The organism is Sporosarcina koreensis, from assembly GCF_042655825.1.
Classification (GTDB): domain Bacteria; phylum Bacillota; class Bacilli; order Bacillales_A; family Planococcaceae; genus Sporosarcina; species Sporosarcina koreensis.
Window position 1 is genome coordinate 57,672 of sequence record NZ_JBHSNP010000010.1, and the last position, 57,671, is coordinate 115,342.

Sequence of the window (57,671 nt, forward strand, 5' to 3'; positions counted from 1 at the left end):
TCGTTGTAAACATATAATTATCCCCCTTTTTTTGAGCGTCCTATCTATAATTCGTGAATGGGACAGGGAACTCCTTTATTTCCGCCTACCGTTCCCTTAAATTGTTTAGGTGCCAGGGAGGAGTTACTAGAATAGATGCAGAAGATATCCTTTTAAAAGGAGTCGATTGAAGATGATTACTGACGCAGATAGAGCTTTCTTGCAAATGGCCTTGGACGAAGCGGAGCATGCTCTCAGGGAGAATACGTATCCTGTAGGAGCGATCCTCGTGGATGACAAATTCAACGTAATTGCACAGGGCCGAAATCGTGTGCATACGAATAAGGACGCTACGGCGCATGCGGAAATCAAGGTGATTCGCGAAGCGGGAGAAGCCATCTTTGACGCCAAGATACATAACAAAACATTCACCCTCTACAGTTCATTGGAGCCGTGTCCAATGTGTACGGGTGGTATTCTGCTTGCGAAAATACAAAGGGTTGTCTGGCTGCTGAATGATGATTTGGGGTTTGGCGCCTTCCAGAAGATGAATGACGCAGCTATTTTCGAAGCGAAATTTAATAAAATCGAAATGATTGCAGAACCGGATGCGGATTTGAAAAATAGGCAACTTGAGCTTATGCGTCAATGGGAGAGGAACACGAATCACGTTAGCAATTTGCGGAGCGCGATTCATGAGGGAGGAGAAATCTAACAGACCGATTTCGCCATCATTTAGCCGATTCCCTATTCGTATAATGAATGACAATATACTTAATTCAGCAAGGAGATGAGGTGTGCAAGTTGGCAAAAGGATTATTGCACGGCAGCAGGCTGTTTTTAGGGATCGTTTTCTTAGTCGCGGGAATTAACGGCTATTTTGTCATCTTCGGACTGGAGCCATTCATCGCAACGAGCGCCGAAGCGATGGCATTATTCGAATTCAAACACCTATTGATCGCAGAAAAATCATTGGAAATCATATGCGGAATCTTGCTGTTAACCAATCAATTCATCCCACTGGCAATTGCAGTTTTATCACCAATTGTTGTAAACATCTTCTTACTCCACCTGTTCCTCGACCATTCATTGCTTCTTCTAGCTATCCTACTTGTCCTTGCCCTTGGCTATTTGTTGTTCGCTCACAGGAAAAACTTTATTGGGATATTGGAGAGAAAGCCGAATCCATCTTAAAGAGAATACAAATTCATCGAGAACATTAAATAAGTTGAATTGTGTGGGTGCCCGTGCGACACACTATTCAGCAAATACACTGCAATTGCATAAATAAAATGACGAAGCCAACCAAGTCAACAACAGGTTGGCTTCTTCTTGTATTAATATAACTTACAATGAATAGTCATAATTGGTTGTTGCACAGGCACCAAAACAATTCAGACTACTTCATTGCAAATCACGTTTTCGAAAGCCGGTAACGCCGGTGACCAATAACCCGACCGCAAGACTGCTTAATAAGAATAACGGCATAAATGCCGCGTCCTCAATCGGCACTTGTGGAACGTGCCCATATGGTGAGAGCTGCCCGACCCAATCCGGAAATTGAATCAAGTTCCCTACATATAACACGAAGAATGAATAAAGGATGTACATCCAAATCAATTGGGTCAGCCTTGGCAGAAATCCGATCAGGAATGCAGTAATCCCAATCATCACAAGCATGGCCGGATAAAAGACGATGGCCGCCTTGTAAACCATTCCGAATTCAAGCCCATCCTCCATAACCGCTGTGGCAGCGGACCATAGCCCGAGGGCACTTGCCGAAATCATGACAAAACCGTTCACCACCGCGAGGACTGCATAGGATCCGATGAGCCGCATCCTTGATACAGCTCTACCCAATAAATGGTCCAGGCGGTTCTTTTTCTCCTCGCCGCGAAGTTTATTCATTGCCAGAACGGGTGGAACTGTGGCAATGAGTGAAAGGACGATCATTAACATTGGAATGAATTGCTCCACGAGGGAAGCGCCTTCAGCTTGTTGCAACATTTGTTGAAACGTTTCATTTCCCACAAAAAATGCTTCCAAATCACCGAAAATAGACCCATAGGACGCCCCTAGTATAAACAAGCCGATTGCCCATGCGAAAAACCCTGTCCGCTGCAGTCGGAATGCCAGGCCGATGGGACTTTGCAAAAAGCGCGAAGCGTATCTTTTACCTGGCTTGGATGGGATGAATCCCTGTTCCAGATCACGAATGCTATTCAGGAAATTCGCAGCGATAAAGAGTAGGAACGAAACAACAAGCATGACGACGACCGGTCCCCAATGATTGGATGAATAAACTTCTGCTTTCGTCACCCATCCCAATGGTGAAAGCCACGACATGGCTTCATTGCTTACATCGGTGACTGCCCGGAATAGGTAGGCGAAAATGAGTACGGCAACCGACCAGCCGACCGTTCCGCGTGAACTTTCGGAAAGCTGGGCAAATATCGCTGTCACGCCTGAAAAAACGAATCCCGTCCCACCTAAAATGGCACCATACAGCAAGGAACCTTCCAAATCCATACTTTCAATTCCAAGTGCATATAACCCAAATCCTATACATAAGGCTAACGCAATAAAAGCTCCGCACGAAACGAATAAAGCAGCATTTAAGTAGGCGAGGCGCCCTGCCGGCAAAGAACGGATCAGTTCCAGACGACCATCTTCTTCGTCCGCTCTCGTGTGGCGGGTGACAAGCAAAATGGCCATTAAACCGACAATGATTGCCGTAATGAGTAACATTTGATGGGCCGTCATGACGCCTGTTGTATAATTCTCCAGGTCAGCTGGGCCTACCATGGCAATCATGGCTGGATTCGCCATCGTTTCCGTAATCGCTGCTTTGTCCTGCTCTGTTTCATAGAAGTTGTCAAAAGCGGGCGGGACGATGAGCGTGAATATCGCTAATCCGATGATCCATAGTGGAATCCTTATTCGATCAAGGCGAAGGATAAACCGGGACAGCCGCCCTGTATTGGCAAAGATGTTCTGCCCCATCAGAGGACACCTCCCAGCTTCCTGGCCGACGTGTCCTTCCGCTCATAATGACGCATGAATAAATCCTCAAGTGTCGGGGGCGCACTTTCCAATTTCACAATGCCGAACTGACTAATATGCCGAATTGCAGCATCCAGCTCTTCCGTATCAATTTGGAAGGACAACCCTCGTTCCGTTTCCTCTATTTCATGGACCCCTCGTAATTCACGCAACGCTGAAATGGGCTGCTTTGTCTCAACGAGTATATGTGTCCGGGTCAAGTGGCGGAGTTCGTTCAACGTTCCAGTTTCAATGATTTGCCCCTGACGGATGATACCGACCCGGTCACATAATTTCTCCACTTCGGAAAGGATATGACTGGAAAGCAGTACACTTTTCCCGCTGTTCTTCATCTCCATCACACATTCCTGAAAAACTTTTTCCATCAACGGATCCAGCCCTGAAGTGGGTTCATCCAAAATATACAAATCAGCATCCGATGAAAATGCCGCGATAAGCGCAACCTTTTGCCGGTTCCCCTTGGAATACGTGCGGCATTTCTTCGTAGGATCCAAATCGAATCTTTTAATCAATTCTTCTCTTCTGCTTTTACTAGTCGTTCCCCGCAATGAAACAAACAAGTCAATGACTTCTCCGCCCGTTAAATTCGGCCATAGATTGACGTCACCTGGTACATAGGCCAATCTCTTATGAATTTCAACCGCATCAGTCCAAGCATCCTTGCCAAATACTTTCACTTCCCCTTCAGTCGCTTTTAAAATACCAAGCGCTATCCGAATGGCAGTAGATTTTCCCGCCCCGTTAGGTCCAATAAACCCGAAAACCTCGCCGCTGCCAATCGTAAAATTCACATCATCCAATGCTGTGAACTTCCCAAACGTCTTCGTTACATGTCTTACTTCCAATACGTTCATGTTTCTCCCCCTATTGCAAAGTTTTTGATGAACCCTTGTACGAATGACAGAAACTTGGAATAATTGATATTATAATATGACGAGTAGTGGAAACAAAATGAAAATACGTACAGAGGGAATGAATCATATGTATATTCCAAAATACTTCAAAGTCACAGATACGAATGAAATCCGCGATTTTATCCAGAAGAACTCTTTTGGCACGCTTGTCACGACAAAAAAAGGCAAACCGATTGCAACGCATTTGCCTTTCGGGTTCACGAAACAAGGAGAGGATTTCTACATTACGGGGCATATGGCGTATGGCAATCCGCAGTGGCGGACATTTGAAACGAGTGACGATGTTCTTGCTATGTTCCAGGGACCGCATGCTTATATTTCTTCTTCCTGGTACTCTCACGAGAATGTGCCGACGTGGAATTACGAGGCAATCCATGTTTACGGAAAGGCAAGTATTCTATCAAGGGAAGAATTAATTGAAGACTTGAAGATCATGCTCGAAAAATACGAGGGACATCGTGAAAATCCGGTATTATGGGATACGCTTTCTTCCAATCTTATAGAAAATGAACTGAAAGGCATCGTCGGATTTAAGATAAAAGTCGAGGAGATCCAGGCAGCTTATAAATTAAGCCAAAATCGCAATGAAACGGATTACCGCAACATCATCGAGAAGCTCCGAAATGAAGGAAATCCACAGTCGCGGCAAGTGGCGGAACGAATGGATAAAGGGAAAATTTGAAGCCTGTCACCGACGCAAATTTGGATTGGGTCGGTGGCGGGCATTTATTTGTAACCGGTTCAAGCCGAGCGTCGTCTAACGTGTAGGGGAAGGGGGGAGGACATGGAGCAGTTGGATTTGGATGCAATAGGCAGGGATGAGAAAATCGAACTTCTAATGGATAAATACGGGGAAGAGGTTAAGCGGCTTGTGTATACATACGCGAAAGATCATTCGGCGGCGGAAGACATAACGCAGGAAATATTCATAACCGTCTACGTCAAGCTTGATTCGTTCGCGGGCAAATCGTCGGTGAAAACGTGGATCTATTCGATCGCGATTAATAAATGTAAAGATCACTTAAAGAGCTGGCATATGCGGAAGATGACCGTACAGGAAAATATAAAGGAATTATTGAAATCAAACCGGCGGGGACCTGACGATGAAGTCATCGATAAGCAGGACAGTGAGCAGATCGTCGATCATGTCCTCAAGTTGGCGATTCCATATAGGGAAGTGATTCTGCTTTATTATTATCGGCATTTATCAATCAAAGAAGTGAGTGAGATCCTCGGGATAAGCGAAAGTACGGTGAAGGTGCGGCTGCATCGGGCGAGGGAGAAGCTGAGGAAGCCATTGGAGTATTTGGAGAGAGGTGAGGATATTGGATGAAAAGCTGAAAGGGCTGGATGAGAAAATTGACAAAGTCATTTCGCCGGACAATTATTTCACGGAGCAGGATAAGCGCAGGATCCGAAGCGGGATTAAGAAAATGAATAGCGGTACGCCCGCCGTTCGACGGTTCAATCCATTGCCGACATTCCTCACGGCCATTTCCATTTGCGCGTTTCTCGTCATCTTGGGCGGCATAGCCGGGAAGGAGCTTGGCTTTTTCGCAAATGATCCGTCGCAAGAAACCGAACAGCCGCAAGACATCGAACCACCAGTGACGATGCCGCCGGATGAGACGGTGGGAAGGGAGAATTTCATCTGGAAGAGCTACACGATAGAGACGGGACAGAAGGACGTTCATTATCAAGATATCCATGGCCATACGGTCATCTGGTCGGGAAGCGACAACGTTCCGGATTCCGGCTCATACGGCTTTGACTTGTTCACGTACAATTTGAAAGCGGAACGGTTCGATGAAACATTCCAATCAGAGGTAGCTGGGGAAGTGATCGACGGGCAAGTGAACGATGACTGGATAACGTGGGTCGACTCCGGGACTGTGGATGGCGAATATGAATGGCGAATCCATGCCTTTAACCGGAATACAAATGAGAGGAATCTAATCCGGTCTTCCAACCAGGTCGAAGGCTATGGCAATCCGCATATCGTGAATCCGCGGCTTTCCCTCGGCACGCGCAGGAATCTGCTCACATGGGTGGAGCCTGTGGCGGGGGAGGATAAAGTGGAAATCCAATTGTATGATTTGGATACTCGTGAACTTGTGACTGTGGATGAAACCATCTATATGGAGACCTACCCACAAATTTCAAATGAGTATCTTGTCTGGTCCGACTTCAACAACTATGAATTCGTCAAGTATTCGCTGGAACAACGACAAGTGGATTCAAGGGCGGGGTCTAAGTTTGAGATGATGTTCCCGAAAGTGAACGATGAATATGTCGTTTGGCAGGAAAAGACCGGGACGAGTAAAACGAGGCTTGCCGTGATGCCAGTCGAGTACGGCAGGAAAGAAGTCGAGCTGTTCAAAGGGGAACTTAACAGTTTCGATATCGGTGAGGATTTCGTGATTTGGGAAAGTGGTCAACAAATCTATGTGTATTCACTCGTGCGGAAAGAAACGAAGATCATCGGCGAAGGTGAATTCCCTACGATCCGCGGGAATATGGCCATCTGGCAGCTGCCGAAAGAAGGCGGGGAGGATTCAGTCTTCCAAGTTGTTGAGCTGAAGGCGCCGGCGCTGACGGATGTCGAATATGGCAGCACAATAGATGTAGATGAATTCGGCGAGCGGGATATACGGATTGAAAGTGAAGTTGAAACCGTTCTAGCAAGCGAGGATTTATTCCAAGGCAAGCTGAAGGGCATGTTGAATGGTGCGTATCTTAATGATGAGGGAGTTGCCGTCGTGGACTTTCAACATTTCGGGGAGAAGATCGGTGCCTTATCATGGGAGGATAAAGCTGAGCTGATGGATGCGTTGAATGAAGCGGTTTTCAAGAGCCCGAAGGTGAATAAAATCTATTATATGTTTGACGGTGATTACCATGCGTTCGGTGACTGGACGGAAATTGAAAATGTGTATGTAAGAAAATAATGATCGCGTATAATTAAAATCAAACAGATCATAAAGGCGGGCGTTTTCGATTCAACAGATACAATTATTGCAAAAGGTCATCGACACGATCGAAGACCGGATTAAGGAAGAGATCAAACCTGAGGAATTAGCGAAAATGACCGGGTACTCCCCCTTCCATTTTTATCGGATTTTTCATCAGCATATCGGTTATACCGTTATGGATTATGTCGTGAAAAGGAAGCTGCAGCACGCGTTATTCGAGTTGGTGAACGGGAAAAAAGTGATTGAGATTGCTCTCGACTATGGATTTGAAACGCATTCGGGCTTTTCGAAAGCGTTCAAACGGGTCTTCGGAAGTCCGCCGAGTCTTTACCGGCAACATTGTCCGACTTCATTGCCACCTAAGCTGGATTTACTGGACCTGCGTCAAAAGGAAGTCGGCGGCATCGTCATGCAGCCGAAGATTGTGCGAAAGGAAGGCTTTACGATTGCCGGGAAAATTTATGAAAGTAGCATGGATAACGTCTTTTACACAAGGGATGCCCCGGCTTTCTGGCATCAGCGCATCGCGCCGGAAGAGGCGATCGAGACGATGTTGTATGAAAAGCTGTCCCCGAAAAAGCATGGCGAGTATTGCGTGAATCTGAATGACCGGGAACTGAATCGGACGTTCACGTATTTATTTGCCGTCGATTGCGATGATGAGGATGCCCAGCTTCCGGAAGGGCTGACGAAGCTGCAACTAAAACCCGCAACGTATGCAGTTTTCACGATTCCTCCGGTAGATGTGGAGAAGTTTGTCCCTGCCATCAAAGGGACGTGGAGATTCATCGTCGAGGATTGGCTGCCGCAGTCGTCATACGAAGTCGATGAGCAGGGGTATGATTTTGAGTATTACGATGAACGTTGCCATGACTGGATTTATGAGAAAATCACGATGGAAATTTACGTGCCAATTAAAGAAAAAGACAAAGTGTGAACGAATCACGCTTTGTCTTTTTTTAGAACGACCGTATAGAGATACAAAACGGGCATGATGAAGCAGGCACTTGCGATGATTGCCGTTTTCACAGCGAACCGTGAAGCGATCACTCCAATAATCGGGCCGCCGCCAATTTGACCGATGGCATCGACTTGGCCTTTGACCGAAAAGAATGTCGCCCTTGTTGAGGAGTCCGGAATGATTTTATTCAACCAAATGTCCTCCAGCGGATACATGACTTGCCTTGTCACTTGGATCACGACGTAACAGACGAGCAAACTGACGACAAGGGCGGAGAGTGCGAACCCGATGAGTGACGCGGCAATAAGCGAACTGCCGATGAAAAGGGCGATGTAAATATGCCTCAAATTCGAATGGATCGTGCTCCGGTTCATAAAGTGGAGCACCGTGAATGAAAGGACGACGACGATGAATTGCAGTCCGCCCATGAACAGGACTAGCTTTTCATTCGATAGGGAAGCCAACGCGGATACGTCAATGAAGTGCGTCATCCATAAACGGTCGAACCCTTCGCTGTACAACCCGATGAATAACGCGATCAGAAGCAGCATTCTCATGACAAAGCTCGCTTTTGAATAAACAACGATTTTTTGCATATTCTCCTTCATGCTGTTCCACACGGAAACCCTTTCGCCCGATCGCAAAGGTTTGAAATTCTTTTCCTCCATGAAAAACAGTATGTAAATGGCGAGTCCCAGCATGCAAAGGCCGCCGATGATGATCGGTAAATTGATCATGAAATAACCCGTCAGGATGCTGAGCGGAATCGCGATGATTTGGCCAAGCTTGCCGAACTTCGCACCGCGAATAAATGCGAGCGATGCCCGTTCTTCCCCGATCTCATCTGCAATCCAAGCCTGCTGGGCGCCGCTTGTGAACGTATACCCGATCCCCCATGCGATTTGCGAGAAGATGACTGCGGCGAATAAAGGGAAGATCCCTTCGACCATAAAGCCGAAACCAATCAGGAAATAGCCGATGATGAGTGAAAGTTTACGGCTTTTCATGTCCGCTACGACGCCGGTCGGGATTTCAAACAGGAAAACCGTCAGCTCCAAGACGGTCCCGACCAAAACGAGCTGGAGCGGATCGAGCTTCACGACTTGCACGTGGTATAGCAAATTCACCGTAAAGATGAACGTGAAAAACAGTTGCGATAAAAAGCATGTGAACAAGTAAACTGCATATGGATCTTTTCTATTGTTTGTACGCATGAATTTCCCCCTCCACTTGATTATAGGGAAAGGGTTACCTCGCATCTGTTCCAAATTTGCGGTTTTTATGTGGAATAAACATTCATTTTTCATTCCGCACAAATTCCGTTATAATAGGACAGTTGAAGAAACAGGCGAGCCGTTTACGGCAGCCGTGTAATAGATGATGGATATTGTGAAAGGAGAATCATAACTTGACCGTAATTACAGGGGAAAAAATGGTTGTGGATATTGACCATATAGATAGAAAAGGAAATGGGCAAGCGGTCGTTTGGCGTGAGAATGAATTGGGCAACAAGAGAAAGTTGAAGCTCATCATTCCACAATCCTTGCCGGGAGAGACTGTGCAAGTGACTGTGGATGATCCAACGATGAGATGGCAAAAGGTATTGCCTGATGCGATCCTGGCCACGAACCCGGATCGCATGGAAGCGCCTTGCCCGCATTTCGAGCTATGCGGCGGCTGTGTCTGGCAGCATTGGAGTTACGAAGGCCAGCTGAAGCATAAGACGGAGCATGTGAAGAAAGCGTTGGAAAGCGTCGGAATGAATCCGGATCTTGTCGAGGACACGATTGGCATGGACGAGCCTTGGCATTACCGCAATAAAATGGAATTCACCTTCAGTCCGGAAGGGGATCTCGGGCTGCATGAGCAAGGGAATTTCCGCAAGATCATCCCGCTTGAAACTTGCTTGATTGCAGGCCGGAACATGGTTGACGCGACGATGGAAGTAAGCGAATGGGCGAAGGAGTTCGGCCTTCCAGGCTACAATAAAGATACGAAGGAAGGACTGCTCCGCCATTTGATGGTCCGGGAGTCGTTTGAAACCGGGGAAGTGATGCTTGCCTTGTTTGCGACGGAAGCGCCTGCCGGTGAATTGGCGGCTGCAGCCGAGGATTTGATTGAACGGATCACGAAGAATTATCCGAATGTGAAAAGCTTGATGTGGCTCGTGAACACGGATATAGCGGACCGCACACAATCCGAGGAGACCTTCGTGCTCGCAGGACGCGACTTCATCTATGATGAATTGGGCGGCTACCGCTACCGACTCTGGTTCGATACGTTCTTCCAGACGAACCCTGTCCAAGCGCAGAAGCTAGTTGAGCTTGCACTGGAGATGGGTAATCCGCAGGAAGACGAAAAAATGATCGACTTGTTCTGCGGCGTCGGGACATTCTCACTGCCGTTTGCCGCGCGCGTGAAAGAATTGGCCGGCATCGAAATCGTCGAGACGTCGATCGAATCCGCAAAACGGAATGCGATTGACAACGATTTGCATAACACGACATTCCTCGCCCGCGATGCGCGCCGAGGAATCGATGAAGTGCATGAAAGCTGGGGCTTGGCGGATATGTTATTGATCGACCCGCCGCGCTGCGGTGCTGGCGGCAAAGTGATGCGCCGGATCGGCCGCGCCCAACCGAAGCGGATTGTCTACGTGTCATGCAACCCGGACACCTTCGCAACGGATACAGCGGAATTGCTTCAGTTCGGCTACACTCTCCAAAAAGTGCAGCCGGTCGACCTCTTCCCGCACACCGTGCATGTCGAATGCGTCGCGTTGTTGACGTTGGATAATTGATTGAATTGTTTGGGTGCCTGTGCAACGAACAATTCAGACTATGCACTACAATTGCATAAAATAAAAACAGAAGCCAACCATATCAATATCCGGTTGGCTTCTTTCTGTATTACTATAACTATTATTGAATTGTCATAAATGTGTGGTGCACAGGCACATTAATTTATTTCCTATTTATTGCTCCGCAACTTCGAAAGCAGCCTAAGAATCTCAAAATACAGCCACACAAGCGTGACCATCAGGCCGAATGCGCTGTACCACTCCATATACTTCGGCGCCTGCTGCTCCGCGCCCTTTTCAATAAAATCAAAATCGAGCACGAGATTCAATGCCGCAACAACGACAATACCGACTGAAATCAAAATGCCGACAAGCCCCGTCTCATGGATGAACGGAACCTCCATGCCGAAGAAACGGAGGACGAAATCGGCCAAGTACACAAAGAAAATGGCCCCAGTTGCTGCGAAAACCCCCAGCCTGAAATTCTCCGTCACTTTGATGAACCCCGACTTGTACGCGAGCAGCAGTGAAAACAGCGTCCCAAGCGTCAACAGGATCGCCTGCGTCGTAATCCCTTCAAACTGGGATTCGAACATCGCCGAAATCCCGCCGATCGCCAAGCCCTCCAACAACGCATAAAGCGGAGCTGTGTAAGGTGCCGCCTTTTTCACGAAAATCGTAATGAGTGCGACGACAAACCCGCCGCCAAGACCAATCCAAAGCAACGCTTGAATGTCGTTTCCTGCAAAGTACTGATGCCATGTGAAGACGGCCGTCACACATAGCAATAAAAACAGGATGAACGTCTTGTTCACCGTCCCTTGAATGGTCATCGATATTCCGCCGTCCGCCCGCAACCCTTTGAACGTATCTTCTCCTAAACTCGGATTCGCTGATCTCATCATGCATCCCCTTTCTTGAAAATAGATTGTTAGTTGAGTATACGGGGGAGGGTGGAGTTGGTTTCAGGTCGGGCTAATAATGATCTCATTTGACCAAGTCAATAGTCATGTATTTCAAAGGGGCTTTATTTCTAACCCCTTCACACAAACGTAATTTCAACATCACCAATATGGGAATACGTCACTTTATACGTTCCTTCCTTTGCAACGAGCGGCGAAATGAAAGTACCCGAAGAGATGACCATGCCTTGCTGCAGCACTTTATTTTTCTTCGCTAGTTTTTCACTTAGCCACGCGACAGATGACACGGGATTTCCGAGCACGGCCGAGGAAACGCCCTCGCTGATCTTTTCACCGTTATGAAACAACTCCATTTCAATAGTTTCAAATTGGTCGAAAGTCAAAGGCTCGATCGGGTCGGCTAAGACGACAAGTCCAGTCGCGGTATTATCGCAAAGCAAGTCCGCCAAAGAGAAGTTCGGGAACCAATCAATATACCGGGCATCCGGAATTTCAATGCCTGCACAAACTTTGCTTTTCTGGATGATTTCTTCTTCATCGGCATTCGGTGACAAGTCCTCTTGCAAAATAAACATGATTTCCGGTTCGATTAATGGGTCAAATAATGAAGACAGCACGATACTATTGCCGCTATGTTGAATATGTGTGGAAAGCAACGTGCCGTATGCCGGCTCATTCGTGTCGGCGATCGCTTGCGTCTCAGCACTCGTCATACTTATCTTATAGCCCGCAATTTCAGCGTTATGTATAGTCGTTTGTTTCTGGATGAATTGTTCCTGCACGAAGTAAGCGGACTCTTCATCCAACTGATAGTCGTGGCGGATAAATTCAATCGGCTGCTTCGTTTCGTGTGCGGTATATAGTTTGCTCACAATTTCATTCATTTTAGTTGTCAAAAAAACACCCCATTTCGAATTGTTTGATAATGAATATACTATATTTTTAGATTTTGGTAAAGGTAATGTCCGCAATACTGTAAAGGTGCCTGTGCAGCAAACTATTCAGTAAATACACTACAATTGCATAAAGTTTTTCAAGAAGCCATCTATCTCAACAATTGTTTGGCTTCTTTTTGTATAAAAATAACTTTCATCGAATAGTCATAAATGTTTGCTGCACACTAATCAAAACAATTCTGACAATACACTACAATTGCATAAAATAAATGAAGAAGGCGACCGTATCAACGACAGTGAGTCTTCTTTATGTATTTATATAAAGGTTAATGAATTGTCATAAATGTGTGGTTCACAGGCACCAAATTTGGCACCTTTCATCGACAGTCTTTTTGGTTGCTTTTCTCCTAATTGAGTATTATTATTTAGATAGGAAATAGTTAGATGTCTAACTATTGAAGTAACGGTGCGCTAGCCGGCTATACGGAAAATATGAATGTTTCCCTGATAACCAATAAGGAGGAGTTTAGCATGAGATTACAAGGAAAAGTGGCAATCATTACAGGAAGTGCATCTGGGATCGGAAGAGGAATCGCGCTTGCGATGGCGAAAGAAGGCGCACATATCGCGGTTGTGGATATTAATGAAGAAAAAGGGCAAGAGACGTTAAAAGAATTGAACGAGCTAACCGAAAGCATGCTGTTCATTAAAGACATTTCGAAACCTGAAAGCGTCACTGAAATTGTACAAGCGGTCGTCGCGAAGTTCGGCAAGTTGGATATACTCGTAAATAATGCGCACGCATCCCGACAAGCACTATTTGCTGATACGACGATGGACATGATTGACTTATCCTTTGGCACAGGCTTTTACCCGACATTCCATTTCATGCAAGCTGCGTATCCTGAACTGAAGAAGACAAAAGGTAAAGTGATTAACTTCGCATCAGGCGCTGGCTTGGATGGCCAACCGACACAAGCATCTTACGCAGCAGCGAAAGAAGCGATCCGCGCGATTTCACGTGTGGCGGCGAATGAGTGGGGCCCTGAAGGCATCAATGTAAATCTTATTTCACCGATTGCGTTAACGCCTGGTGTGGAAGCATGGAAACAAAGTGCACCAGATATGTATGAAGCGATGATCAATCGCATTCCGTTGCGCCGTTTAGGTGATCCGGAAGGCGATATCGGCCGCACAGCTGTATTTCTTGCGAGCGATGATGCGAATTATATAACAGGACAAACAATCATGGTTGACGGCGGTTCTATCAAATTACGTTAAGGAGATGTTCAACATGGGTAAATTGGAAGGAAAAGTAGCGATCGTGACAGGTGGCGCTTCTGGTATCGGTGAAGGAATGGTTGATCTGTTCCAAGCGGAAGGCGCAATTGTCATTGCAGCGGATATTAACGAAGTAGCCATACAACGAGCGAGTGAAAAGAAAAATGTGTATGGTTTGAAGTTGAACGTAGCATCCGACGAAGAGTGGGCTGCGTTCGCCAAAGAAGTGAAAGAAAAATTCGGCCGTATCGATATTCTCGTGAACAACGCGGGGATTTCCTCTGAAAAACCGTATTCGGAAATCGGCATGGATGACTGGCAAAAAATGATGGCAATCAACAGCTTCGGCCCATTTGCAGGCATGAAGCATGTGGCTCCCATCATGGCTGAACAAAGGAGCGGATCCATCGTTAATATTTCATCGTATACAGCACAAATCGGGCAAGGATTTAACCATTACTCCGCATCCAAAGGGGCTGTCCGTGCAATTTCCAAGGCAGCAGCGACAACATTCGGCCGTCAAGGTGTGCGCGTAAATGCACTATTCCCTGGAATTATTGAAACACCAATGACACAGAATTTGAGCGCATCCAAAGAGCTGCTTGACCAACTCGTTCGTGCAACGCCTTTGCAGCGGCTAGGAAAGCCAGCCGATATCGCCAATGCGGCCCTATTCTTGGCAAGTGATGATTCTTCGTATATTACAGGTGCGGAAATTGTCATCGACGGCGGCTTCTCGGCACAATAACATATTTGTTAGGAATGAACCCAAATGCATCGAATTTTGGGTTCATTTTCATATTGCCGACTGTGTATGATAAAATGGAATTGTTTATGTAGAAAGCAGGGGTAAAAATGAAGGAAGAAACAATTTTTGACATCATCCACAATATGGACAAGTTCACAAATAACTTGATCATCCAGTGGAATAAAACCTTTAATGAAGATTTGGGCGTATCCCATATACTCCTTCTTGGCCATTTAGCCTCCAAAGGGAAAAGCCGGCCTTCCGAATTAGCGAAAGCACTTGGGTTAACCCCTCCCACAGTCACTCATTTAGTTGAGAAGCTTGTAAAAAAGAAACTTGCCGTTCGCTCTACTGATGAAGAAGACAGACGCATTATTTATTTAACGATTACAGAAGCAGGGATAGAAATCTTACAACGTGCAAACCTGGAAGGACAAGCTCTGAGAAGAAATCTATTCGAAAAACTAACACCCGAGGAGCAACAGCAAATGCTCCGTATTTATCAGAAGTTGAATGAGTAAGCACTTTTTTGTACTTTTTTGGTGCCTGTGCAGCACACTATTCAGTAAATACAATGAAATTGCATAAAGTATTTTAAGAAGCCGCCTATTTCAACGATTAGGTGGCTTCTTTTTGTATTAATATGAATTAAAGTGAATAGTCATAAATGTTCGCTGCACAGGCACCCGATCAATTCTGACAATACACTACAATTGTATAAAATAAATGAAGAATGCAACCGTATTAACGTCACGAAGGCTTATTTATGTATTTAAATAATTTTTAATGAATTGTCATAAATGTGTGATGCACAGGCACCGGTGTGAATATTACGTGCCAATTAGTGTCTGAATGTTGGTATAATTGACAGTAACGATGCTGTCAGTGAAAGGAGCGAGAATGGATGGGACAGGAAAGGTTTGAATATGAACGGAACCGATTTAATCTCTCTGAACGCCTCGTTGCAGAGTTATTTCTTCTCTCTTATATTTTTATTTTTTTTCTAGGAGAAAGAGGTTCGGCGATTCCGTATATCTGGCTTCTCATCTCAATCGCTGCTGGAATTGCAGCTTATTTCATATTCTATTCCCGCGCTTATTCACTTGGACCCGGTATGGGACTGGCATTAGGTGTAACGGTGCCTTTGTTTCTAATTGGGGCACCGTTGATGAATATACTGCTGTTTTTCGTTTATATACATTGGAGAATTCAAGCTAATTTTAGCGGTTCCCGAATTTACGGCTGGCCATTCATAACGCTTGTTAACCCATTCGCTTTCTTCTTAACGTTCTTCATGGCAAGGCTGATTTTTGCCAATGATAGACCTGAGGAATTAATGCATCAACAGCTGATGATCTTCTTGTTGACATCCTTCCTGTTTTATTTTATTCGTATGATTACGATTACAATAAATAGCAGGCAGTTAGGCAATTTTAAAGTAAGGGAAGCCGGAAAAGTATTCATTATCATCATGGGGCTAGGCGCCTCTGTATTTTTCATTGTCCTGACTTGGCTTAAGCCTGTAAGATCCCTAATTATCGAGACGATGGGCTATCTATTTGGCGGCTTATTCATGCTGTTCTTAAAAGGGCTAGACCCACTAATGGAGTTCATTAGAAAAAGTACCGAAAAAACCGGCGAAGAAAACGCCGGAGAAAGTGGGTTCCGTTTCTTTGATTTTGAAGAGCGCGCGGCTACATCCTCTCTATTTGAATACGCGTCAATCGTATTTGTGACAGCTGTTCTGATCATCATTGCAGTCGTTCTAATCCTGAAAAAGAAAAATGAACGATATAATGATAGACAACACACTTACTTTTTTTCATTTAAAGGCAAAAGGGAGCGGAAAACAGAGCAACGAAAAATGCTATATGATTATTCAACCGCCCGGGATGAAGTTCGGAAATCATTCGAACGATTTGAGGAGGCAGCGCGAGAGTCTAAATTAAATCGGTCTCATGAGGAGACTATAAAAGAATGGTTTTTACGCATGGGGTGGGAGAAGCATGAACATATCTTGGCGATCTACAATGCCGTTCGATATGGGTCTCATATACCTTCCGAGAGCGAGCAAAATACTTTTTTTATTGGACTTGAAAACATAAAGAAAGATTTTCTTAAATGAAAAATGGGGGATGGCCATGAAGCTGGATCGATTGCGTCAATCATTTGAAGAGCTTGCAAAATTTACAGATGAAGGGGAAGGCATCAATCGGTTGGCCTACACCTTAACAGAGCGGAATGCGCGCGACTATTTGATGAAGCAGTTGGAACTTGCGGGGCTCACAGTGCAGATCGACTACGCAGGTAATGTCATTGCGCGACGGGAAGGGAGCTCTCCTGATTTGCCGGCTGTCGCGACCGGCTCGCATATTGACTCCGTCTATGCGGCGGGTGAATTTGACGGGACTGCGGGCGTCCTTATTTCACTGGAAGTCATGCGTTCTCTCGCGGATGAAGGCATTAAAACGGATCACCCTCTTGAAGTCATCATTTTCGCTTGTGAGGAATCAGCCCGCTTCAGCGCTTCTACCCTAGGCAGCAAAGCGATGTCAGGCCGCCTCGATCCGGCGTACACCCGGTCACTCACTGACAAAAACGGAATCACACTCATGCAGGCATTCGAAGAAAATGGCCTCGATTTGGAAGAGGTCCATTTGGCAAGGCGTTTTCGGGATGAAATCAAAGCGTTTGTCGAGTTGCATGTTGAACAAGGTCCCGTTCTGGAAAAGCAGGAGAAGTCGATTGGAGTCGTCTCTGCAATTGCGGCGCCCATCCGCTTTCATGTGCATGTCGGCGGGACAGCGGATCATTCCGGCACGACGCCGATGAATTACCGCCGTGACGCGTTGCTTGGAGGTGCGGAAATCGCTCTTGCTATCGAGAAAGCAGCCCGCGCGGAACTCGAGCATGGCACGGTCGGCACAGTAGGTGTCTTTTCCATAGAACCAGGCGCGATGAATATAGTGCCGGGTGCAGCGGACCTGTACGTTGATATTCGAGGGACGAACCGGGAGTCACGCCAGCGGGTAGCGGATGCACTCGAAACAGCAGTAAACGATGTGGCAAAAGCACGGGAATTAAATATATGGATGGACAAGACTTCAGATGAGGAACCTGTTCAGATGGACAGCACAATCGTGGCCGAATTAAAAGCCATCTGTGAAGAAAAAGGAGTAGCTTGGCTCGAAATGCCAAGCGGGGCAGGGCATGACTCGATGAATATGGCGTCACTCTGTCCGACTGGCATGATTTTCGTCCCGTCAAAAGACGGCATCAGCCATAATCCGGCTGAGTATACATCCATGGAGCAGCTGATGGAAGGGGCGGAAATATTGCGCGCTTTCATGTTGAAACAAGCAAAGATACTATGATTAATTTGTATACGAGCATTTAGAAGCCATGATCATAAAAAAGGGGACTGAAGAACAGTGGAAGCTAAAAGAATAACATCGGAGAATGAATTAGAAACAGCCTTTTCCATCAGAAAAGAAGTGTTCGTTGAAGAACAAGGCGTCCCGTTAGAAGATGAGTTTGATGAATTTGATACACTTGATGCTCCTTGTGAGCACATTTTAGTTTATTATCATGAACTGCCTGTCGGGACTGGACGGGTTAGATGGGTTGATGATTTTGGCAAATTGGAGAGAATCTGTATCTTAAAGCCATACCGGAAGTTTGGTCTTGGAAAGGTTATTATAAAAGCATTAGAAGAAATTGCAGAAGAAAAGGGGCAATCCCGGGTTAAATTACATGGACAAACACATGCAGAAGGTTTTTATCACAAACTTGGCTATGAGACCGCATCACCCATATTCATGGAAGACTGCATTCCACATGTTTTAATGATAAAAGAATTAGCTGCGAATAAATTATAAAATCAAGACGGTGCATCTTTTAACGTATTTATTTCGTTAAAATGATGTGCCGTTTTAAGTTTGGGTTCATCAAGCAAAAACCTTGAAAGTCAAAAAAGGTCAATGTATAATATAAATATAAGTCAAAGATAGTCAATGTCAGACCATATAAATGAAATGAATGATATAAGGAGGAAATGGCTTATGAAATGTCAACATTGTGGTAAAAACGAAGCGACAATGAGCTTTCGCCTTCAAATGAATCAGCAACGTATGCAGATCAATTTATGTCATACATGTTTCCAAGCAGTTCAAGGACAAATGAAGATGCCGTCCTTCGGCAATGATGCCAATCAGTTTTTCCAAGCGAACGGCAATCCGCAAGCACATACACAAGTGAGAGAAGCCGATGAACATCAAGGAAACGGCTTGTTAGACCAACTTGGTAAAAATATTTCGAATGACGCCAAGGAAGGTCGGATTGACCCGGTCATTGGCCGCGACCAAGAAGTTAAACGCGTCATTGAGACATTAAATAGACGAAACAAAAATAACCCGGTGCTTATCGGGGAACCGGGTGTCGGTAAAACGGCGATTGCAGAAGGGCTCGCAGTGAAAATCCATGAAGGCGATGTCCCGTCAAAACTGTTGAATAAACAAGTTTACGTGTTGGACGTAGCTTCACTTGTTACGAACACCGGAATCCGCGGTCAATTTGAAGAGCGGATGAAGCAATTGATCGAGGAGATTGAAAACCGCGAAGACATCATTGTTTTCATCGATGAAATTCATCTTCTCGTCGGCGCAGGTTCAGCGGAAGGCTCCAAAATGGATGCGGGGAATATCTTAAAACCGGCATTGGCGCGCGGAAGCATGCAGCTCATCGGGGCGACGACGTTGAAAGAGTACCGTCAAATTGAAAAAGACGCCGCACTCGAACGTCGATTCCAGCCGATCATTGTGAAAGAGCCTTCTGCGGAAGATGCAATCACAATCTTGAACGGCATTAAAGACCGTTATGAAGCGTTCCATGAAGTGCGCTATTCTGACGAAGCGATTCGTGCATTCGTCACATTATCCCAACGCTATATCCAAGACCGGTTCTTGCCGGACAAGGCAATCGATCTGATGGATGAAGTGGGGGCGCGCTTGAATCTGAAGCATTCTTCTGCGGATGCGGAGAAAATCGGAAACCGGCTAGAAGAAGTCGTCCAGCAAAAAGAACAAGCTGCGGAAATGGAAGACTATGAAAAGGCGGCAACGTTGCGCCAAGAGGAAATGCAATTACGTCAACAACTAGAAGAAGCCGAACAAGGCGAAGCATCTCTCTATGAAGTGACGGTTGAAGATATCGAGGAAATCGTAGAAGAAAAAACAGGCATTCCGGTCACGAAATTGCAAGCATCCGAACAGGCCAAAATGAAAGACCTTGCGGAAAACTTGCGAAAAAAAGTAATCGGCCAAGAAGAAGCGGCCGATAAAGTCGCAAAAGCGATCCGCCGAAGCCGCGCAGGATTGAAGTCAAAAACCCGTCCAATCGGATCGTTCCTATTCGTCGGTCCAACGGGTGTCGGTAAAACGGAAATCACGAAAGTATTGGCGGAAGAACTATTCGGTTCCCGTGACACATTAATTCGTCTAGATATGAGTGAATACATGGAGAAACATGCCGTTTCTAAAATCATCGGTTCCCCTCCAGGTTATGTGGGTCACGAAGAAGCTGGGCAATTAACGGAACAAGTCCGCCGCAACCCGTATTCGATTTTGCTATTTGACGAAATCGAAAAAGCGCACCCGGACGTTCAACATATGTTCCTTCAAATTATGGAAGACGGCCGCCTAACGGATTCGCACGGCCGGACAGTCAGCTTCATAGACACCGTCATCATCATGACAAGCAATGCGGGAACAGGAGAGAAGAAGGTAAGTGTCGGGTTCAATCAAACCGCACATGAATCCGTCTCCATGCTGGAGTCGCTTGGCGACTACTTCAAACCAGAATTCCTGAACCGTTTCGATGCCATTGTCTCGTTCAACGAATTGACAGAAGACAATCTACTCGAAATTGTCGACTTGATGCTCGTTGATTTGGAAGAAGCGATTGAAGAAAACGACATTGCAATTTCAATTTCCGACGAAGCGAAACGGGAATTGGTGAAGCTCGGCTACGACAATCGTTTCGGAGCCCGCCCGCTTCGCAGAGTCATCCAAGACAAAATCGAAGATCCATTGACAGATCTTATTTTGGAAGAAGACGATATTGAAAAAGTCCATGTGGATGTTGTGGATGAAGAAATTGTTGTAAGTAAAGCATAATGAAATGAAACAGCCTCCCGAATGTTTTCGGGAGGCATTTTTTCGTTTATCCAATTAAACTCTCTTCAATTCAATACTCGTAATCTCCTCGGCTATCGCTTTCGTCAAATCCTCCGCTGTTTTGGGAACGAATGATTTCAGGATGGCATTGACCATCGGACCCATCACCCCTTTTGCAGTAATGTCCAAATTCCCGTGCATGACGGTTTTGGAGTCAGAAACTGCGTCTGCCTTGAAATACCCATTCCCCACGAAGTTTTCATTCAATCCTTTTAAATCGAAAGTAACTAAAGTCGGCTCCCGCCATTCCGTAATGTCGATTTGTAACTTCACGGTCTTTTGCATAATGCCAATATCACCTTTAAACGTCCATGTCGACTGCTTGTCACTCAAAATTTCATGTTCGATATATCCCGGGACGAGCGGCGCCCACCTGTTCATATCACTGACGAAATCCCACACCTTTTCAATCGGTATATCCAACTCTGTCGTATGTGTTCCACTAGGCATGTAAGGTTCCTCCTTTATTATGCTAATACGCTCTCCGCGTCGCTTATCTTACGCGGTTCCACGTTGCCGATATGCATACCTGCCAAATAGCCGAACGTCATAGCAGGCCCGATTGTTCCGCCTGCGCCTGGATACGCCCCGCCGAGTATCCCCATCGCCGCGTTGCCGGCAGCATATAGTCCAGGGATGACTTTCCCCCGTAAACTGATGACCTGTCCATGTTCATTGATACGTGGACCACCATTCGTTCCAAGTGCCCCGGCATAGACCGGAAGCGCATAAAATGGCCCTTTTTCAATCGGCCCGATCATCGCCTCACGGCCACGGAACCCATTTGCGAAATTCTCGAAGTGCAAGGTTCCGCGATGAAAATCAGGGTCTTCTAGATTTGCAGCGTGCGTATTAAATCGTTCGACCGTCGCTTCAAGCTGATTCGCATCTATCCCGATCTTTTCCGCGAGCTCCCGGATACTGTCCGCTTGCGGAACCCAATCCGGCGCATTTTCACCAGGCGCCATCGTCACGATCAGCGCACGGTCTTTCAGTTGCTGATCAAAAATGAGCCATACATTCGATTCATTCGGCAATGATTGCGAGTTCTGATCATACGTGTAAAACGATTTAGGCAGATCCATGTAAGTGGAGCCTTCATTAACGAAGCGTTTCCCGTGTTTATTGACGATAATTGAATTCGCCGCCGTGCGTGCCTGCGTGTCGATCTGATGATAAACTTTTCCTTCATATTCAATCGTCGGATCCACGAACGCCGGAGACCACCAAGCTTCACTCATATTGGCAAGTGCCGCTCCTGCCTCCATCGCCATAACCAGGCCGTCGCCTTCATTGTAAGAAGGGGATTGCGGATGCGTAATCGCTCCTTTTAGGAATGAATGGACAAGCTCTTTATTCCATTCGAATCCGCCGGATGCTATCATGACACCTTTCCGAGCACCAATGAAACAGTCTGTCCCATCCTCGGTCTCTGCGCGGACGCCAATGACAGCTCCTTCGTCATTCATGACAAGTTCCTTTCCAGGAGTGGAAGTCAGTGTAACAATCCCGCGATCCAGTACAGCTTTGAAGAGACTGCCGGCCAACGCCCTTCCCATTGTCGTGATGTTGTTCTCCATTCGTTCAGCAACAAGGGTGAAGTCAATATCTCCCGGATCGACAGCCCCGCCTTCTTCCAATGTCAACGGAGGGAAGATCGGATTTCTTCTTATTTTCTCTGACCATTCCCCTAAATCGTTCAAAGGAAACGGAAGGGGATCGAGTGAGCGACCTTCTTTTTTGCCCCCGGGCAGATCTGCATAATAGTCGCCATACCCTTTAGGGACGGCGAATCTGACGGGCGTATGCTCATACAAGTAGTCAATCATCTTCGCACCATTTTCAATAAATACGTCTATTAATTCTGGATCCGGTTCTTTACCATGCGTCAGTTTAGTAATATATGTTTTCGCTTCTTCATGCGAATCTTCCAAACCAAGCTCCTTCATATAGCGGTTATTCGGAATCCACGGAATTCCACCGGAAAATGCTGTCGTTCCTCCGACCTGGTCCGATTTTTCAAGGATGAGAACTTCTGCCCCTTGATCATGGGCGAGAATAGCCGTTGTTAAAGCGGCACCCCCACTGCCTAACACAACTACATCTGTTTCTACATCCCATTTCACATCGTTTTTCATTATCATTCACATAACCCCCTTATCATTTAAGAAAGCGTTACTCTATCCGTGCAAAAAAGTGATTAATGTCAACATCCCCTTTATTGACAGGGCGTTGTCCTATATAATTATAGGTAAATGGAAAGTTAAAACAATAAACATTCTTCAGATAATTGATGCATTCTCGTCACGAAGGGTAAAAGTGTCTAAAACATAGAGAGAAAATCGACAGGGGGAAATGAATTGTCTACGAAAATCGACCCAAGAGTGATTAGAACAAAGGCGATGTTCGAGGAAGCTTTATTGGAGTTAATGGAGGAGAAGGACTATCAAAAGATTACAGTGATGGAGATATCCGAAAGGTCCACCCTCAATCGGGCGACATTCTACTTGCATTACTACGATAAAGACGAATTGCTCGAACAAATGCTGGACGCGGCTTTGCACAATCTAAGGAGCAGCGTGCAGGTGAAGGATATTGAATTCAAGTATGATAGTGATAATCCACATCCGATCTTCATTCGATTGTTTACTATGATGATCGAACAAAACCGCTTTTACAGAATTATGCTTGTCCAAGAAAAAGTGCCGTACTTCACCGAGTCTGTCAGAGAAATCATCGAAACGTTGGTGGAGAGAGGGACGCAGTATATGATTGAGGATAAAATCGAATTTAACGTACCGGTGGACATGTCGATCGCGTATATCACTTCAGCCTATTTGGGCGTCATCATTTGGTGGCTTAAAAACGATATGCCCTATACACCCGCATATATGGCAAAGCAGATGACGAGACTATCGACGGTCGGACCGTGGGTGGATAATCCGTATCTTTAAAAAACAGCCTCCCGATTTTTTTCGGGAGGCTGTTTGTGCGTAGTGAGCTAACTCACGTACTTGCTTTGACTATTTACACTTAACTAGAAATCGGCAGTAAGCAATCATAATGTTGTTTTTGCTGTTGACTTGTATACATCAACGTTCATCACGCCCAACATACTAAAGAACACGCTTTTTATCTTTTAGCCAACTTCTAAACCCTGCATATTCCAAAGAACCATATGCTGTAATCAGTGATAATATAGGAACAATAAAATACTTCGGTGGTCCGAATATACAAATAACAATAATAAAGCCTGAAATAAAAATGGCAGTATACAAAAGATAGGATTTCATTCGATACTTTAAATAGAGTTTTACCTGATCCATTACTTCTCCTTTTATGTTGTTGCACCTGTTAGTTGAATAGCTTAACCCCAATGATCTAAAGTCCAGCCCTCAGCCAATCTTTCCTTGAGAAGAGTATCGTTCCACATTCCCCAAGGCGATAGCCGCATTTGGTAATCGTTTAATTTTTTTACTCTTTCTCTTTGCCGATTCGCATAATCAACAATATGCCAGCAAATAAATTCACCTTTTATTATATGGTCATCTCTAAATTCTTCCGGGAATACAAAATCCTTAGGTAGGGACCAGAAAAATTTAAGGTCGCTTCAACTATGTTACTTCAAGAAAGTATTTTCTTTATCCGACTTAACATAGAGCTCTATTTTCTCTTTACTATATTCGCCTGTACTTACATCTCTCCACTCAACAACCATATAAATAGCGTCTATCTCTTTAAGCGAAATAGGGTCACCATTTGCGTTTATATAGTTTGGGCCTGCGATAGCACCAGTTGGCATTTCGCGAATATCCATTCCATCATCAGCTTTTGGACTTGAATACGTTACTATATTCCCATGCACCTTAGTATCCTTGCCGTTAATAACTACATGGGTTGCATTTTGATAAAAATCAGCAAGAGATTCTTCTTCAGTTTTCATTTTTAATATACCGTTACCTGCTTTAAAATCATCTGGTGTTATCATAATCTCGTATCCTGTTAAACTCCACGTTTGGCTTTCTCCTTGCAAAGGTAAAAAATAAGTAGCCTGAACGAACTTCCCCTCACTATTGCATCCGGATAGTAAAATAACAAACATTGTTAGTAACAAGTAGCAAATCCCTTTATACTTTAGCAACACCCCAACTCCCTTTATATACAGAACATTTTAACTTATTTTAACATAATTCCTTGTGGTTCGTATTAATTTAATTGGGTGCCTGTGCAGCACACTATTCAGTAAATACACTACAATTGCATAAAGTAAATGAAGTGGCCAACCGTACCAATTGCCGGTTGGCCACTTTGCGTATTTATATAGATTCTGATGAATTGTCATAAATGTGTGATGCACAGGCACCTTATTTTTAGCTTATTTTTCGCTATTGATATTCGAATGTTCAATAAATATGATAGAAATAAAGGATGTGAATATAGTGGATGATAGCAAAATAAATATGGATAAAGCCGTGGAGAATAATATCGCATGGTGTGAATTGGTTTGTGCCGCATATGGCAAGCGTTCATACACGACGGAAAGGGTATGGGGGCTTCATACGACTGCGCCTACATACTATCCTGAATTGATTACAACGAAAAGATCTACAACAGAGACAGATATTATAGAATTCCTGAAATTAGATCATGTCGGCAGCATAAAAGATAGCTATGCAACACTCCAGTTGGAGCCTTATGGATATCAAATGCTATTTGAAGCCGAATGGATCTGGCACCCTGCCTTGATTGAACAGGAGTCCAAACGATCCCAGTGGAATATCGTTCGAACTGAAAAGGAATTTGAACGATGGACGAAAATGACGGGGTTAGAAAACTCAATTCCATCCGGGCTGTTAGATATAGAGGGAGTGAAGATTTTCTATACGGATCGTCCAAATGGATTTGCCGGTTTTATTGCAAGTGCAGCAGCTGACGTAATCGGGATATCCAACGTCTTTTCAAGTGGGGGTGATGAAATCGACCTGTGGCGTGCCATTCCTCAAGTGGCGGCTAGAGAATTTCCCGGCCTCCCCCTTGTAGGCTATGAACAGGGCGACTCCCTCTCTTCTGCACTCTCTTCCGGTTGGACTTCAATCGGCCCGCTTCGTGTTTGGATCAAGACCAGTTAATCTCTAAGTCAATGAACGGAAGATTTACTTAAAGAAGGAGGAACCTTACATGCTCTTTATGATAATCGTCAAAGCCTCGAAGAATTCGGAAGCTGGAAATCTACCGAGCCCAGAGCTCAGGGAAGCCATGACGAAGTACAATGAGGAATTAGTGAAAGCAGGCGTACGAATCATGGCGAAAGGACTTCATCCGAGTTCAAATGGGATTCGCCTTTCGTATCCGGAAGAAGGGGGAAAGCCGGTGGTTACGGAGGGCCCGTTTTCGGGTGAAGTGATTGCCGGGTTCATCCTAATTGATGTGAGTTCGAGGGAAGAAGCCATCGAGTGGGCCATGCGAATGCCGGATCCACAGGGATATGGCGAAGGTCAAATTGAGGTGCGGCAAGTATTTGAGTGATATGGCGTTTGAGAATGTTCTATTCAAACATGGATGTAGAAGAGGACTTTAACTAAAGGCGCAGAATAGTGAATAAGGAACGTGGGAGGTCATACATGAAGAGAATCATATATGTGTCTTTTTTTGCCATTACTATATTCATAGTAGGGTGTAATGCACAAAATGAGGAAATGACGTTTATAGAACAAACACAAGATGAACGATTGGATAAAAATGAGCAGCATGCTGAAATAGAAGGTAACGATGACGATTTAAGTTTAGGTGATGAAGTAAATGAAGAGACATCCGAACCATCAGAAAAGAAACTAACAATAATGACCTATGATGAGGGACATCAACAATTACAAAAAGTCATAGATACATTATATGAACATACTTCTGGTTTAGATAGAGCGGATTATAAAGGTTATGTATACTCAATAGATAACCTGTATTATTACTTGCTAGCAATTTATTATAAAGGTGAAGACTTATTAGAACCAAGGTACCCATACAATTATCCATATGAATCTTTTGAGGAATTAACTAAGACTTATCATGAATATGTGGATTTCAGTTCAATTGAATTGGAAGAACTGAAACATGATTATGATATTGAGATCGAGCTGAGTTATATAAATAAAAATACACATAAAAAAGGGTATCTTAACTACTATATAAGTTATAGTAAACACGAATTAAAAGATTTATCAAATTTTAATTGATAAGTAAAGAGATTAAACTAACGAGTGACTTAGTGAAAGAACATGTTTACTAAATTCCCTTTTTGTTAGAGCAATAAAACACTAGCTCCATACATTACATGGTAGCAATTGTTCGGAACTAGATCATAGGAAAGGCAGGGACCGTTATGATATTGTGGTTTCGACATTTGCCAAAGATAAATATGGATTCGTCGGAATGGAAACCTTTCATTCAAAATACATGGTTTCGAAAGCATTTCATGAAGTTTGTTTACCTCTTGATGGCTGCTTTTTCTCTAGCGCCAAACTGGTTCGGGGGAAGCTTCACTCCTATGATAAATTTCCCCCTTCTGTTAATCATTTTTCTCGTATTTATCATACACGAAGCCCTTCATATGCTTGTCATTCATAAGAAAGGCGATATGAGCTTAATGTTCAGAGGCATCTATTTTTGGATCCATACAAATGCCATCCTTTCCAAGAAAAGATTTTGGATCTTCATGAGCTTACCTTTTATCGTATTAACGGTCATCCCAGCTATTGCTTCGATCTTTGTATCGGGTGATAGCAAAGCACTCCTGTTATTCATTAGTTGGTTCAATTTGATTATCTCATCCGCCGACATTATTAATTCATTTTTGATCTTAATGAAACCGGGCAAGTCTGTATTCTGTAGAGGGTATTACCGAGTGAAATCGTAATCCGAAAGGGGATCGCAAGATGAAACTAGGCAAACCAATCGCTACAGGAAACACAGCGGAAATTTATCTGCATGACAACATGGTCGTAAAAGTATTCAAAGATTACTTGCCGGAAACGGAATCGGAATATGAAGCCGCAAAACAAAAATTTGCCTACGCATGCGGACTTCCCGTTCCGAAGGTGTTGGATGTCACGAAGATAGACGGGAAGCAAGCGATTATCATGGAGTATATAAAGGGAAGGACACTGGGGGATTTACTTCTTGAAACCATGGAAAAGGCGGAGCATTACATCGGGCTGTCCATCGAGCTGCAGGAAAGAATACATAACATAAAGGCTGATGGACTTGAACCGATGACTACAAAATTACGCCGTCAAATTGAATCAGCCCGGAGTCTGGATCAAAGGCATAAATCCATACTCCTGCGGAAATTAAATTCATTTACTGTTGACAACAGGCTCTGCCATGGCGATTTTCATTTATTTAACCTGATACTCACAGATAAAAACGTGACCATTATCGACTGGGTTGACGCTAGCGCGGGAGATATACGTGCCGATGTTTGCCGTTCGTATCTATTGTATAAGCAGTTTTCCGAGGAGTTGGCGGATTTGTATATAAGGATGTATTGCGAGAGGAGCGGGGTGGCAAGAGAGGAAATATTAGAATGGGCGCCTATACTGGCGGGTGCGAGATTATCCGAGATCGTGGAATCGGAAGTGGAAGAACGGCTGTTGGATATCGTGAATCGGTTTTGCGCTCCTTATTAATGTCATTAATATAGACGTCCATTCATACAATATAGTTGGGGTGGTAAAATGCCAAGAGTTAAATACCGGGAGTCAGACGTTGATTTAATGGCAAGGATGATGAGGGCGGAAGCCGAGGGTGAAGGGAACCAAGGGATGCTATACGTTGGAAATGTAATTGTGAACCGTGCCGCAGCGGATTGTTTGGACTTTAAAGACATAAGAACCATTCACGATGTCATCTACCAAGTGCAAGGAAATAATTTTTCTTTTGAAGCTGTTCAAAAGGGGAATTTATTCTATCAACGAGCGCGATCTTCTGAAAAAAGATTAGCGAGACGGAATTTGGAGAATTGGAGACAACATCCAGCAAAATATTCCCTTTGGTATTTCAATCCATTCGGTCCTTGTCCTCCAAACTGGTACAGCCAACCTTTTACGGGTCAATTCAAAAATCATTGCTTCTATGAACCGAAACCTGGAACGTGTGCGAGCGTGTATAGCTGATAGGTTGTCTTTAGGTAGAAGAGAAGAAGCAACTATCCTGTCAAAATAGGGTAGTTGCTTCTTTTTCCGTTATCAAATATCCGCTCGGTTATCAATAATTATCTAAGGCATTGAAATTGAAGTGTTAGCCTAGCTTACTTTTCTTGTGGCTCAATAATCGCTTTAATTTCTTCAACTGAAAAGCCGGAGATTTCAGCAATAAAAGGAAGTGGAGATGATTTTGCGTACATTTTCAAAACCATTTCTATTCTTGCATTTTTGTCTCCCCTGTTCTCCGCATCTTCCAACCGCTGAATATGATCCCGTAGCGCAATCTCCCGATTAATCGCAAGCTGGACAGTGTCAGGATCCATGCTTAATTTGCGGATTTCCTCAAAGGCTTCTTTGAAAGCTGAACTTTCCATTGCAATCTCCTCCTTCATCTCCTGATCTCCCTTAAAGAATAAAAGCCATTTTTCAAGATTGCTCATGTCGTGCAATTGTTTTTCATGTTCTTTTGGTAATTGAATTACATGTATCTCCAAGTGACTAGAAAAAATCATACCGGACATTGGTTCCATTAATTGAAATGTACTATGAATGTCTCTTGTTGGCAACATTTCAAAGTCCGAAATGATGATTTGGATCACCTTCTTCAACTGCCCATAGGAATCCGAACTTTTCATTTGTGAGCTATACAAATTTGCCCAGTAATACAGCATTCGTTCATTGAATGCGGAATGACGTTCTAACTGCATTTCATATAAGCAAATCGATCTTTGGAATAAAGGATTTCAGGTCTTGGCAACGAATCAAGTAATGTAGGAAGTAGAAAAGAGATCTGAAACCAGGAGGCTATACAAATGGCGAATGAAGTGGTATTTCGATCAGCGACAGAACAAGATTTGGAACGAATCGTGGAAATGCTGGCGGATGACAAGCTAGGGGCCACTCGGGAACAATTCGCACTGCCCTTACCGGAAGTGTACCGCGAAGCGTTTCGGGCAATTGACGCAGACCCCAACAATGAACTGGTCGTTGCATGTCTCGGAGAAGAAGTCGTTGGCGTCCAACAAATCACATTCACCCCCTACTTGACCCATCAAGGTGGATGGCGTGCAACGGTCGAGGGGGTAAGGACATCTTCAACCGTACGAGGAAAAGGGATCGGCACGGAGCTCATCAACTGGGCAATCCAACGGGCCGAACAGCGTGGCTGCCACCTCATCCAGCTGACGACCGACAAAACGCGGGAGGACGCCATACGATTTTACGAACGGTTAGGGTTCCAGGCAACCCATGAAGGGATGAAGATGAAGTTGAAATGAATAAATGCCTATGGCCAAACAGAGGACAAGGGTTTGGTCATAGGCAATAAAAAAATTTGCAAGCCGATTGTTCATTTTTCTTCAATAAAAACGTTGAAGCCAGGTTCAAAAATCTTTTGGAACGAAGCGACTTTTGCTTCCGCCTCTCCAATGGTTTCATAATTCCCTAACTCCATATAAAAGCTGCTCTCAGTTGTGTTAAAAGGTGCACCACTTTCCCGTAAGTAGCGGATACCTTCTTCTTCATAAACCCTCTCTTCCATATTGCCAAGTTCATGTCCGAGTGGATAGGCGTCCGTCCGAATCGTATAGAAAGATGAATCGTCCTCTTCTTCATCGTTTCGCGGAAGAATACTTACAACAACTTGTGCCGGATCTGCATATTCGCGAATCTTATAATGGACAGGGGAGTTGAACACGACTACAAACCGGAAAGCGGAGTCATCGTGTGTCATTACCCAATAGGCATCTGCGACCAAATCACTGTCCTTTAAAGCTGTAAAATCCCTTGCGTCAAACGCCCGCACGCCATGCACTGTAAAAAACATTGTGTACGGGTGTTCTTGTACTTTCACATCGAAATAAGGGGCGACGAGCTGTGGTTCCTGAGTTGGCGCATCACTTCGTTGCGTAAAACCGATAATGATATGTTCGACTTGCTTATCTTTTTCTAACGTAATGGTACGAATATTGACGTTATCCGTACTTTCCCCGCCAGACCCCTTGCCATCTTCAAAGGACAGTTCTTTCACTAAATTTCCAGCTACGTTAGCATTCTGCATCAATTCTTCTGCATCCTTATTATCCTTTGGAGATGAAGCGTTTTCTGAAACTACACTACAACCTACACATAGGAGAAGAGCAAGGAATACGATAACTCTTTTCAATACCTCACGCCCTATTTATATTCATGCTAGATATGGTAAATATTAACTGATATTATTATTCTAGATGATTATTTTCAGAAAGACAACTCTTTTTAGATAATAAAGAGAGAGGGGTTAGCGTTAAAAGGAAAATTAATATTTTCATTACATGTGAATACAGCTTTTACGTTCAAAGTAAAATCCCCCAACCACATAATGGATTGGGGGATTACAATGTTAATGCACAGCCGCAATAATGCCTTCTTCACGATCTAATAGAAGTTTGATGCCTGCTGCATAAGGATCTTCGTGTAAAACATGTTCAATCCAAAAGCGGATGGCTTGAATCATGTGAAAAGAATTGAGGACGTGCATCTGACTGCCAATATGTACTTCTGCCGAAAAACCGTCCTCGTCGTCATAGAGCAATTCCACTTCCACATCTTCAGGTTGGACATTGTGAGAACGAGCTTGCTTCATGCAAATCGCATTTACAATATCTTGTTCAGAAATCATCTGGTCTGCCATGGATTTCTATCCTCTTTTTGTTGTTTTTTCTCTTTGATCATCGCGAAAATCTTGCGGACAATTCCAATGACAAAGACAATCGCCAACACATTGACCATCAAGCCTAAAATGGAACCTAACACACCCATATTGGCAAATAAGCCACCGAATAGAAGCCCGGCAATACCACCGACAAATAATCCTTTCATGAGTCCGCCTGAAAAGAAGCCGCCTTTTTTCGAAGTATTGTTCGTAGTATTTGTGGATTTATTGAGTGAAGAAGTATCTTCTTTTTTCTTATCCACTTGTGGCTTGTTATAGTTGTTTGTCGGATTGAAGCCTTTCTTGCCAGACTTATAGCCTTTCGCTTCAACAGTTGAGACGTCGTCGGTAAAGATGATGTTCCCGATCGGTGACATGATGAGTGTTACAGCAAGTAGCGCCGATACTAGTTTTTTCAATTCGTTTCCCTCCATCTATGTAGACATCCACTTTAGGATGCCGTGTTTTCATTATAATTGTTTCGACATCGTATCGGTAATCGGACGAATCAGAACTACGCTATTTTTTCATGCACCTGACATGGAATCTTCACAAAGATAGGTGCCAGATACCCGAACACTTAATATGTAGATTGATCGACCCTTTTCGAGTTATTCGCTTGAGAAGGGTTTTTTCAACTTGTAAGCGCGCGTTCAATTCATTAAATAGTAAATATATACAAGTTATAACATGTCTATAAAAATCAAATAACGGGTAGAGAATATATATAGTTTGGGAGGTAGTTCTATTGGAAAATCATATTATTGGCGTATATGAAAACGAACAACAAGTAGTTGAAGTTGTTGAGGATTTACAAAAGAAAGGCTATACAACTGAAGAAATTTCAGTGATTGCTAAAAACACAAAAAAGCTGCCTGAAATCGCAGAGGAAGTAAAACCCTCGACTACGGACGGAGCCATTGCCGGAGCTGCAACTGGAGGAGCGATTGGTTTAGCGGGAGTGATCGCGGGATTATCCACTGTATTGATTCCTGGGCTTGGCGCTGTGTTGGCAGCAGGTCCTATCCTTACAACAATTGGAGGAGCAGTCATAGGGGCCAACTCGGGTGCTGGCGGATTCAAGCATGCGCTCATGGAACTGGGAGTCACCGATGAGGAAGCTGAACGCTATTCTAAAGATGCTGAGGACGGTAAAATTCTTGTCTTTCTTCATCGAAAGAGTAGATTTCGCAAAGAGGAACGTTGAAGGGCTATTGGAATTGTTAAAGTAAAGCATCCATTCAGGGTGCTTTTTCCATGTCTGGACAGTACAGTTGAGTAAAGAATATTCTATCCATAGCCGATTATAGGTATGCAACACTGATTTTTGTGGTTATTTATATACTCAATCGGTTATTGTTTGGTCATTGCACTAGGCACCAAAAGAAAAAAAGTAACTACCCACCGCTAATGATGCAGGGTAGTTACTTCTTTGTAAAAAAATCAACATTACTGGCCAACTGCACTTTAAGCGGTATCTCTGTTGAACTGACCGGATGTTACAGCTTTCGGTCTTTCTTGCCCGGTTACCACTCCAGGTTTTTCATTACAAATAGATCGAAACGTGTTCGACGAGGATTCGAAACAATGATGTTGAGCTAAAACCAGGATCAATCTGTATCTTATCAAGGGGACTCGGATCAGGGAGGAGTATCCCATCTTCTTCTGCATACTCGACAATCATCTCAAGTACTTCTTTCGCCATCGCAATCGCATCCTCGAGGCTATCCCCGCCAGTAAAAGCCGGCAGTCCTACCTCTAAAAGGTCGGGAAAACGGACAACAACCTGATAAACGCCCTTCTTTGCATAATGATGCTCGTAATAAAAAACTGCTGCGTACTTGATTTCTTTCTTCATGGATAAAAAACTCCTTCGCATAGGGATTCTCCCTCGCCGAATGAAGCCGAGTCGAAAGGACCGACCATCATCCGGCTAGAGAGTGTCCTCCGCGAAATCGAGCACCGCATGGATATCGTTGTGTTGCTTCATAGTGCATCCCCCTCTGTCTTAGATGTGTTAATCAAAATTACTATGAATGTCTCCGGATGGCAAGCTTTCACTACCACGTCATACATATCCACCACGGTAATTATTTAAATCCGACTTTGTATGAAATTCCTTGGGAATATAGTCTTGTGATGTATTGTGAATTGCGAGACAATAGAATTAATTGGCAGGGGGGATTATCATGCTTACAACAGAATCCAAACTTTATAGCACAGAACGGGTAGGAATAATTCAAGGTGATTATGAATTTTTGACGGATCTTGTTAGCTTGTCTAATTTGGGGATTAAAAGAGGGGAGAAAACTGCTGAATTTCATGATTTGTCTATTAGGCTGTTAAATTATATTTTGCAAAAAAAGGATGCACGACTTGCTTTATTGCTAACAAAGACACTCTTAGAGATTCAGACTTATGCAGGATTTTATTTGACAGGGAATGCAACGAATGTCAGGCAACTATGCGATTTAATTAGAATCCAGTTTAGATACTCAAAGGTGGAGATTTACTATAATGTCATGAGGCTAGTTAATTACTATGTTGGAAATACAGGTCAAACCAATATTCGAGCTATCTTTCCAGAAAAAATTAATATGATGCATGGAAACCTGTATGAGTGCTTTGATCAGTCATTGACCTTGGAATTGTTACATAGTTACCTACTTATTGACATCAAATCTGCACAACCTCTATTCCTGGATATGCTGTCAGATTGGGACCGCTTTGAAAAAGAATTGTCAGAGATCGATTTTTCAAAACTCCTTTGGTATGGCTTTCTTTTAGATCAAGAGCAATATCTGAAGGATGTGCTTAAAAATTACAAAGACTTGTTAAAAAGTGACATGTGGTCAATTCGTTTTTATCGATATATAAAACAAAATTTAACTAAAAATAATAACGTAGACCATGATAAGATTCACCGTGCCATTGAACGATTTAACAAGGAAAAAATTTTTTCTACTGATGAAAAGAAATTGATTGTTAAAAAGATCCATTCTTCATTTTCTGCTAAAAAGAATATAACTCCTAAAAAGAAAGAAAAGCCAGTGCCCCTTAATATAATTAAAAGTGTGATCAGATTGGCACCTCATAATATGCCCCCTGGTATTAACATAGGTGATATTAATCAGAAAATCATCATTGAACTCGCTGTCTTTGAAAATGGGAGCATGAAAAATACTGTGAAAACAATCCGTGTGGAAGCATTGACGGACTTGAAAAAGACGGCGATCTTCGCTAATAAACCAATGTTGAAAAAGATAAAGAAAGAGGCAGGTGCCGGGTTCATACAAGTTATTGACGATAAAAATGCTAAATATAGAAATAAATTGACCGAAAATAAACCTCCTAAAGGTAAATGGTTCGAGGGGAATGAATTATTCAACTGGCCATCAACAGAAGTGACAGGAACTGGATTGGCACAAGACACAAACACAAATGGCATGAATGAAGAAAGTGCTTTGCGCAAAATGGGGTATCAAATTACAAATTCAACGAGAGACAAAAGATGGGTAGTACTCCAACGGGCAGTTCCCGTCTTAGGGTTAAAGAGGGTAGCTTATACGATTGCCGGATTTGTGAGAATGAGAAAAGGACAAAAAAACGGAAAGCAAAAGTTTAGATATGCCATTTCGGAGTGGGAACACGATTTACAAAGACTGAAGACTAAGTACTATCGAAAGGATTTTACATGGCCTATGACATAAAGCAGGGGAGAAGTGGGGAAGACATTGACATCATGATCGAAGGGGCGGGTCCTGCGATGTCAAGGATGTATTATCTTCCTTAAGACGGACCGGATGCAGAAAAGCTGAATGTGTCAAACTATGGGATGAATTAAAATAACGGGAATGGTTTATGGTACTGATAGTTATCCAAAGGGGTTAGAGAATATAGAGTGGTAACCTAGAGGCGGAAGACATATACTGCTTCTGTCTCTTTTTCTTCGGGTCTTAAACATCATGTGGAATTTTATCCTAGAATAGCAAATTATTATTAATAATATTTTCAGAAGTCCGGGGAATTGTAGTGAAATCGCATAATCTTGCATTGTGTGAGGTCTATCCTTGATTGCTAATTTATGAAAATGCATTTATGCTTTTGAAACGTTTAGGTAATGATGTATTTCCATGAATGATTAAACAAAAAAGTGGAGGTGTTAAGATGAGCGCTATACCGTTAAGTCAAAAGGTTTCTAGTTTAATCCAATACATAAATGAACTGACGCAGCTTAAACAAAAACCTGTTTATTCATATAAAAATTATGATCAAGTTCTTTGGGTAAACGATTTTCCAAAAGAGCCGGAATGCTTGGATACCTTTAGAAGTGATTTGGATGACTGGTTATATGTTAGAAAACCCATTTTTCCCAAACTACCCAAACTACCGCAAAGTATAAAAGAGTGGGTAATCATTGATCGCAAAAAGTTACTAATACAAAAAAGTATTTTTATAGTGAATGAAGTGAAAAATGAGGATGAACCTGAAAGAGTGGAGATTCATCTCGACGATTTGCCAAATATTCAAGATGAAATACAAGCTTTTCAAGACGAAGTATGGGCACCTTATCTTAAGGAATATGAACGAGTTAATAGTATTCAATTACTATACGATCAACTCTATAGAATTTATCAGGACTTACAGAATAACTCGGAGTTGCTAGAGCTTGTCGTCAGTGTAGGTCTTTTGCGTTGGAAACAGGATAATAAAAATGAAGTTGAAAGGCATCTACTTACTTCTGAAGTTGAACTGCATTTTCATAAAGAGTCTGGAGAAATGGTCATTACTCCTTCCTCGAAGGGACTTCTTTTTGAATTCGAAGAGGATATGCTCCTAGTGGAAGATCGACTCTCGGGAGAAGAATTAAGGGAAGTTCAATCATTACTAAAGCTGTTTTATGAAGAAGCGAACATTAAGGATAAATTCCCTCAAGTATTGACAAACATAGTAAATGCACTTGATTCCCGTGGGGTTTTTGAAAATTCATTACGTATTCCCAATCGAACTAATGAAGGACCTTTAGTTTCTATATCTCCTGCGTTTGTATTAAGAAAAAAATCACAGAAAAGCATTCAACATGCTTGTGAAAAAGCTATTGAACAGTTGCAAGAAATGGAAGACATTGCTGTCCCTGAAAATATGGCTAATATGTTTAATGAAATAGTTGAAGATGAAGCGGAAGAAAGTGATGCATTTCGTGAAGCCGATGAATTTTACTTTCCATTAGCATCTAATGAAGAACAAAATAGAATCATTTCGAGTTTAACTCATAAGAGCAGCGTTTTAGTTCAAGGGCCACCGGGAACCGGTAAAACTCATACGATTGCAAATTTAACTTCTCATTTGCTCGCAACCGGACACAGAGTACTGATAACAAGCCAAACTGCCAAAGCATTAAGCGTATTAAAGAGTAAACTGCCTGTGGAACTTCAAGATCTTTCTGTTAGCCTTTTGGGTGGAGATGCAACATCAATGAAAGATTTAGAAAAGGTTGTATCCTCAATCAGTGTGAATAAAGAAAGATTTGATTTAGCTGAGATGGCACAAAAGGTCGAAGCAAAAAAATCCGCTTTGAAAGGGCTAAAAGAATTACTGAATAAAACCAAAACTGAACTTATGGAAGTTCGGGAAGCGGAAACATATCTTCACAGTTTACCTCCGTACAATGGCACAGCACAAAAGATTGCACAACAATTAAATGAGGATGCAAGGGCATTTGACTGGTATACGACTCCCTCAAATATAGATGTTAATTACTTGAAAAATGAGAAAGAGCTGATATACCGCTATATCAATTTGAAAAGCAATGTTATGGATGTCCCTCTTGGATACGAAAAATACGTTTACCCTTCTTTCGCTGAAACACTGGATATCAATTCAATTATTAATGATGTTGAGGAAGAATACGGCTTAAAAGCAAAGCAAATCGCATTACTAGAAGAAGAGGACCGCGAGTTGCAAAAGACGCTGGAAAGGTTGTCGGACGATACTTTGTCCAAACTGGACTTTGAATTAAACCAGTATAGCGAATTCGCCCGCCCTCTTTTATTCAACACTTATTCTAAACTGGGAAAAGTGATTTCCGATATCTTTGAAAACCGTGGCCATTTATGGCAAAAGGTATATGAGGATCTGAAAGAGCATGTCCAAGTTATTAACGAGGCGAGAGGTAGTTTCGAGCCAAGCCTTATATCTGTTGATGGTGTTCCTACACCGTCATTGAAGAAAATGTGTGAGGACTTGTCCGAGCACTTCGAGAATGGCGGCAAAATGGGAAATTTCATATTTCAACCAAAAATTATGAAGCAATATAAAGAAACTCTGCGAAAAGTAAAATACAATAACTTGCCAATCAAGTCTGAAAGTCAAATAAATACAATTTATGCTTATGCCAAGGCCAAGCATGCATATGAAAGTATAGAGAAGTTAATTATTCCTCATTTTTTGGATGAGAAGCCGTTTGTTGAAGAACTAGCTTTAGAGGAATATGAAAAATCCTTATCTCAACTAGAGTTAGCAGTACGAATTTTCGAATGGCGAAAGGATACTTTATCCAAATTTGATTTCCTATCTGCCGATAACTTTAACAAATCCCAAATCAGTTCTTTAGTGTCTAATATTGATCTGATTGTAGTGAATAAGAAATTACAACAAAAGTCGGCAGACATTTCTTCTAAAGTGAAATTAGTCGAAAGTGTAATAACAGAAGATGCACATTTACTTTATTCTGAGCTGATTAGCGCATTAAATAATCGTGACACCGATGGATTACGGTCCATTTGGGAGCAATATGAATATTATCAAAAAGTAATGAACCATGATAGTGAAGTTGAGGCTATAACTGCCAAAGTTAGACAACACTCTCCGTTATTAATGAGTGTGCTTGAATCTTCCTATTCCAATCCAATTTGGGAAGAACGCGAAACCATTTGGGATAAGGCCCAGCACTGGAAAAAAACTAATGATTGGTTACAGTCTTTCATGCAAAGAGATGAAGCATCTCTCTCTACAAAATACAATGACACTGAAAAGGAAATTAGAAAAACGATAACCGACATAGGTTCATTAAAGGCTTGGATCAACATGTTAAGTAGGATGACTCATAGCCAATCAAAGCATTTAAAAGCATGGGCTCTTAAAGTTAAGAATATCGGAAAAGGAACCGGCAAAAATGCACCACGTTATATTGCCGAAGCTCAAGAGCATATGGAAAAGTGTAAGGATGCCATACCAGCTTGGATCATGCCTCTTAACCGTGTTTTTGAAAACTTTGAAATACGTCCAGCCCTCTTTGATATTGTGATTGTCGATGAAGCAAGCCAATCATGGCATGATGCCTTACTTCTTAAATACTTAGCTAAAAAGATGATAATTGTTGGAGACAAAGAGCAAATCAGTCCTAGTATTGTCGGTGTGGATGCGGGTGCTATTAATAAGTTACAGAAAAAGCATCTTAAAGCGGTAGGGTTTGAGTTTGCAGGGATGCTTGATGCAAACAATTCATTCTTCGATATCGCGAATGTAATGTTCAAAGAGACAATTACGCTTCGTGAACACTTCCGTTGCATGCCGGAAATTATCGGATTCTCGAATTTAATATCATATGCAAATAATCCATTGATTCCTTTAAGACAATATCCTGCTAACAGATTGGAGCCAGTCGTATCAAGATATTTACCACATGGTGTCCGTATGGGGAGTTCCCAAAACGCCTATAACGAAGTAGAGGCGGATGAGATCGTAAAAGAAATTCGTAACTGTATTAATAAGTATAAATATGATGGTAAAACAATAGGTGTTATTTCCTTGCTTGGAAATAACCAAGCCAAACTGATACAGAATAAATTAATTGCTGAACTAGGCGCGGAAGTAATGGAGGAGCGACAAATCATTTGTGGAGATGCATATGCATTCCAAGGTGATGAAAGGGATGTCATTTTTCTTTCCATGGTTGCAGCAAAAGGGGAAACACGGTTAACCGCGTTAGCCAACGATTCTGCAAGACAACGATTTAACGTAGCAGTCAGCAGGGCTAAAGACCAGTTATGGGTGATGCACTCTATTTCAGTAAATGACATTAGCAATCGGGAGTGTCTGAGATATCAGCTTCTAAACTACATTGCGAATCCATTAAAAGAAGAAACGGAAGCCAACCGTAAAAAGTGTGAAAGTAAATTTGAGGAAAGTGTGTTTGATGCAATCGTAGCAAAAGGCTACCGTGTCATTCCGCAATATGAAGTTGCTGGCTTTCGGATGGATTTTGTTGTGCAAGGGGAACAATCTAGGCTCGTAGTTGAATGTGATGGAGACCATTGGCACACTTCCGTCGACGATCGGGAGCGTGATTTCCAAAGAGAGCGATTGCTGCAAAGGGCTGGTTGGACATTTTGGAGAGTACTAGGCAGCGTCTACTATGATAATCCGGAAAAAGCATTAGAAAGCCTGTGGGAAACCTTGGATGAAATGAATATACGACCGTATCTCGAATGGGCCACTTCCTTAAAGTCGAATCAGGAAGTTGAAACGCAAGAGCTCCCAGAAACGCCTGTAGTATCTAAGCCAGTCGTTAAAAATGTTGAACCACCTACTACTGAGTTCGATAATAAGCACAATCATGAGCAGTCGACGATGGTAAAAGTGAAGAAGCCGCTTAATATGGAAGCCATGGAAAAACGGCAATATGAGCAAACTTCTTTATTATTGATGGTTGATGATAAAGAGAAGACTACTCAAGTCCAACAAGACCTTTTTGGCTTATCAGAAGTTCAATCCTACAAAGAAAAGTTAAATCGTGAAAACTTCGAGGCATACATCAACCAGGCAAAACCGGATAGAGTTTATGTGCAAGGCTCTTCTCAATTGGAAACGGAACTTTCGAGGATTGCTCCAAAAGGGAATAGTTTCACTTTCTTAAAGGATGGCAACATTGACACACAGGGCGAACCTGCATGGTATGTCGATTTCGATTTGAAAGGTGAACTGTCTTCTAATGAAAGCAACAAAAGGAATAAAGGTACAAAAATTAAACAGGTCGATTTACTTGGCAAAACTGCCAGCCAAAGAAAACCTGAAATGAATCACATGACAACTCTCGTACTCGAAATGAAAACGCTAGGCTTTGAAGTCATTGATTACCGTCATAAGTCTGAAACGATTTATGTAATTGGTGGAAAAGAGCTTGAAAAGAAGTTGCATACTTATAAAAAGCATGGACTCATATTCAGGCGACTTGAAAAAGGCAATAAAACAACCGGATTTAGATCAGCTTGGTATGCGAAGGTTAAAAAGTAACATAAACTTTAATTTATTTCTGCCCCTTACAAGGTGTTTTTGGCCTGTCAGGGGTGTTTTCTTTCATGAATTAATAACTCAATTATTAATTCCCAGTAATGAGTGATTGTAGACTGGAAGCTTATATCTGATAGTCGAAATGATTATTGTTAGTAATCCCCCCATTCTTGTCTGGTTTTCTACAGTTTCTTCCAGAACGTTGTTTGGACCTGGTTTTATTGGTATTGTAATAGTAGTTCAATTAATCCTTCAAATGAACAAACGGTATATATTTTTTCTTAGAGATGGAGCGAAAATAATGATCAATTTTCAAGATAAAGTAAGTTTTATATGGTCGATTGCAGAAGTTTTGCGTGGACCATACAAACCAGAAGACTATGGAAAAGTAATACTTCCCCTAGCGGTTTTACGCAGGTTTGACTGTGTATTGGAAGAGACCAAAGACGACGTGTTGGCAAAGTACGCTGATTTGAAATCAATCAATGAAGACGCCCGCGAACCAATCTTAAACCGTATCGCTAAGCAAAATTTCCATAACACAAGCAACTACAATTTCAACAACTTGTTAAGTGATGCAGATAATATAGCTGATAACTTACGGGATTATATGAATGGTTTCTCTAAAACAGCACGTGACATCATGGAGTACTTCGAGTTTGATAAACAAATCGATAAGATGAATGACAATGATTTATTGTATTTAACAATCAAGCGTTTTAGTGAATTGGACTTGCACCCGGAAGTCGTTTCGAATATAGAGATGGGGTACATCTTCGAAGAGTTAATTCGCCGCTTCTCGGAACACGCCGAAGCAGGGGATCACTATACACCGCGCGAGGTCGTGCGTTTAATGGTTAGTCTATTATTTATGCGTGACGATGACATTCTAACAAAGTACGGATTGACACAAACATTATATGACTGTGCTGCAGGAACTGGCGGTATGGGTTCAGTCGCACAAGAATATTTGCATGAATTCAATCCTAATGCTGACATTGAATTCTTTGCTCAAGAAATAAACGGAGAATCCTACGCAATCTGTAAGGCTGATATGTTAATCAAAGGTGCGGATGCACGTAATATCCGCCTTGGTAACACATTATCAAATGACCAATTCAAAGGAGAAAAATTCGATTACTTGATCAGTAACCCTCCGTATGGCGTGGATTGGAAGTCATATGAAAAGCCGGTTAAAGCTGAACACGAGGAACAAGGCTATAACGGCCGATTTGGACCTGGCACTCCTCGTACAAGCGACGGACAACTATTATTCCTTCTTCACTTGATATCTAAAATGAAGCCAGTGACTGCTGAAAATCCTCAAGGTTCCCGAATGACAATCATTATGAATGGGTCACCATTATTTACAGGCGATGCAGGATCAGGTGAAAGCGAAATCCGCAGATATGTGCTCGAAAATGACCTAGTGGAAGGCATCGTGGCATTGCCAAACGATTTATTCTACAACACGGGTATTTCCACATACATTTGGATTTTGACGAATAATAAAGCGGACTATCGCAAAGGGAAAGTTCAGCTGATCAATGCGGTGGACTTCTCGAAGAAAATGAAGAAAAGTCTAGGCAGTAAACGAAATGAAATTACGCAGGAGCAAATCGATGAGATTGTCCGGATATACGGGAACTTTAAAGAAGAAGAATATGTAAAAATCTTTGATAATGAAGACTTTGGCTATCAAAAGATCACAGTAGAACGGCCATTGCGATTGAATTTCCTTGTTTCGGAAGAACGCATTGCACAGGTTATCGAACAAAGGGCATTCCAAAATCTTGCTACATCGAGGAAAAAAGGTGAAAGTGGGATTGCGGAAATAGAAGCTGGTAAAGAGCTGCAAGAGACCATTCTTAAAGTGCTACGTAATCATATAAGTGACATAGTTTATAAGAACCGTGAGGACTTTGAAAAGAAATTAAAAGCAGCTTTTAAAGAGGTAGGGGTTGTTATTGGAGCACCCGTCTTGAAGGCGATTTTTGCTGGGCTTTCTGAAAAGGATGAAACAGCGGATGTGTGTATGAAGAAAAAGGATGAGATTGAGGCGGATGCGGATTTGCGCGATACGGAAAATGTTCCATTGAAGGAAAACATAGAAGAATATTTTGAACGCGAAGTATTGCCTCATGTACCGGATGCGTGGATTGATCATAGTAGGACGAGAGTGGGTTATGAGATTCCTTTTACGCGACAATTTTATAAATATACACCACTCCGAAGTTCAGCAGAAATATTTGCTGATATTAAAGAACTTGAATTGGGCATATTAGAGCAGTTAAAGAAGGTGTTGGGATGAATCAAAATTTTAAACAGGTAAAATTAAAATATTTAGCATTAATCAATCCTCCAAAATCAGAAGTAAAGATAAAAGAAAATATACCAGTTTCTTTTGTTCCCATGGAAAATATCAAATCCATTGGAGAGGTTGACCTCAGTATAGTTAGGCCTATTGAAGAAGTCTGGGATGGCTATACTTATTTTAAAGATAAAGATATTATAATGGCAAAAGTAACGCCGTGTTTTGAAAATGGAAATATCGCGATAGTTGATAATCTGGAAAATGGAGTAGGGTTCGGAACAACTGAATTACATATTATACGGGCACACACCAATGTGAAAACTGAATTTCTTTTTTACTTTATACAATCAGACGAATTTAAGACAGCAGCCGTTTCGAGTATGTATGGTGTTGGAGGACTAAAGCGTATTCCTACAGAATTTCTTCTGAATTCTAAAGTACCTTTACCCGATAAAGAAACACAAAGAAGAATTATCAGTTTTTTAAATGAAAAATCGGACTCCATCCATTCTTTGATTAAGAAAAAGCAAAAGTTAATAGATTTATTAGAGGAAAAACGCCAAGCGATCATCACGGAAGCAGTAACAAAAGGCTTAAATCCAACTGTGAAAATGAAAGATTCAGGTGTGGAATGGATTGGTGAAATCCCAGAGCATTGGCGGTTAACTAAAATGAAGTACATAGGTGATGCAATAACGGGTTTAACATACTCTCCGAATGATGTTTGTGATGAATATGGAACTGTTGTTTTAAGATCAACAAATATTCAAAAGGGTAATATTTCCTTGCATGACAATGTGTATGTCAATATGAATATCCCAGGTAAATTATTTACAAAAGTAAATGACATATTAATTTGTTCAAGAAATGGTAGTAGAAATCTTATAGGAAAGAACGCATTAATTTTGGAAAAACATACTGGTTTAAGTTTCGGAGCTTTTACAACCGTTTTTAGAAGTGAATACAATTCATTTGTTTATTATGTGTTAAATTCAGGTTTCTTTGCTGCGCAATTGGGAACGTATTTGACGTCAACTATAAATCAATTAACTATCGGAAATTTGAATAACATGGAAATTGTAATGCCACCCTTAAAAGAGCAAAAGAAAATAACTCAATACCTTCAACAAGAAACTTCCAACCTTAATCACTTAATTGAACGTATTGAAGAACAAATCCAAAAACTAAAAGAATACCGCCAATCCCTAATCTATGAAGTGGTAACAGGGAAAATCGATGTTCGGGATCTTGAAGTAGTACAGTAACGGAGGTGAGAATGTGGCGATTGATGCAACGGAGAAGGGCTTTGAGGCGAATATTGAGACCTCACTTGTCGGGAATGGTTATGAGAAACGCTTGTTGGAAGGGGAAGCAAGCCGGCTTTTTAAAAAGCATGCCCTTGATGTCGAGAAGCTGTTTGAGTTTTTTGAGTCAACACAGGACAAGCAGCTTAAAATGTTGGAGAGGTCGTATGGAGCGGGTTATAAAAAGAAGGTGCTTGAACGCATTTGCGATAGCTTGAAAAAGCATGGCGTTCTTCATTGCTTGCGTCATGGCATAAAGGATCGCGGAGTGACGTTAAGGCTTGTTTATAATAAACCGCCGACAACCATGAATCAGCTAATGAATGAACTGTATCAAAAGAATATCTTCACAGTGAGCCGTCAAGTTTATTATAGCGATAAGCATAATAACAGTTTGGACATGGTTTTGTTCATTAACGGCTTGCCGCTCATTGTGATGGAGCTGAAAAATCAGTTCACGGGGCAAACGGTTGAGCATGCAATGAATCAATTTAAGAAAGACAGAGATCCGAAGGAACAGCTTTTCAGGGCCAATGAGCGTGCCATTGTGTACTTTGCTGTGGATCCAGATGAAGTGTTCATGGCGACAGAATTGAAGAAATCGAAAACGTATTTCTTGCCTTTCAATAAAGGTAATGACGGAGGCAAAGGGAATCCGACTGTTTATAATAATTATCGCACGCATTACATTTGGGAAGAAGTATTGTTGCCGGATAGTTTGTTGGATATTCTATTCCGCTTTGTCTTCGTGAAGAAAGATGATATTTTAGACTCGAATAATGAGGTCATCAGCGAGCGGAAAATGGTGATCTTTCCGCGTTACCATCAACTTGAAGTCGTGCGGAAGCTTGAAGCAGATGTGGTTGATAAGAATGTTGGCCATAATTATTTGATTCAACATAGTGCGGGTAGCGGGAAAACAAATTCGATTTCTTGGCTAGCTCACCGTTTGGCAAAGCTGCATGATGACAATAATGAAGCAATCTTTAGTAGTGTCATAGTAATTACGGATCGTCGTGTGTTGGACAAGCAGTTACAAGATGCTGTGTACCAATTGGAGCATAAGGCAGGGATGGTTGAGCGGATTGATAAAGATTCAAACCAGCTTGCAAATGCAATTACAGGTGAAACACGCATCATCATTACGACGTTGCAAAAGTTCCCTTTCATTATGGAGAAAGTGTCGGGGCTTGAAAGGAAGAAATATGCTGTCATTATTGACGAAGCGCATTCTTCCCAGGGCGGGAAAGCTTCGACAGCTTTAACGAATATATTATCGGATAAGACACTGGAAGATGCTTACGAAGAAGATCGTATTGCGGAAGAAAATATGGATACTCTCGATGAACAAATTGTTGAGACAATTATGAAGAGCGGTAAACAAGACAATGTGTCATTCTTCGCTTTTACCGCGACACCAAAGCCAAAGACTCTTGAGAAGTTCGGAACAATCGGGGCTGATGGAAAACCACATGCGTTTCATGAATATACGATGCGGCAGGCAATTGAAGAAGGTTTTATCCTAGATGTGCTAAGCAATTACACAACGTATAAGACGTTCTATAAGATTGCGAAATCAGTAGATGATGACCCACTTGTATCACAAAAGCAAGCGACAAAAAAGCTAGCCCAATATGTATCACTTCATCCTCATAATATTGCGCAGAAGACAGAAATCATCATTGAACATTATCGCAATTTCACGAGACATAAAATTGGTGGACGTGCAAAAGCGATGGTCGTTACTGCAAGTCGCCTGCATGCCGTGCGGTACAAAATTGCATTTGATCGGTATATCGACAAAATGGGTTACGACGATTTGAAGACGATCGTTGCATTCTCGGGGATTGTGAAAGACGGCGAACTACCTTATACAGAGCCAGACATGAATAGCTTTAGCGAAAAGGAACTGCCAGATAAATTCAATTCCGATGAATATAAAGTATTGCTTGTTGCGGAGAAATACCAAACGGGCTTCGACGAACCCTTGCTCCATACGATGTATGTAGACAAGCCTTTGAGCGGGATTAAGGCCGTTCAAACATTATCGCGCTTGAATCGCACATGCCCAGGTAAGGATGATACTTTCGTGCTTGATTTCGTAAATGATCCGGAAGAGATCAAGGCGGCATTCCAACCTTACTATGAAACAACAGGGCTTGAGGAAGTAACGGATCCGAATATTTTATACGACTTGCAAGCCGAGCTCACACCTTACCAAGTGTATACGGAGGAAGAAATGAATGCGGTGAATGAACTTGAAATAAAAGGTGGCTTTACCAAGTCGGCGAAAGAACAAACGGCACTGAACGCATGGATTGATAAAGGGGTAGAGCGCTTTAAACGTGACCTGTCAATTGAAGAACAAGAAGCATTCAAAAGCTCGGCAGCGAAATTCACACGGACGTATGCATTTGTCCTGCAAATTGCAACGTTTATCGACGTGGATCTTCATAAGCGGTACATTTACTTGAACTATTTATTGCGCAAGCTTCCACGTGACAAGTCGGACAAGGATATTTACATGGCTGATGACGTAGCACTACAATATTATCGCAATCAAAAGGTGTTTGAGGGAAGCATCGAGCTGGAGAAAACAGGCGGTCAGGAATTGAAGCCTACTTCACATGGTACGGCGGGTGTAGTGGAGGATGAAAAAGTTCGACTATCGTCCATTTTAGACAAGTTGAATGATCGTTTTGGAACTGAATTTACCGAGACGGATTTCTTATCCCGTGATCAGGTGAAGGCGGATATGCTGAACAGCGAAGACATACAGCAAAAAGCCAAGAATAATACAAAGGACAATTTCAAATTTGCTTTTGAAAAATCATTTATGAATTTTGTGATTGATCGCATGGAGAGCAATGAAAAGTTCTTTATGAAGATATTGGCGAATGAGGAGTTTAAGGCTTTTATCATGGAAGACATGATGGACGAGGTTTTTGAGGAAGTTAATGGGTGATTTTAAAAGGTGTTAGGTTATTACTGAATTAAACAGTATGTAACCTAATGCTTTTTTAAGTGAAAACAATTGACAGATATCTAGAATGAAAAGTTTAACTTTAAGAAAAAGCCCATGAGGAATTCATATTGATTAGTTGAATAGGGTAGATTCCCATTCAAAAAGACCTGTTTTTTCAAACAGGAACCAACTACATATAGTGTTTGTGTATTTCTGTTCGACACTATATGTTGTAGATTGGGAAGGAGGATGGTATACTCCATATGCAGAGGGAAACGTATGCTCTTAAAATATATTACGAGGGAGGTGGGGAATTGGCACGTGTCCGAATCAATACTACGCAAATAAACAAGGCAATCAGGGAAATCAATAAACAAGTAGACAGCGAAGTGAAAAAAGAACTAAGAAAGCTGGAACGTGATTTGCAACGAAAATTAAAATAAAAGCCCTTATTTGTTCTGCCAAACAAATAAGAGCACACGTAATAAATCTACTTGCTAATTTTACCGTAAATTTAATAAAAAAAATAGAGAACATACGCTTCCCTCTTGCTTTGAGATGAATAACGTATTAAATATTACCTGTAAAACGTATGGTAACTGTGAATATAAGATTCCATAGATTGTTAGGATCAGAAGGGAGAAAAACTCATGGTAAAGCATAAAGGTGGCAAGGTTGGAAAAGCTGCAGCAATACTTTCAAGCCCTAAATCAACGAAGAAACAGAAAAGTAATGCAGGTAAAATTTTGAAAGACCATCAAGATAAAGAACATTGAATAAACTATACCTATATAAATTACCGTTAGGGAATGTTAACGAATAAACAGTCAACAGAAAAGAAAGGGTGTTGAAGTTGGCGATAATCGATACTTACAGAAGCAATATTGCAAGGAAAAGACAGGATATTTCTAAGCTTTCAGCTGATAGAGCAAGGGAAACCAAAAAGATACCTGATTTAAAGAAGAAAATTATTTCCGCAAACGATGCAATCAAAAGAACAAAATCTCAATCAATAGTAAAGTCGAAATTTAATGAAATAGCAAGAGCAGAAAAAGCATTGGCAGAAATTGATAAAAAAGTTGCATCAATAGATACTAAGTTGGCTGTTAAGGAGAGAGAAATTGCTAGTGAAGAGAAGAAACTAAGTCACGAAGTTGATAGAACAGAGAAAAAGAAGTTAAGCGAGGAAAAAAGAAGGTTGGAAGAAACGAAACGATTGATGAAAAGTATTAATGAAACGATAGATAACCATAGCAAATTGCATTTAGAAACGAAGAGAACTTTAACGGAATTACAGAATGTTCCGGAGAAAATAACAGTATTATTTATGGCATCTAACCCAATTGGAACTGGATCACTTAGATTGGATGAAGAAGCTCGTTCTATTAATGAAATGATTAGGAAAGCTGAGCACAGGGATAGTGTTCAGTTTGAAACGAGATGGGCAGCAAGACCATTGGATATTTTACAGGCTATCAATGAATTAAATCCTGACATTATTCATTTTAGTGGGCATGGTTCGCCTACAGATGAGCTAGTGTTACAAGATGCTGATGGAAGTGCTAAGTTAATTAGCAAAGAGGCTATTGTGCAAACTATGATGACCTCATCGGATAGAATTAGGTTAGTTTTTTTCAATACTTGCTTTTCCTTTGGACAGGCTGAAGCAGTTGTTCAACATGTGGAGTCTGCCATAGGTATGAACGATTCAATTGGAGATGAAGCAGCCCGTGTATTTTCTGCACAATTTTACTCTGCGATTGGTTTTGGATTGACATTGGAGAAAGCTTTCAACCAAGCTAAGTCAGCTTTGATGTTAGAAGGGATAAAGGAAGAAAATATTCCCGAAATTTATTTAAAAGAAGGCTTATCCGCAAATGAAATAGTTTTAGTGAAACCTGCATTTGCCAATACTGAAAGTTTATAATTTCCTCCGTGGTAGAGCATCCTAGAGGGTGCTCTTTTTTGTATGAAAAATACTAGAAGAATCTTATCAGCTTTACTGGTATCATGTTACCAATTAAATTCTGAGTAAGCCACTGCAGTTTAATCATCTTCCACTCCCACTAAATAAATCCGTTCCTCAAAACCGCCGCGTTTAGCCGCTTTCTCCGCACGCACAGCTTCCAGTTCTCCAACCGTCACCCCGTGAAACTTCGCTGCTGCGTGAATCAATTCCAGCAAATCGGCCAGTTCCTCAACGGCATCTTCTGATGTGATCGCGCCTTCGTATTCCGCCAATTCCTCATGCATCTTCTTGTTCACTTCCGTTATGTATTGGGAGTCATCCAATATATGAGTGACACACGTCTTGCCGTCCGATTCGATAATGTTAGGGATCAAGTCACGGACAAGTTTATTGTAGATAGGCATATGATTTTCTCCTTTGAGTGCAATTTTCTATATTTTAGCACATAGTCTAGCGGCACAATTGGATAATATATAGGACATGATATGAATGTAGATAAAAATATGATCTCGGGGTTTTCTATCCTTACTTCATCCTAACTCCAACACCAACCCATCGACAAAAAAGTCGACCAAGGGCTGGTGTTTTTTCATGCTTAAAAATTATTTTTCCTCCCAGAGTATCCTTTTCCCAAACTCGTGTCTATATAACAAATGAAAGGTCTGGTCATTCACATTGAAGGGGTGGGGAAGGAAATGAACGGTTGGTTGAAATTACATCGAGCGCTAATGAATAAGCCGATATGGACGGAATCGACATCGGATCAGAAGGTCATTTTGATGGCATTGCTGATGTTGGCGAATTATGAGGAGAGGCAGTGGAAGTGGGGTGGGAGGGAGTATTCTTTGCAGCCCGGTCAGTTTGTCACTTCGGTTGCTTCACTCGGCCAGCAGTGTGGAAAAGGGGTGACCGCATCGAAAATCCGGACGGCTTTGAAGAGATTTGAGGAATACGGATTTATGACAAGCGAAACGACAAACCAAAATCAGGTCATCACCATTGTCAATTGGGGCTTCTACCAAAAGAATGATGAGCCCATGACAAGCGTTTTCGCAAATGAACGACGAACAGGTAACGAACAAATCGCAACTACTAAGAACAAAAGAACTAAGAATATAAGAAAAAGAGCGCGTGTGAATGAATTCAAGTTGGATCTGACGAAGGGGGAAGCGATATGATTGCGGAAAAAGCGGTGCTCGGTTCGATGCTGAAGGAGAATTATTTGATAACGGAATCGGGGCTAGCTGTTTCCCAATTTGCGAATCCGGTCCATAAGATGATCTTCCAGTCGATGAAGGAACTTCGTGCGTCGGGGAAGGCGGTTGATTTCGTCACTCTGCTTACGACGTTCAGCCCGCAGGATTTGGGCGGGGCGAATTATGTGAAAGACCTTACGAATTATGCGCATATCGAGAAGTTCGATGATCATGTCGGGGCAATGCTGGACGTTTGGCGGGAGCGTGAGAAGCAGAACGTGCTGCAGATTGCTGGGCAGGAGAACTGGCCGATCGACCGGGTCATGAGCGAGCTGGATGCACTGATGGATAATCGTGTGAGTGACCACGCTAATATTTTCGACCTGCTGATGGACGTGTACGAGGATCCGTTCACGGAGAAGGGGATTGAAGAGGGGGCGCCGTCAGGCATCGGGAAGCTGGATGAAATGACGAACGGATTCCAGGACGGTGAGCTGGTCATTTTGGCTGCACGGCCGAGCATGGGGAAGTCCGATGTCATGCTGCATATCGCGAAAAACGCAGGATGGGAAGGGCGTTTGCCGATCGTCTTTTCGCTTGAAATGTCGGATACAAGTTTGCGGGATCGGCTGCTTGCATCGACGGGACGGTTTTCGAGAATCCGCATGCGGGATCCCTATTCGTTATTCAGTGATTCGCAGAAGGGGAATTGGGTGAAAACGATTGGCAGAGTGGCGGAAACGAATATCCAGTTTTTTGATCGGAGCAGGCAAACCGTTGCGGAAATGCGGATGAAGGTGCGCAAGATGATCCATGAGTTTCCTGAAATGAAACCGGTCATTTTGATTGACTATCTGACGTTGATTCATTCGGAAGACCAGGTTGCCAACAAGCATTTGCAAGTTTCCCAGATCACAAAGGATTTAAAGGGGATGGCGCGGGAGTTCAATTGCCCTGTCATTACACTCGCGCAGTTGAGCCGGGCGGTCGAACAGCGGCATGACAAGCGTCCGCTCATGTCGGATTTGCGGGAGTCTGGCTCGATTGAGGAGGACGCGGATATCATCGTCTTTTTATACCGAGATGCGTATTACTCGAAAGACGAGAAAGATAACGTCTTGGAGCTCATCGTGTCGAAGAACAGGAATGGGCCGGTGGGGACGGCGTATGCGGCTTATAACAAATTTACGGGGGAGGTTGTGGGGATTGGAGCTGACAGTGAAAGAGCTATTTCATGAAGCGATTTTGTATGATGTACCTCATATGGCGCACGCCGTTTATTACGCAGTGGAGAAGGGGTTTGTGCAGTGGGAGGATCCTGAAAGCCGGATTCCTTATGGAGAGTTGGACCATGGGGAGATTATTAGAATGCGCGACGAGAATTGGCTGCGGATGTGTACGGTTAAGCTGTTCGTCGTGGAAATGGGCGGGAAGCGGTATGCGGTTTATTTGGCGGGAAAGGAGGGGGAGGTGAAGGCGTTGCATCGGAAGATTTACGGTGAGGTTGCCCGGAGGGTGAGGGATGTGAGCGGCAAGATGGATGCGTCGGTTTATTGCGAGGAGACGGAGGTGTGGCAGTCGTTTCGAGAGTTCAAGCAGCAGGTGGTGGAGTTTCCATGTTTTGTAGGGGAAATGTAATTGAGTTTGCTATGTTTTTATAAGTGAATTACTTGAACTTAAGGAACATTCTTCATGTAATATGGTACTATTTAATTAGTGCGAATTATGTTGAAAAAAAGGACGGGAGATTTGAATGTTGAGCTTATTTAAATCGAGATGTGGAATCTGTAAAAGGAAAGTATCAGACTACCAACGTTATAGGTTACCGAACAATAAGGTGAGAAAGGTCTGCTTGGCTTGTTGTGTGTATGCGGAGAGACGGGCTTATCGGAAGTGTTGAAAAAAGATTAGTACATAAGGGGTTAATAATGGAACGGCTTAAACTTCTTCAAGAATTAAAAACCCGAACAATTCAACGACAAGGAGAAATTCCTCATGAAATCATTAAAAGTACTAACCATTGATGAACTTCTCGACCGGCTTGATGAGCTAAATGAGGCGCGTGCTGAAGGCGAGGATTATCACCTAAACCAAATTATTGCGATTGAAGAAATGCTTTTACGAAAGCTCACCAATGAGGATAACGAGTATGGTTTCAATAAAACTAAGAAAGATCTAATTGCACATCTTGTGAAATACGGAACATATTTAAAAACGGAATATAGAAAGGATGATAATTCTGCTAAGCTCACGTTGAAAAAAGCATTGCAATACGATAGGGGAATTCCACAGGCGTATTACAGACTTGGATTCCTTGCATATAAGGAAGAGGACTATACGGCTTCCCTCAATTACTTTCAAAAAGCGCTTCGATCAAACGAGGAACATCCAGAACATGCTTTCAAATTATCGAAGCAGCAACAATACAATGCAAATCTGTATTTGAGCAATAGCGCACTTCATATTGCCGCGGCTGCGCAGGAGGCGAGTGAAGAGTTGTCGCTCGATGTTGAGGTAGAAGAAAAGCGAATAGATAGCTTGGTGCTTTCACCTATGTATGACTTGATTGCTGAAAATGAAATGTATTTGACGAGTCGTGCATTCATGCTTCTTACTGCTGCAGAAACGCGCTATTGTTCCAGATCGGAGTACGAAGAACTGCAAAAGGAGTATCAAGATCATGTTTTCCTTGACTTCGCGGGGACAGAGAACACTTTAGGCTATCGGGGGCAGCGTGTAAGTATATCTATTGGTCTTGCAGACGTTCTTCTCGTTTTAATGATAGATGCGAGTATGGAATCTCCGGCTGAGAAAAATAAGATGGAAGATGTTTTGCAAAGTAAAGACGGTGAGTTAGATACGAATACTTATAGTCAAACAATTAGGCGTATCCGTGAAAAGTTGAAGGCGATAGGATTACCTGGTGAGATCATCGTTACTGTACCGAAGGCTGGTAAGCGTGATACCGCCTATTACTATGATGCCTCATTTATACCTTATTTGGTGATTCAGAGAACCGATGACATCCGATGACAAGGGTGTCATCGGCTTTTTTATATACTACAGTTACCAAATCAAAAGGAGCTGTTGGCTATGAAAAGGATGAAGACATGGAATCAATTGTTTGTGCGGCACGGGTGGGCTATGGAGATGATCGAGGAGAACTTGTTCAATTGCAAGTATGAGACAAAAGCTAATCTGGCATTTCTGTTTGACTGTTTGAAGGAGGCAGGAGTGCAGTATCAATATGACGGTTCAATTCTCGAGTTGAAGGATAATCCGATTGGTGAAGACATGATTCTTCCCATTCTAGACTTTGAAGGTCGGGGCGTAACGGAAAGTGTTGGACGCTATGAGGACAAGGAACAACTAGCTCTTCGGAATCTTGATACGTATATAAGTGGGGTTGTCCGCCAACTGGTGCGGCTTGGATTTTCGACAGTTTACTCTTGCGACGGGCACAATCGTCGACGTCCACATGTAGCTATTATGAAAGATAGGGATGCAGATCGTTTGGCAGATTTGCTGATAGTGTTAGGTTTTGACTGCACCGTTAATTCTGACAGGAAGACGCATGATATGGTCTACTTCCGGACGAACCGTACCGCACTTCTGGATCTGGCGGAGACGTTAAGCTTGGTCGAGCCAGACTGGATGGATGAAGATGGGAATTTCATTAAAGAGCAATTGTTTTACGTAATGCTTGAAGAACTCTTAAATGTACCGGGGAAAAGTGGCAATGAAAAACGCATACGTTCTGTAGTTGAAGAAAAATTGGCGCCTTTCGTAGACCGGATTACTACAGATCGACATGGAAACTTGCTTGCGGAGAAAGTATATCGGTCCGGAAATGGCCCGGTGATCATGTTGAATGCCCACTTGGATATCGTTGAGGAATTGGTGCCAGGGCGGCAGATTGTCAAGGAGGCGAGGGTATGGCGTAGTGATAAAGGGATTCTTGGGGCAGATGACCGGGCAGGTATTGCCGTCATTCTCCAAATTGCTAGGAATTTGGCGCAGTCTACATTCAGCGGAAAAGTAAAATTTGTATTTACAGTAAAAGAAGAATGCGGTTTAGTGGGAGCCTCACAATTGGATGAGTATTTCTTATGGGATGTGGATGTTGCGTTTGTGTTGGACCGCCGAGGGGCGGGGGATATCGTGACATCTTGTGGCGGCTATATCCCATTCTGCAGCAAGGAATTTGGTCGTTGCATTGAGGAAATTGCAGAGAAAACAACCAAAGGGGAATGGGCATGTACAGCAGGTGGTAGCAGTGATACTCGAATCTGGGCAACTCATGGCATTCAGAGTGTTAATTTGTCGGTTGGATACCAGCATGAGCATACAGAGGATGAAACGTTAGATGTTGGGGTATGTTATCAGACCGTTGAGTTGTTGGAAGAGATTTTTGAGCATGCGAGAAATATTAGAGCGACTGTAAGGCGGATTGGACTGGAGGATGTAATTTAAGGTTGAAAAGTAAGTGCTTCGATAAGAGGTACCGGGCACCCGAACTTGAACGGGTTCCTGCTTCATTCAATAGTAGATTGTTCATATATATATATATCCAACTCTCCAAGGACAATTGAAGTTCCTTGAATAAACACGCCCTCATCCAAAGAATAAGATGAGGGCTTTTGTGTTTTATTTATCTAAATTCGTAATAGCGTAATCGGCTTCTTCTTTTGTGAATTTCTCACCGTATTGGGAAGTCAGTTGATCTCTTATCGCTTCTGGTGACATACTCATGGATTCCTGATAACTTTTTGCTTTTTTCAAGGCGTTATCTTTAAAATCGGCTTTCATATTGTCAATTGCATATTGTGCTTCATCAGTAGTGAATTTTTCACCATGTTCAGAGGTAAGTTGTTCGTAGATTCCTTGTTTTGACATATGCATCGTTTTTGAATAGGATTCGGCCTTTTTCAATGCGTTTGCTTTCCAGTCAAATTCAAGATTAGCCATTGCATACTCGGCAGCTTCCGTGGAAAACTTTTCTCCGTACTCTGAAGTCAATTGATCAAAAATAGCACTTTTGGACATGTTCATTGTCTTTGCGTATGATTCAGCTTTTTTCAAAGCAGACTGATGCTCTTTCGGAACATTATCCTCTGCCTTTGTTTCTTCTTTAGGTTCATCTTTTTGAGGCTCCTCTTTTTTCTCCTCAGGCTTATTCGTTGCTGATTCAGTAACGGCCGGTTTGCTATCCTCTTTCGTTGCGTCCGCTTTATCATCACCGTTGCCGTTGAAAGCGAACACAATAATAACTGCAATCATCCAAACCCACCATTTTTTATAAAACGGTTTTTTCTGTTTTTGTTCTTTCGCCATAACTTGTAACTCCTTTATGTAGTATGTATGAAATATACCATATATTTCACTGGTAATATAGTTCCAGTTTCTTCATGTTGTATGGTACTATTATTGTAAATAGTCGGAAAAGTTGCACGTTGATATGGTTGTCAGATGAAATGGGGGAATTCATATAAAGAATAAGTATTCCTCTTGTTATACTCATAGAAAAGCCGGCTGGAGGTGATGAAGTGAGTGTTAGTATAGGTGATTCCTGCACTCTTTATAAACGATGTAAAATATGCGGGGAATATAAATACAAGATGAGTTTTCCGTCACTAGGTGGAAAGGGAAGGAGCGAAGGGCAAAGAAGGTCGTTTTGCTATGATTGCAAAGATCGCAGGCATGAAAGGATAGTTGAACCTGTCCAGGAATACAGTTACGACACTTCTATTCTCGATGCAAACAGCGAAATAACGATACGAGGACGCGCCTTGAATAATCGTAAATATGAAAGTGTCATCAGCTATGAAAAAGCAAAGAGGTTAGTGGAAGAAGGTACGGCAGGAATCTACCACAGTACGCTGATTCATCATTTTTATAATAGAAGAACGATAAAGCCGTTTATTTTGGAACGTGATGACTATACATGCCACTATTGCGGAAAGTATGGCGATACGATTGATCATAAGCATCCTAAGTCAAAAGGTGGTCTTAGCACGATAGCAAACTGCGTCTGTGCCTGCTCAAAGTGTAATACTGACAAGGATGCTATGGAGTATGATAAATATATGGAAAGCATTCACGGAATTATTTCCTGAGTTTAGGATTACCACTTACAAATGCAATAGGTGGTCTTTTTTTGTTCATTCAAATGGACCGATTACAATGGCTGCTTACTCAGGGATTCGTTGAAAATCAGAATCTCCATTCTAAACCGCTCCAAGTATTTTCAAGTACCAGGTTCTCATTGAATTTCGAATTATTTCAGAACCTGGTACCCTTCACTCATTTTCATTCATTTTGCCGGTAAAGCATTATCGCATCGGCGGCCATAGCGGCGACATAATCACTTCCGCGTTCATCCTCGATGCTTTCAATCATCATCGCGATAATATAAGTAGGGTCTGCAGAATCGTAGGTGACAAAAAAGCCGTTTTCCTGTCCTCTTCCCGATCCGCCTGCTTTCAATTCTGCGGTACCTGTTTTCCCTGCCAGAGCGATATCTGGCAAGTTTGCGGACTGTGCGAAGCCGTCGACGACGACATTGCGCAGGCTGTTCCGCAACACTTCCGCATTGTCATTCGACAGCAATCCATCTTTCCATATGTCACCATGCTTTTCATCCATCAAAAGGGAGGGTTTATACATCGTCCCGCCATTGACGATTGGTTCGTACATCATCGCTAAGTGCAGAATGTTCGCCAGCATCTGTCCCTGCCCGAATGACGTATCGGCAAGCTGTCCTTCTGAACTGATCTTTCCGTCATTCGAAATTTGAGAAGAAGCGATATTCAGGATAAAAGGAATGTCTTCACCGAACCCGTAGCTTACTAGCCCGTCGATGAACGTCTGACGCCCCATCGCCAATGCCTGCTGTGCAAAATAAATATTGTCCGAATAGATCAGTGCATGATTCAGATCAAGCGGATTCGGTGCTTCAGGGTGCAGTCTCGA

The 57,671-nt window shown here is 42.6% G+C and carries 54 protein-coding genes (2 of these 54 cut by a window edge); 37 read left to right on the plus strand and 17 right to left on the minus strand.

What is annotated here, in order from left to right:
- Nucleotides 1–13, minus strand: the 5' end (the start) of a protein-coding gene (locus ACFPTP_RS05410) for a DinB family protein (RefSeq protein WP_381442816.1). The gene continues 491 nt to the left of window position 1, outside the view; 13 of the gene's 504 nt are visible here — the first part of the coding sequence; it begins with the start codon at nucleotides 11–13; the stop codon falls past the left edge of the window.
- Nucleotides 14–172: 159 nt separating this feature from the next.
- Between ACFPTP_RS05410 and ACFPTP_RS05415 the strand changes: the two genes are divergently transcribed.
- Nucleotides 173–694: a nucleoside deaminase gene (locus ACFPTP_RS05415; protein WP_381442817.1), complete on the plus strand. Its 522-nt coding sequence runs from the start codon at nucleotides 173–175 to the stop codon at nucleotides 692–694.
- 89 nt (nucleotides 695–783) lie between these two features.
- Nucleotides 784–1,173, plus strand: a complete 390-nt coding sequence (locus ACFPTP_RS05420) for a hypothetical protein (RefSeq protein ID WP_381442818.1) — start codon at nucleotides 784–786, stop codon at nucleotides 1,171–1,173.
- Between the two features lie 210 nt (nucleotides 1,174–1,383).
- Here ACFPTP_RS05420 and ACFPTP_RS05425 read toward each other — a convergent pair whose 3' ends face one another.
- The gene (locus tag ACFPTP_RS05425) at nucleotides 1,384–2,982 is read right to left on the minus strand and encodes an ABC transporter permease (RefSeq protein WP_381442819.1); all 1,599 of its coding nucleotides are present in this window, start codon (nucleotides 2,980–2,982) and stop codon (nucleotides 1,384–1,386) included.
- On the minus strand, nucleotides 2,982–3,896 hold the full coding sequence (locus tag ACFPTP_RS05430) for an ABC transporter ATP-binding protein (RefSeq protein ID WP_381442820.1): 915 nt from the start codon (nucleotides 3,894–3,896) through the stop codon (nucleotides 2,982–2,984). The genes ACFPTP_RS05425 and ACFPTP_RS05430 overlap by 1 nt, the downstream gene beginning before the upstream one ends.
- 127 nt (nucleotides 3,897–4,023) lie before the next feature.
- On the opposite strand from ACFPTP_RS05430, the gene ACFPTP_RS05435 reads away from it, so the two are divergent.
- The 4 genes from ACFPTP_RS05435 (at nucleotide 4,024) to ACFPTP_RS05450 (ending at nucleotide 7,865) form a co-directional block, all read left to right on the plus strand.
- On the plus strand, nucleotides 4,024–4,638 hold the full coding sequence (locus ACFPTP_RS05435) for an FMN-binding negative transcriptional regulator (protein ID WP_381443115.1): 615 nt from the start codon (nucleotides 4,024–4,026) through the stop codon (nucleotides 4,636–4,638).
- Between the two features lie 102 nt (nucleotides 4,639–4,740).
- Complete coding sequence (locus tag ACFPTP_RS05440) at nucleotides 4,741–5,289, plus strand: sigma-70 family RNA polymerase sigma factor (protein WP_381442821.1); 549 nt, start codon at nucleotides 4,741–4,743, stop codon at nucleotides 5,287–5,289.
- Nucleotides 5,282–6,904, plus strand: coding sequence for a hypothetical protein (locus tag ACFPTP_RS05445; RefSeq protein WP_381442822.1), 1,623 nt, complete (start codon nucleotides 5,282–5,284; stop codon nucleotides 6,902–6,904). The genes ACFPTP_RS05440 and ACFPTP_RS05445 overlap by 8 nt, the downstream gene beginning before the upstream one ends.
- Before the next feature lie 67 nt (nucleotides 6,905–6,971).
- Nucleotides 6,972–7,865, plus strand: a complete 894-nt coding sequence (locus tag ACFPTP_RS05450) for an AraC family transcriptional regulator (protein ID WP_381442823.1) — start codon at nucleotides 6,972–6,974, stop codon at nucleotides 7,863–7,865.
- Between the two features lie 5 nt (nucleotides 7,866–7,870).
- Here ACFPTP_RS05450 and ACFPTP_RS05455 read toward each other — a convergent pair whose 3' ends face one another.
- On the minus strand, nucleotides 7,871–9,103 hold the full coding sequence (locus ACFPTP_RS05455) for an MFS transporter (RefSeq protein WP_381442824.1): 1,233 nt from the start codon (nucleotides 9,101–9,103) through the stop codon (nucleotides 7,871–7,873).
- A gap of 218 nt (nucleotides 9,104–9,321) precedes the next feature.
- On the opposite strand from ACFPTP_RS05455, the gene rlmD reads away from it, so the two are divergent.
- Nucleotides 9,322–10,689: a 23S rRNA (uracil(1939)-C(5))-methyltransferase RlmD gene (gene rlmD, locus ACFPTP_RS05460; RefSeq protein WP_381443116.1), complete on the plus strand. Its 1,368-nt coding sequence runs from the start codon at nucleotides 9,322–9,324 to the stop codon at nucleotides 10,687–10,689.
- A 170-nt stretch (nucleotides 10,690–10,859) separates the two neighbouring features.
- Here the strand turns inward: rlmD and ACFPTP_RS05465 are convergent, their stop codons facing one another.
- Together ACFPTP_RS05465 and ACFPTP_RS05470 are read right to left on the minus strand one after the other, a co-directional pair.
- Nucleotides 10,860–11,591 (minus strand): Bax inhibitor-1/YccA family protein, encoded by a 732-nt coding sequence (locus ACFPTP_RS05465; protein WP_381442825.1) that lies wholly within the window; start codon nucleotides 11,589–11,591, stop codon nucleotides 10,860–10,862.
- Nucleotides 11,592–11,731: 140 nt separating this feature from the next.
- Nucleotides 11,732–12,508: a 2-keto-4-pentenoate hydratase gene (locus ACFPTP_RS05470; protein ID WP_381442826.1), complete on the minus strand. Its 777-nt coding sequence runs from the start codon at nucleotides 12,506–12,508 to the stop codon at nucleotides 11,732–11,734.
- Nucleotides 12,509–13,039: 531 nt separating this feature from the next.
- Here ACFPTP_RS05470 and ACFPTP_RS05475 point away from each other — a divergent pair.
- The 7 genes from ACFPTP_RS05475 (at nucleotide 13,040) to ACFPTP_RS05505 (ending at nucleotide 20,710) form a co-directional block, all read left to right on the plus strand.
- A complete protein-coding gene (locus ACFPTP_RS05475; protein WP_381442827.1) occupies nucleotides 13,040–13,789 on the plus strand; it encodes an SDR family NAD(P)-dependent oxidoreductase in 750 nt (249 codons plus the stop codon).
- Between the two features lie 13 nt (nucleotides 13,790–13,802).
- Nucleotides 13,803–14,537 (plus strand): SDR family NAD(P)-dependent oxidoreductase, encoded by a 735-nt coding sequence (locus ACFPTP_RS05480; protein ID WP_381442828.1) that lies wholly within the window; start codon nucleotides 13,803–13,805, stop codon nucleotides 14,535–14,537.
- Between the two features lie 107 nt (nucleotides 14,538–14,644).
- Nucleotides 14,645–15,058 carry a MarR family winged helix-turn-helix transcriptional regulator gene (locus ACFPTP_RS05485; RefSeq protein ID WP_381442829.1) on the plus strand — a complete coding sequence of 138 codons (414 nt, stop codon included), beginning with the start codon at nucleotides 14,645–14,647 and terminating at the stop codon, nucleotides 15,056–15,058.
- A gap of 383 nt (nucleotides 15,059–15,441) precedes the next feature.
- Nucleotides 15,442–16,662 (plus strand): hypothetical protein, encoded by a 1,221-nt coding sequence (locus ACFPTP_RS05490; protein WP_381442830.1) that lies wholly within the window; start codon nucleotides 15,442–15,444, stop codon nucleotides 16,660–16,662.
- 16 nt (nucleotides 16,663–16,678) lie between these two features.
- Entirely contained in the window at nucleotides 16,679–17,911 is a 1,233-nt protein-coding gene (locus tag ACFPTP_RS05495; RefSeq protein ID WP_381442831.1) for a Zn-dependent hydrolase, read from the plus strand.
- A gap of 57 nt (nucleotides 17,912–17,968) precedes the next feature.
- Nucleotides 17,969–18,415: a GNAT family N-acetyltransferase gene (locus tag ACFPTP_RS05500; RefSeq protein ID WP_381442832.1), complete on the plus strand. Its 447-nt coding sequence runs from the start codon at nucleotides 17,969–17,971 to the stop codon at nucleotides 18,413–18,415.
- Nucleotides 18,416–18,598: 183 nt separating this feature from the next.
- Nucleotides 18,599–20,710 (plus strand): ATP-dependent Clp protease ATP-binding subunit, encoded by a 2,112-nt coding sequence (locus ACFPTP_RS05505; RefSeq protein WP_381442833.1) that lies wholly within the window; start codon nucleotides 18,599–18,601, stop codon nucleotides 20,708–20,710.
- A 54-nt stretch (nucleotides 20,711–20,764) separates the two neighbouring features.
- Here ACFPTP_RS05505 and ACFPTP_RS05510 read toward each other — a convergent pair whose 3' ends face one another.
- Both ACFPTP_RS05510 and ACFPTP_RS05515 read right to left on the minus strand, forming a co-directional pair.
- Nucleotides 20,765–21,220: a CoxG family protein gene (locus tag ACFPTP_RS05510; RefSeq protein ID WP_381442834.1), complete on the minus strand. Its 456-nt coding sequence runs from the start codon at nucleotides 21,218–21,220 to the stop codon at nucleotides 20,765–20,767.
- A gap of 17 nt (nucleotides 21,221–21,237) precedes the next feature.
- Nucleotides 21,238–22,914 carry an FAD-binding protein gene (locus tag ACFPTP_RS05515; protein ID WP_381442836.1) on the minus strand — a complete coding sequence of 559 codons (1,677 nt, stop codon included), beginning with the start codon at nucleotides 22,912–22,914 and terminating at the stop codon, nucleotides 21,238–21,240.
- Nucleotides 22,915–23,130: 216 nt separating this feature from the next.
- On the opposite strand from ACFPTP_RS05515, the gene ACFPTP_RS05520 reads away from it, so the two are divergent.
- Nucleotides 23,131–23,724, plus strand: a complete 594-nt coding sequence (locus tag ACFPTP_RS05520; RefSeq protein WP_381442837.1) for a TetR/AcrR family transcriptional regulator — start codon at nucleotides 23,131–23,133, stop codon at nucleotides 23,722–23,724.
- A 665-nt stretch (nucleotides 23,725–24,389) separates the two neighbouring features.
- Here ACFPTP_RS05520 and ACFPTP_RS05525 read toward each other — a convergent pair.
- Complete coding sequence (locus ACFPTP_RS05525; protein ID WP_381442839.1) at nucleotides 24,390–24,911, minus strand: hypothetical protein; 522 nt, start codon at nucleotides 24,909–24,911, stop codon at nucleotides 24,390–24,392.
- A gap of 298 nt (nucleotides 24,912–25,209) precedes the next feature.
- Between ACFPTP_RS05525 and ACFPTP_RS05530 the strand changes: the two genes are divergently transcribed.
- From ACFPTP_RS05530 to ACFPTP_RS05555, 6 genes are all read left to right on the plus strand, one after another.
- Nucleotides 25,210–25,899, plus strand: a complete 690-nt coding sequence (locus ACFPTP_RS05530) for a hypothetical protein (protein ID WP_381442840.1) — start codon at nucleotides 25,210–25,212, stop codon at nucleotides 25,897–25,899.
- A gap of 49 nt (nucleotides 25,900–25,948) precedes the next feature.
- Nucleotides 25,949–26,296, plus strand: a complete 348-nt coding sequence (locus tag ACFPTP_RS05535) for a YciI family protein (RefSeq protein ID WP_381442842.1) — start codon at nucleotides 25,949–25,951, stop codon at nucleotides 26,294–26,296.
- A 95-nt stretch (nucleotides 26,297–26,391) separates the two neighbouring features.
- Entirely contained in the window at nucleotides 26,392–27,000 is a 609-nt protein-coding gene (locus ACFPTP_RS05540; protein WP_381442843.1) for a hypothetical protein, read from the plus strand.
- Between the two features lie 146 nt (nucleotides 27,001–27,146).
- On the plus strand, nucleotides 27,147–27,680 hold the full coding sequence (locus ACFPTP_RS05545) for a DUF3267 domain-containing protein (protein ID WP_381442845.1): 534 nt from the start codon (nucleotides 27,147–27,149) through the stop codon (nucleotides 27,678–27,680).
- A 19-nt stretch (nucleotides 27,681–27,699) separates the two neighbouring features.
- A complete protein-coding gene (locus ACFPTP_RS05550) occupies nucleotides 27,700–28,452 on the plus strand; it encodes a phosphotransferase family protein (RefSeq protein WP_381442846.1) in 753 nt (250 codons plus the stop codon).
- 48 nt (nucleotides 28,453–28,500) lie between these two features.
- Nucleotides 28,501–28,938 carry a cell wall hydrolase gene (locus ACFPTP_RS05555; protein ID WP_381442847.1) on the plus strand — a complete coding sequence of 146 codons (438 nt, stop codon included), beginning with the start codon at nucleotides 28,501–28,503 and terminating at the stop codon, nucleotides 28,936–28,938.
- Between the two features lie 134 nt (nucleotides 28,939–29,072).
- Here ACFPTP_RS05555 and ACFPTP_RS05560 read toward each other — a convergent pair whose 3' ends face one another.
- Complete coding sequence (locus tag ACFPTP_RS05560; RefSeq protein ID WP_381442849.1) at nucleotides 29,073–29,675, minus strand: Rpn family recombination-promoting nuclease/putative transposase; 603 nt, start codon at nucleotides 29,673–29,675, stop codon at nucleotides 29,073–29,075.
- Nucleotides 29,676–29,780: 105 nt separating this feature from the next.
- On the opposite strand from ACFPTP_RS05560, the gene ACFPTP_RS05565 reads away from it, so the two are divergent.
- Nucleotides 29,781–30,245 (plus strand): GNAT family N-acetyltransferase, encoded by a 465-nt coding sequence (locus ACFPTP_RS05565; RefSeq protein WP_381442850.1) that lies wholly within the window; start codon nucleotides 29,781–29,783, stop codon nucleotides 30,243–30,245.
- Nucleotides 30,246–30,316: 71 nt separating this feature from the next.
- Here the strand turns inward: ACFPTP_RS05565 and ACFPTP_RS05570 are convergent, their stop codons facing one another.
- The 3 genes from ACFPTP_RS05570 to ACFPTP_RS05580 form a co-directional block, all read right to left on the minus strand.
- Entirely contained in the window at nucleotides 30,317–31,030 is a 714-nt protein-coding gene (locus ACFPTP_RS05570; RefSeq protein ID WP_381442852.1) for a hypothetical protein, read from the minus strand.
- A 318-nt stretch (nucleotides 31,031–31,348) separates the two neighbouring features.
- Nucleotides 31,349–31,639 (minus strand): DUF2653 family protein, encoded by a 291-nt coding sequence (locus tag ACFPTP_RS05575; RefSeq protein WP_381442854.1) that lies wholly within the window; start codon nucleotides 31,637–31,639, stop codon nucleotides 31,349–31,351.
- A complete protein-coding gene (locus tag ACFPTP_RS05580; protein WP_381442855.1) occupies nucleotides 31,624–32,079 on the minus strand; it encodes a hypothetical protein in 456 nt (151 codons plus the stop codon). Before ACFPTP_RS05580 ends, ACFPTP_RS05575 begins: the two co-directional genes overlap by 16 nt.
- 329 nt (nucleotides 32,080–32,408) lie before the next feature.
- Here ACFPTP_RS05580 and ACFPTP_RS05585 point away from each other — a divergent pair, with 329 nt between their 5' ends.
- Nucleotides 32,409–32,867, plus strand: a complete 459-nt coding sequence (locus ACFPTP_RS05585) for a general stress protein (RefSeq protein WP_381442856.1) — start codon at nucleotides 32,409–32,411, stop codon at nucleotides 32,865–32,867.
- A gap of 339 nt (nucleotides 32,868–33,206) precedes the next feature.
- Here ACFPTP_RS05585 and ACFPTP_RS05590 read toward each other — a convergent pair whose 3' ends face one another.
- On the minus strand, nucleotides 33,207–33,518 hold the full coding sequence (locus tag ACFPTP_RS05590; RefSeq protein WP_381442857.1) for a type II toxin-antitoxin system HicB family antitoxin: 312 nt from the start codon (nucleotides 33,516–33,518) through the stop codon (nucleotides 33,207–33,209).
- Nucleotides 33,519–33,849: 331 nt separating this feature from the next.
- Here ACFPTP_RS05590 and ACFPTP_RS05595 point away from each other — a divergent pair, with 331 nt between their 5' ends.
- The 8 genes from ACFPTP_RS05595 to ACFPTP_RS05630 all read left to right on the plus strand — a co-directional run bounded on the left by ACFPTP_RS05595 (nucleotide 33,850) and on the right by ACFPTP_RS05630 (nucleotide 49,461).
- Nucleotides 33,850–35,370: a ferritin family protein gene (locus tag ACFPTP_RS05595; RefSeq protein WP_381442859.1), complete on the plus strand. Its 1,521-nt coding sequence runs from the start codon at nucleotides 33,850–33,852 to the stop codon at nucleotides 35,368–35,370.
- Between the two features lie 457 nt (nucleotides 35,371–35,827).
- A complete protein-coding gene (locus tag ACFPTP_RS05600; protein ID WP_381442860.1) occupies nucleotides 35,828–40,954 on the plus strand; it encodes an AAA domain-containing protein in 5,127 nt (1,708 codons plus the stop codon).
- 298 nt (nucleotides 40,955–41,252) lie between these two features.
- Nucleotides 41,253–43,262, plus strand: coding sequence for an N-6 DNA methylase (locus tag ACFPTP_RS05605; protein ID WP_381442862.1), 2,010 nt, complete (start codon nucleotides 41,253–41,255; stop codon nucleotides 43,260–43,262).
- Entirely contained in the window at nucleotides 43,259–44,530 is a 1,272-nt protein-coding gene (locus ACFPTP_RS05610) for a restriction endonuclease subunit S (protein WP_381442864.1), read from the plus strand. Before ACFPTP_RS05605 ends, ACFPTP_RS05610 begins: the two co-directional genes overlap by 4 nt.
- Before the next feature lie 13 nt (nucleotides 44,531–44,543).
- Entirely contained in the window at nucleotides 44,544–47,534 is a 2,991-nt protein-coding gene (locus tag ACFPTP_RS05615; RefSeq protein WP_381442865.1) for a type I restriction endonuclease subunit R, read from the plus strand.
- A 314-nt stretch (nucleotides 47,535–47,848) separates the two neighbouring features.
- Complete coding sequence (locus ACFPTP_RS05620; RefSeq protein WP_381442866.1) at nucleotides 47,849–47,977, plus strand: hypothetical protein; 129 nt, start codon at nucleotides 47,849–47,851, stop codon at nucleotides 47,975–47,977.
- A 207-nt stretch (nucleotides 47,978–48,184) separates the two neighbouring features.
- Nucleotides 48,185–48,310 (plus strand): hypothetical protein, encoded by a 126-nt coding sequence (locus ACFPTP_RS05625; RefSeq protein WP_381442868.1) that lies wholly within the window; start codon nucleotides 48,185–48,187, stop codon nucleotides 48,308–48,310.
- 77 nt (nucleotides 48,311–48,387) lie between these two features.
- Nucleotides 48,388–49,461 (plus strand): CHAT domain-containing protein, encoded by a 1,074-nt coding sequence (locus ACFPTP_RS05630; protein WP_381442869.1) that lies wholly within the window; start codon nucleotides 48,388–48,390, stop codon nucleotides 49,459–49,461.
- A gap of 119 nt (nucleotides 49,462–49,580) precedes the next feature.
- On the opposite strand, the gene ACFPTP_RS05635 is transcribed toward ACFPTP_RS05630, so the two are convergent.
- Entirely contained in the window at nucleotides 49,581–49,907 is a 327-nt protein-coding gene (locus tag ACFPTP_RS05635; RefSeq protein ID WP_381442871.1) for a phosphoribosyl-ATP pyrophosphohydrolase, read from the minus strand.
- A gap of 291 nt (nucleotides 49,908–50,198) precedes the next feature.
- Here ACFPTP_RS05635 and ACFPTP_RS05640 point away from each other — a divergent pair, with 291 nt between their 5' ends.
- From ACFPTP_RS05640 to ACFPTP_RS05660, 5 genes are all read left to right on the plus strand, one after another.
- A complete protein-coding gene (locus ACFPTP_RS05640; RefSeq protein WP_381442872.1) occupies nucleotides 50,199–50,681 on the plus strand; it encodes a hypothetical protein in 483 nt (160 codons plus the stop codon).
- A complete protein-coding gene (locus tag ACFPTP_RS05645; protein ID WP_381442874.1) occupies nucleotides 50,678–51,937 on the plus strand; it encodes a replicative DNA helicase in 1,260 nt (419 codons plus the stop codon). The genes ACFPTP_RS05640 and ACFPTP_RS05645 overlap by 4 nt, the downstream gene beginning before the upstream one ends.
- Nucleotides 51,906–52,337: a hypothetical protein gene (locus ACFPTP_RS05650; RefSeq protein ID WP_381442875.1), complete on the plus strand. Its 432-nt coding sequence runs from the start codon at nucleotides 51,906–51,908 to the stop codon at nucleotides 52,335–52,337. The genes ACFPTP_RS05645 and ACFPTP_RS05650 overlap by 32 nt, the downstream gene beginning before the upstream one ends.
- A gap of 357 nt (nucleotides 52,338–52,694) precedes the next feature.
- The gene (locus tag ACFPTP_RS05655) at nucleotides 52,695–53,732 is read left to right on the plus strand and encodes a hypothetical protein (protein WP_381442876.1); all 1,038 of its coding nucleotides are present in this window, start codon (nucleotides 52,695–52,697) and stop codon (nucleotides 53,730–53,732) included.
- Between the two features lie 60 nt (nucleotides 53,733–53,792).
- A complete protein-coding gene (locus tag ACFPTP_RS05660) occupies nucleotides 53,793–55,172 on the plus strand; it encodes a M20/M25/M40 family metallo-hydrolase (RefSeq protein WP_381442878.1) in 1,380 nt (459 codons plus the stop codon).
- 174 nt (nucleotides 55,173–55,346) lie between these two features.
- Here ACFPTP_RS05660 and ACFPTP_RS05665 read toward each other — a convergent pair whose 3' ends face one another.
- The gene (locus tag ACFPTP_RS05665) at nucleotides 55,347–56,033 is read right to left on the minus strand and encodes an Ltp family lipoprotein (protein ID WP_381442879.1); all 687 of its coding nucleotides are present in this window, start codon (nucleotides 56,031–56,033) and stop codon (nucleotides 55,347–55,349) included.
- Nucleotides 56,034–56,488: 455 nt separating this feature from the next.
- Between ACFPTP_RS05665 and ACFPTP_RS05670 the strand changes: the two genes are divergently transcribed.
- Nucleotides 56,489–56,815 carry an HNH endonuclease gene (locus tag ACFPTP_RS05670; protein ID WP_381442880.1) on the plus strand — a complete coding sequence of 109 codons (327 nt, stop codon included), beginning with the start codon at nucleotides 56,489–56,491 and terminating at the stop codon, nucleotides 56,813–56,815.
- 193 nt (nucleotides 56,816–57,008) lie between these two features.
- Here the strand turns inward: ACFPTP_RS05670 and ACFPTP_RS05675 are convergent, their stop codons facing one another.
- A protein-coding gene (locus ACFPTP_RS05675) for a penicillin-binding transpeptidase domain-containing protein (protein WP_381442881.1) crosses the window boundary here: on the minus strand, nucleotides 57,009–57,671 show its final stretch. It continues 1,395 nt past the right edge of the window; only the last 663 of its 2,058 coding nucleotides appear in the window; the start codon falls outside the window, past its right edge; its stop codon occupies nucleotides 57,009–57,011.

Coding starts and splice junctions, on each gene's coding strand:
- ACFPTP_RS05430 (WP_381442820.1), bottom strand. CDS start 3,896: ATGAACGTATTGGAAGTAAGACATGTAACGAAGACGTTTGGGAAGTTC.
- ACFPTP_RS05610 (WP_381442864.1), top strand. CDS start 43,259: ATGAATCAAAATTTTAAACAGGTAAAATTAAAATATTTAGCATTAATC.
- ACFPTP_RS05435 (WP_381443115.1), top strand. CDS start 4,024: ATGTATATTCCAAAATACTTCAAAGTCACAGATACGAATGAAATCCGC.
- ACFPTP_RS05660 (WP_381442878.1), top strand. CDS start 53,793: ATGAAAAGGATGAAGACATGGAATCAATTGTTTGTGCGGCACGGGTGG.
- ACFPTP_RS05575 (WP_381442854.1), bottom strand. CDS start 31,639: ATGGCAGACCAGATGATTTCTGAACAAGATATTGTAAATGCGATTTGC.
- ACFPTP_RS05640 (WP_381442872.1), top strand. CDS start 50,199: ATGAACGGTTGGTTGAAATTACATCGAGCGCTAATGAATAAGCCGATA.
- ACFPTP_RS05665 (WP_381442879.1), bottom strand. CDS start 56,033: ATGGCGAAAGAACAAAAACAGAAAAAACCGTTTTATAAAAAATGGTGG.
- ACFPTP_RS05655 (WP_381442876.1), top strand. CDS start 52,695: ATGAAATCATTAAAAGTACTAACCATTGATGAACTTCTCGACCGGCTT.
- ACFPTP_RS05540 (WP_381442843.1), top strand. CDS start 26,392: ATGAAGAGAATCATATATGTGTCTTTTTTTGCCATTACTATATTCATA.
- ACFPTP_RS05560 (WP_381442849.1), bottom strand. CDS start 29,675: ATGCAGTTAGAACGTCATTCCGCATTCAATGAACGAATGCTGTATTAC.
- rlmD (WP_381443116.1), top strand. CDS start 9,322: ATGGTTGTGGATATTGACCATATAGATAGAAAAGGAAATGGGCAAGCG.
- ACFPTP_RS05425 (WP_381442819.1), bottom strand. CDS start 2,982: ATGGGGCAGAACATCTTTGCCAATACAGGGCGGCTGTCCCGGTTTATC.
- ACFPTP_RS05555 (WP_381442847.1), top strand. CDS start 28,501: ATGCCAAGAGTTAAATACCGGGAGTCAGACGTTGATTTAATGGCAAGG.
- ACFPTP_RS05495 (WP_381442831.1), top strand. CDS start 16,679: ATGAAGCTGGATCGATTGCGTCAATCATTTGAAGAGCTTGCAAAATTT.
- ACFPTP_RS05605 (WP_381442862.1), top strand. CDS start 41,253: ATGATCAATTTTCAAGATAAAGTAAGTTTTATATGGTCGATTGCAGAA.
- ACFPTP_RS05590 (WP_381442857.1), bottom strand. CDS start 33,518: ATGAAGAAAGAAATCAAGTACGCAGCAGTTTTTTATTACGAGCATCAT.
- ACFPTP_RS05440 (WP_381442821.1), top strand. CDS start 4,741: ATGGAGCAGTTGGATTTGGATGCAATAGGCAGGGATGAGAAAATCGAA.
- ACFPTP_RS05485 (WP_381442829.1), top strand. CDS start 14,645: ATGAAGGAAGAAACAATTTTTGACATCATCCACAATATGGACAAGTTC.
- ACFPTP_RS05505 (WP_381442833.1), top strand. CDS start 18,599: ATGAAATGTCAACATTGTGGTAAAAACGAAGCGACAATGAGCTTTCGC.
- ACFPTP_RS05565 (WP_381442850.1), top strand. CDS start 29,781: ATGGCGAATGAAGTGGTATTTCGATCAGCGACAGAACAAGATTTGGAA.
- ACFPTP_RS05545 (WP_381442845.1), top strand. CDS start 27,147: ATGATATTGTGGTTTCGACATTTGCCAAAGATAAATATGGATTCGTCG.
- ACFPTP_RS05465 (WP_381442825.1), bottom strand. CDS start 11,591: ATGAGATCAGCGAATCCGAGTTTAGGAGAAGATACGTTCAAAGGGTTG.
- ACFPTP_RS05455 (WP_381442824.1), bottom strand. CDS start 9,103: ATGCGTACAAACAATAGAAAAGATCCATATGCAGTTTACTTGTTCACA.
- ACFPTP_RS05515 (WP_381442836.1), bottom strand. CDS start 22,914: ATGATAATGAAAAACGATGTGAAATGGGATGTAGAAACAGATGTAGTT.
- ACFPTP_RS05635 (WP_381442871.1), bottom strand. CDS start 49,907: ATGCCTATCTACAATAAACTTGTCCGTGACTTGATCCCTAACATTATC.
- ACFPTP_RS05645 (WP_381442874.1), top strand. CDS start 50,678: ATGATTGCGGAAAAAGCGGTGCTCGGTTCGATGCTGAAGGAGAATTAT.
- ACFPTP_RS05595 (WP_381442859.1), top strand. CDS start 33,850: ATGCTTACAACAGAATCCAAACTTTATAGCACAGAACGGGTAGGAATA.
- ACFPTP_RS05490 (WP_381442830.1), top strand. CDS start 15,442: ATGGGACAGGAAAGGTTTGAATATGAACGGAACCGATTTAATCTCTCT.
- ACFPTP_RS05415 (WP_381442817.1), top strand. CDS start 173: ATGATTACTGACGCAGATAGAGCTTTCTTGCAAATGGCCTTGGACGAA.
- ACFPTP_RS05600 (WP_381442860.1), top strand. CDS start 35,828: ATGAGCGCTATACCGTTAAGTCAAAAGGTTTCTAGTTTAATCCAATAC.
- ACFPTP_RS05535 (WP_381442842.1), top strand. CDS start 25,949: ATGCTCTTTATGATAATCGTCAAAGCCTCGAAGAATTCGGAAGCTGGA.
- ACFPTP_RS05550 (WP_381442846.1), top strand. CDS start 27,700: ATGAAACTAGGCAAACCAATCGCTACAGGAAACACAGCGGAAATTTAT.
- ACFPTP_RS05480 (WP_381442828.1), top strand. CDS start 13,803: ATGGGTAAATTGGAAGGAAAAGTAGCGATCGTGACAGGTGGCGCTTCT.
- ACFPTP_RS05510 (WP_381442834.1), bottom strand. CDS start 21,220: ATGCCTAGTGGAACACATACGACAGAGTTGGATATACCGATTGAAAAG.
- ACFPTP_RS05625 (WP_381442868.1), top strand. CDS start 48,185: ATGGTAAAGCATAAAGGTGGCAAGGTTGGAAAAGCTGCAGCAATACTT.
- ACFPTP_RS05475 (WP_381442827.1), top strand. CDS start 13,040: ATGAGATTACAAGGAAAAGTGGCAATCATTACAGGAAGTGCATCTGGG.